The following is a 57,671-nucleotide window of genomic DNA, read 5'->3' as shown; positions in this document are numbered from 1 at the left end:
AGCAATCATACCCGAAAGTTTGGTTTTACCACCAGCATTAATATTTACTACAGTTCTAATTGTTGCTCCAGCACCTGGTAGTCCTCCAAATAAAGCTCCAATACTATTTCCAACACCTTGCCCCATTAACTCTTTGTTTGGGTTGTGTTTGGTTTTGGTCATATTATCTGCAACAACACTTGTTAATAGAGAATCGATGGCTCCTAAAATAGCTAATGTTAATGCTGTAAAAATATATGGTGTAATATTGGATAAAGAAAATCCTGAAAAAATTTCCCATTTAATTTCTGGGATACCACTCGGAATTTCCTGAATGGTTTTGTAATCTAATCCAAAACCTACAGCAATCCCCGAAACAATAACTAGAGCAACTAGGGTGCTTGGAACCTTGGTGGTTATTCGTTTAAAACCATATATAATAAATATTGTTCCTAGTGCAAGAAGAAACTCTAACCAATTAATATTTTGTAAAGCTCTAGGTAACACTTTTATTGCACCAATCGTTCCCGAAGCTTCTTTGGCAGCTAAAGTTTGGGCTTCTTTTTCTATTTCTGCTGGTGTTATTTTTTCTGCTCTTGTAATTGTTTCTTTAAAATTTTCTAGCACCAAAATACCTTCTCCGGCTTCTTCTTTTAAAATGTTTTCCAGAAGAAGTTCTTCTGCATGTGGTTTAAATTTTGCAACAAACTCTGTGTCTTCTTTTGGATTGTAACCTACAGAAGGTAAAATTTGAGTTAGTAAAATAATAACTCCAATGGCAGTCATAAAACCAGAAACAACTGGATAGGGAATGTATCGAATGTATTTTCCTAGACCAATTAATCCTAGGCCTATTTGGAATAATCCTGCCAATAAGAAAATTGTTAAGATTATTGGTAGTGCTTTAGAAAGGTCTCCATCATTAGCAGCAACAAGTCCAGCTACTAAAACCATGCTTACTGCTGTCATTGGTGCAGTTGGACCAGATATTTGTGTACTTGTTCCTCCAAAAAGAGCGGCAAAGAAACTAATAAAAATGGCACCATATAAACCAGCACTTGGTCCTAATCCAGAAGAAACTCCAAAAGCTAAAGCTAATGGTAATGCTACAATACCAGCAGTAATTCCGCCAAAAGCATCTCCTTTTATATTAGAAAATATTTTTTTCATAAATAAAGATTTAAACCCATATTTTATTTAAGGGTTTTATGTTAGTAAAAAATGTAATATCTATTAGAAATCTTATAGACGTTCTGGAGGAGGAGAGCTGTTTTCTTGAGAAATACTGGTGTAATTTTTTGAATAGTAATTAAATAGACCAGCTCCTTTTAAGGAATTAAAGGTGGGTAAAGAAGTTTTTGTTTCAGAAAATTTTAAATCAAAATGTTTAGAAACTTCTTTATGATTGTTTTCTTCTTCATTCATATTAAAAAGAACAGAAATGTCAAAATTCTTTTCTACAACAGAAATTATTGTGGGACTCACAATAAATAGTGTAAAAATTAAGATTAAGACGATAGCTACTCTGTTTCTCATTAATTTATAATTCTTTAATTTCTTCGGCAATTATCCAACCTAGTTTTCCATCTGCTAATTTAATCTTTTTCCAATTATCTACAGCATCTAAAACATAAATTTTTGTACCTTCATGTAAAGTGAAGACTTCTTCAGAGTTTAAAGTTGGTGCATTTCTAACTTCGGTTTTTTCAGCAAAAACAATTGCTTCGATGTTGTTTTTAGAGAATTGGTATTGATTATAAGTGATGAAAAATGAAGAAATTAATAGAAAAAAACTAATAATACTAGTAACAAAATAGAATCTTTTTTTAGAAGGAGTATTTGCAAAATAAAAGAATAAAAATAAAATGGCTGCTATGAATGAAAAAAGCACAACTGTAATAGCCCATTGATTATAGGACAGTTTTTGCAAATAATTTTGATTAAACTTTTGTAAAATAGTTTTTGGTAATTCTTCTATATTATCTAAAGCCAAACGCTTTGCAAAAACCAAATTGTTTTTTACATCTTCATTTAAAGGGTCTATTTTTAAAGCTTTTTCATAATAGTAAATTGTTGGTCCAACCTTGTTAAGTTTGTAATAAGAATTTCCTAAATTATAATATAATTCTGATGAAACTAAATCTTGAGATTCTATTTCTTTGTATTTCTTAATAGCTTTTTCAAACTCACCATTTTTATACAAATTATTTGCAGTAGTAAATAAACTATCTACACTTTGAGCAGTTATAGAACTGGCAATCATCAAGAATAAAAAAACGATTTTTTTCATATCTAAAACTGTTTATCTAATTGAATAATTACTTGCTTTGCTTTTTCTAATTCGGCTTCCATTTCTGTGTTGGTTATTGGTGTATAACGAGCAAAATCTGAACTCTGTAAGACTTCTATAAATTGATTTATAGTAAGGTCGTCTACATTTTTACCTTTTAAAATAAGCGTAATTTTTTCTTTACTAATGTCTGCCGTTTCTATTCCTAGTTTTGCTTTTAAATAATTGTGTAAAGCACGCTCTAAAGCTTCGTAAAAGGCTTCTTTTTTTCCTAATTGTTTTTGTGCTTCAGATAAATATTTCTTTGCCAATCGTTCTGCTTTTCTTAATTTATTACCAATAATGTCATTATTTCTTTCTTCGTTCTTTTTAGCAATAAAAATACCAATAGGAATCGCAATTAAAGGCAGTAATAACAATATGTAAAATAAATTAGATTTAAAGAAATCTGTAGTTTTAGTAGAACTAAAATTACTCTTTGTTTGGATGTATCTAAAGTTTTTACCAGTGGTGATAATGTTTTGTTTTTTTACAGAAGTAGTTTCTTCTGTTACTAGTTCTTTTCCTTCAAGAACATCAACATAAAAATCATCAGTAGAGATTGTTTTATATTTTTCATCTTTTGGATTGAAGTAAGAAAAAGAAACATTTGGTATCTTGTATTTTCCTTTATATTGTGGAACAACCGTATATAGATCTGATACAGAACCAGAAATACCACTAGCAGTAACAGAAACTTTTTCTTTTCTTTCTGGTTGATATTTTTCTAATTCAACAGGTGTTTCTACAATGGGTAATTCAAATAGTTTTAGGTTTCCTTTACCTGAAACAACCACTTTTATTTGTGATGATTCATTGGCTTTTAAAACATCTTTACTTAAGGTTACATCAAAATTAAAATCTCCCACAGCACCATTAAAGTTTTCTGGTTTTCCTTCTAAAGGAAGACTTTTAGGTGTGATTGTTTTTTTAGCAGAAGCAAATTCTCTTCTAATATTTTTTGTAATTACGTTTCCAAAGAAATCTGCTTTTCCAGTAGGAACACCAATAACAATATCCATTTTCATGGGGTCGATGGTTAATTTACCTGTTTTTGTAGGAACCAATAATGCTTTTTGTAAGACAATGTATCTATAGTTTTCTCCGTTGTATTTCCCCATTTTTACAGGGTAACCATTTATGGTAATTGCTTGATTCCAGAAGCCGTTATATTGTGGTGCTTCTGTTACAGAAGTATCATACACACTGATGTTTTCACTAACATAAAGTCTGTACTCTACATAAATACCTTCTCCAACATAAGGTCTAGACTTAGAAATTTCTGCAACTAAATGTATGTTTTGCTGCGCTATATAATTGGGGTCATTAGGGTCTTTTGGAATTTCTACAGGATCTAAAACAATAATTTTTACAGGTTTAGATTTAATTTTTTTTCCACCTATTTCTATGCTTGCAGTACCAATAGTTAATTCACCTTTTCTTTTAGGTTGAATAATATATGAGTAAGATTGAGAAAAACTAACTTTTCCATTGATCCAAGATTGACTAACAGATTGACTTGGGCCTCCAACCACTTTAAAATTAGAGAATTTTGGAGGGGTAAAATTATCTGCTCCTTGTTTGTTCACAGAAAACTCTATTCTTAAACGTTGGTTTAAACCCAGCTTGTTTTTGCTAACTTTTGTAACAAGAGTGGCTTCTTGAGCTGTTACAGAGAGTGTTAACAAACTAATAAATAATGATATGTAAAATTTCAACTTCATCTTCTTTTCTAAAAGTGATTAATTTACCAATCTTTTTCTTGTTTTACCTTTTTCCCTTTAGCCTTTTTAGCATTCATTTTCTTTTGGGTTTTTTTCTCTTCGTTATTTAAGCTTTCTAACAATTGCTTAATTTGTTGAGGTGTCATTTTACCCTGTTGCGGTTTAGGTTTTTGTTTCTGATCTTTTTCGTTCTTTTTAGGATCTTGATTTTTCTTTTGATCTTTGTCTCCTTTTCCGTCTTTATCTTTGTCGTCTTTCTTGTCTTTGTCGTCTCCGTCCTTTTTATCTTTATCCTTGTCTTTATTTTTATCGTCTTTATTTTTCTTGTCCTTATCTTTATTATCCTTTTTGTCTTTGTTGTCCTTGTTTTTGTCGTCCTTATTTTGTTGTTTTTCTTTGTCTAATAGTTTTTGAGCGACAGCTAGATTATAACGAGTTTCATCATCATTAGGATTATTTCTTAAAGCATTTTTATAAGCATCTACAGCAGGTTGATATTGTTTTTGTTCCATCATTGCATTACCAATATTATGATAAGCTTCTGCTTTTGTTGTCTTGTCTTTAGCTGTTTCAGCTGTTAATTCGTATTGAGGAACTGCTTCTTTGTAATTTTTGTTTTGATACAGAGCATTTCCTAAATTGTATGTTGCTTTGTTGTATTTTGTATTGTTTCCTAATGCTTTTTGATAGGCAACAGAAGCATCTGTGTAGCTTTTTTGTTGGTACAATTGATTTCCTGCTCTTACCAATTTTCTTGCTTTACGCTGTAAGGCGATAGAATCTTTTTGAGCTAAAATTTCTTTAGACGAAAAAAATATCAAGAAAATTAGAAGTATGTATTGTAATTTTTTCATTTTATTTTTTTGCTTTTTCTTCATTAAATAAATCAACCTTTCTTAACCATTTTGTTTTCTTATCAAATAAGAAAATATCAATAATTAAAAAGAATATTCCAATTGCTAAAAACCATTGAAATTGATCTTTATAATCTGAAAACTGTTTGGTTTCAAATTCATTTTTTTCTGCATTTGCAATAATATCTGCTATGTTTTTTACAGGATTTTCTGTAACATTTCCATCTATGTATTTTCCATTGGCTGCATCTGCAATACCTTGCAATACTTTGGGCATACGTTTGGTGATTACAGTTTCTCCTTTATTGTCTTTTTTATAACCAACGAGTGCATTGTTTACATGCATTGGAATTGGTCCTCCGTTCTCTGTTCCCACACCAACCGTGTAAATTTTTACGCCTTCGTTAGCTAAGTTTTGTGCAACTTGTTTGGTGTCTTCTTGATGGTCTTCTCCGTCAGAAATAATGACTAAAAAACGATTGGTTTGCTCGTCATTATTATAATAGGTTTTTGCCAGTTCTAAGGCTCCATTAATATCTGTTCCTTGACTAGAAACCATATCTGGGTTTGCGTTTTGCAAAAACATATTTGCAGCTGCATGATCTGTTGTAATTGGTAAAAGAGGATAAGCATTTCCTGCATAAATAATAATTCCAACTCTGTCGGAACCTAATTTATCAATGATTTTAGAAATGATTTGTTTTGCTTTCTCTAGTCTGTTTGGCGCAATATCTTTTGCCAGCATACTTTTAGAAACATCTAAAGCAAAAACAATATCTACTCCTTCTCTTTTTACGGTTTTTAGCTTGGTTCCCATTTTTGGGTTTACCAAAGAGATAATTAAAGCGCTAATTCCTAAAAGGAAAATAATTAACTTTAAAACCGATTTAAATGTTGATGTGTTTGGCGCTAGTTTTTCTAATAAAACCGGATTAGAAAATTTTTTTTGCGTTCTTTTTTTCCACCATAAAACCAACACAAAAACAACAATCAATGCTGGAATGATTGCAAGTAAATAAAAATAAATTGGTTCTTCTATTCTGTACATTTATATAAAACTCTTAAATAACGTATTTCTTAATATAAATTCTAGCACTAAAAATCCTAAAGCTAAAAAGACAAAAAATCTAAATTTTTCTTGATAATTATAATATTTAAATTCTTCAATCTTTGTTTTTTCTAGCTTATCGATTTCATTATAAATTTCTTTTAAAGACGTGTTGTCTGTTGCTCTAAAATATTTTCCATCTGTTTCAGAAGCTATTTCTTTTAGCAGTGATTCATCAATTTCTACTTGTTGCTTTCTAAACTGTAATTTACCCGTTCTTGGATCTCTACTCCATGGAAAATCTGCCATTCCATTAGTTCCTATTCCAATAGTATAAGTTTTAATTCCTAATTCTTTTGCTAATTCAGTGGCTGTTCTTGGGTCTATATTTCCAGAATTATTTACCCCATCCGTCAATAAAATAATAACCTTGCTTTTTGCGGTACTTTCTTTTAGTCTATTTACAGCAGAGCCTAATCCCATTCCTATGGCGGTTCCTCCTTCTAATTGTCCCCATTTCAACTCAGAAATAGTTCGTTTTACAATACTTTTATCACTTGTAATAGGTGTTTGTGTAAAACTTTCTCCTGCATAAACTACAATTCCTATTCTATCATTAGGTCTTCTATCTACAAAATCTACAGCAACTTTTTTAAGTGCTTCTAATCTGTTGGGTTTTAAATCTCTTGCTAACATACTTGCAGAAACGTCTATTGCCATTACAATATCAATTCCTTTATTCGTTTTTGTTTTTTTACTTACAGCAACGTTTCTTGGTCTTGCTAAAGCAATAATTATAGCGGCTAAAGCAAGTAGTCTTAGAAGGTACAAAACTGGTTTTAATTTCGATAAAATTGAAACATCTGCCTTAAAACCACTAATACTTGGTATAGTTAAAATAGCTGCATCTTTTTTTCGCATAAAGAAATACCAAATTGCCAATAAAGGAATTAGTACTAACAACCAAAGAAACTCTGGGTTGTGAAATTCAAAATTATTCCAATTCATCATTTTCTTCAATAATTGGTTTAGGTTTTAAATTACTCACAATGTCTTGTGCGTCTTTTCTATCTTCTTCAATTTCTAATGCTAATGGTTTTGATTTTGCAAATTTTACCAAATCAGCCTCACGTAATAGATCTTTTAATTTTTTAATGGTTTCTTCTGACGTTTGAATGGTTTCTGCATCTTTAAAGTCTTTTAACATGTCTAAAACTTCGTCAGTTGTTTTTTCTAAAGCAGGAACTTTTAATTCACGCTCAATATAACCACGTACAATTTCTGTTAATTCAGAATAATACTCTTTTACTTTATTGTTTTGCCACAATAATTTTTCATCTAATTCATTTAACCTATAAATTGCTTCTTCATAAGGAGGAAGTGTTCTGTAGGTTGGTGTTTCTTCTTGCTCTTTTCTTTTTCTGATCACAAACCAGTAAATCCAGAAACCAATAATTGCTAGAGCAGCTATAAGTATATATAGGTAAATTTTAAAATCATCAAAAACATAGGGTTCTGCTTTTATAGATTTTATTGGAAACTTTTTTACTTTGGTTGTATCAATGGCAACTGTTGCCACATTTACTAGTAACGAATCTGTTAAAAAGGCTTGGTTTTTTACAAAGATTTGTTGTTGTGGAATGTAAAAAGCACCGCTATCAAAACCTGTTAAAATATATTTTATAGTCAAACTATTTTTAATAGTATCAACTTTGGTAGAGTCTACAACTTCTAATCCTTTTAATTTTAGTTTAGGAATGATAACGTTTTGTGATTCATCTACAGAAATTTTTAAATTGAACTGCTCACCAATTCTAATATTTGTGGTGTCAATTTCTGCTTTTACCATAGGTTTTTGCGCAAAACTTATAGCAGAAATAAAGAATAATATGTATAATATTTGTTTTTTCATTTACAAAAAGTAACTTAATTACTATCTTCCTTTATGTTTAAAATACCCCAATAATTTTTTCACGTAGTTTTCATCTGCCCTTGCGCTAACAGTTCCTGCACCACTTCTTTTAAAAGTATTTATATAATAATCAGACAAACGTAAAGCATTTGCTTTATAATTTGTTCTTATAGATTTAGATGATGTATTTATTATTTGAACATTACCGGTTTCTGCATCTAACATGGGTACCATTCCAAGATTAGGCATTTCTTCATCGTGTTTGTCGTAAATTCTGATTCCTGTTAAATCATGTTTACTGCCAGCAATTTTTAATGTTTTTTCATAATCATCATCCATAAAATCAGATAACATAAAAACAATTGCTTTTTTCTTCATAATACTAGATAAAAACTTTAGTGCTGCGGCAATATTCGTTTTTTTACTTTTGGGTTTAAATTCTATCAATTCTCTAATAATTCTTAAAACGTGACTTTTTCCTTTTTTAGGAGGAATAAAAAGTTCTACATCATCAGAAAAAAGAATTAAACCCACTTTATCATTATTTTGAGTAGCAGAAAAAGCCAAGGTTGCTGCAATTTCTGTAACGGTGTCTTTTTTGAATTGGGTTGATGTCCCAAAAAGTTCAGATCCAGAAACGTCTACCATCAACATCATGGTTAATTCACGTTCTTCTTCAAAAACTTTTATATAGGGTTCATTATAACGTGCGGTAACATTCCAATCGATAGTTCTTACATCATCACCAAATTGATATTGACGCACTTCAGAAAAAGTCATACCACGCCCTTTGAAAGATGAGTGGTATTCACCTCCAAAAATATGATCAGACAAACGACGTGTCTTAATCTCTATTTTACGAACTTTTTTTAGTATTTCTTTAGTATCCATTGTTTCAATTGTCAGTTAACATTTTTCAATTATCAGTTTAAAAACTTTTAATTGTTCATTGATAATTGCCTATGGTACTTCAATTTCATTAATAATAGAATTAATAATGTCTACCGAAGTTATGTTTTCTGCTTCCGCTTCGTAAGTAATTCCTATTCTATGACGTAAAACATCAAAAACTACCGCCCTTACATCTTCTGGTATCACATAGCCTCTTCTTTTAATAAAAGCATAGCATTTAGCTGCTTTTGCTAAATTGATACTTCCCCTTGGAGAAGCTCCAAATCCAATAAGGTCTTTTAATTGTGGTAAGTTATATTTTTCTGGATAACGAGTTGCAAAAATAATATCAAGAATATACTTCTCGATTTTTTCATCCATATAAACTTCATTTGCAACTTCCCTTGCTTTTAAAATTTGGTCTACAGAGATTACTGGGTTTACTTTAGAAAATCCACCAGATAAATTTTGACGCATAATAATTTGTTCGTCTTGTAGTTTTGGGTAATCTATAACTACCTTTAGCATAAATCTATCTACCTGTGCTTCTGGTAAAGGGTAGGTCCCTTCTTGTTCAACCGGATTTTGAGTTGCCATTACTAAGAAAGGTTCGTCTAGTTTAAAAGTGGTGTCCCCAATGGTAATTTGACGCTCTTGCATAGCCTCTAATAAAGCCGATTGTACTTTTGCAGGTGCTCTGTTAATTTCATCAGCCAATACAAAGTTGGCAAAAATAGGTCCTTTTTTAATCGCAAAATCGTTTTCTTTCATGTTGTAAATCATGGTTCCAACAACATCTGCGGGTAATAAATCTGGGGTAAATTGTACTCTACTAAAGCTTCCTTGAACAGCTTTAGACAAGGTGTTTATTGCTAAAGTTTTTGCCAAACCAGGAACTCCCTCTAATAAAATATGACCATTTCCAAGAAGTCCAATTAGCAAACTTTCGATCATTTGCTTTTGCCCAACAATTACTTTATTCATTTCTAAAGTAAGAATGTCTATAAAGGCACTTTCTCTTTCGATTTTCTCATTAATAGCTCTTACATCTACATCCATTTTATAAATATTTTGGTGTTAAGTTTTAAGTGGTAACAAAGCTACAATTTTAACAAAATTAATCTGTTAAAAGAAGGTTAAAGGTAAAATCTATGTTTTTTCTATTGTCAGAATGAAAAAAAACAAAGTTTGTTAACTTTTTCTTAACAAAATATTTGTTTTTGTCAGCAAAAAAACAAACATTTGTACTTATTAATCAATAATCTAATTTATATGCAAAACAATAACTTTTCAAAAAGTTTAATTATTGCCTTTTTATTTTTGTTTACACAAGCTATTTCAGCTCAAACAATTAAAGGAAAGGTAGTAAATGCTGATGGCGAAGGAGCGCCTTACATTAATGTTTTAGAAAAAGGAACTACAAATGGAGTTTCAACGGACGAAAACGGAAGTTTTTCTATTACAGTAAAGCAATTACCATCAACATTAGTTTTTTCTTCTCTGGGATTTAAGTCAGTAGAAAAAAAGATCTCGGACACAAAATTCTTTACTATTACTTTAGAAGAAGACAATGTTGCTCTTGATGAAGTAGTTTTAGTGGGGTCTAGAAATAAGAATAGAACAGTTGCTGACACTCCTGTAGCTATTGATATTATCGATATCTCAGAGTTAGTAAGCGCTGGACCACAAGTTAGCATAAATGATATTCTTAATTATGTGGCGCCTTCATTTACTTCTACAACACAAACAATATCTGATGGTACAGATCATATCGATCCTGCTGCTTTAAGAGGCTTAGGTCCTGATCAAGTATTGGTATTGGTAAACGGTAAAAGAAGACACAATACTTCTTTAGTAAATGTAAATAGTACAGTTGGTAGAGGAAGTGTAGGTACAGATATGAATGCGATACCTTCTTTTGCAATCAAAAAAATTGAATTACTAAAAGACGGTGCAGCTGCACAATATGGTTCTGATGCCATTGCAGGTGTAATAAACATTGTTTTAAAAGATAATCAAGGTTTTAGTATTCAGGCAAATGCAAATGCAAATGTTGGAAGTGAAACAAATAACCAACGTGGTGGAATAGACGGTGAAGGATTTCAAATTGATGCTAATTACGGTATCCCTTTATCTGATAAAGGAGGTTTTATAAACTTTACAGGTTCGCTTTCTACAAGAGAACCATCTAGTAGAGCTGGATATGAAGGTTTTTCTGGAGATATCTTTAACGGAGCTAACTCTGTTGAATGGGTAGGTTTTAATAGCGGAAAAGGATCTGATATTACTCAATACTCTTTTTCAGATATTCAATTTTTTGCACAAGGTGTTACACATTTTGATTTGTCATTAAAAAATGATATTCAAAATGCTACATCAATGTCTCAATTACAATCTTTATTAGGTTTAGATACTACAGATGCAGAACTTGAAGCTAGAAACTTAACAAGATCTGACTTTAATATGAGAGTAGGACAGTCTCAATTAAGAAGCGGTCAGTTTTTTGCTAATATGGAATTACCTATAAATGATAACTTCGAAGTATATGCTTTTGGAGGTATGAGTTATAGAAATGGTAATGCAGGTGGTTTCTATAGAACACCAAACCAATCTAGAAACTATACAGGTTTGTATAGAGCTGGTTTCTTACCAGAAATCAATAGTGATGTAAAAGATAAATCTGCTGCAATTGGTATTAGAGGTAAGCAAGGAGATTGGGATGTTGACTTTAGTAATACTTGGGGAGAAAATTCTTTCGGGTACAACATCAGTAATACAGTAAACGCTACTATGTTATCTAGCTCTCCTTTATCTGCAGATGCAGGTGGGTACTCTTTTTCTCAAAACACTACGAATCTTGATGTTAGTAGATTTTATGAAGATACTTTTAAAGGATTAAACGTTGCGTTTGGTGCTGAGTATAGATTAGAAAACTATCAAATAATGCAAGGTCAAGAAGAGTCTTGGGCTACTTATGATATTAATGGAAACATTTGGAATGGTGATGCATCATTACAAGTAACAGATTTCTTTGGAAATGCTAGAGCCGGTGGAATTCAAGTTTTTCCAGGTTTTAGACCAGAAAACGAAAGAAATGCTTATAGAAACAACTATTCAGCGTATGTTGATTTAGAAGCTGATTTTACAGACAAATGGTTAGTTTCAGGAGCTTTACGTTATGAAAACTATAGTGATTTTGGTTCAACTTTAAACTGGAAATTAGCTACTTTATATAAATTAACAGACAATGTTAATGTAAGAGCTGCTGCAAGTACAGGTTTTAGAGCACCATCTTTACAACAACAAAATTTTAACGCTACAAGTACAAACTTTATCAACGGTATACCTAATGAAGTAGGGACTTTCTCTAACGATAGTAGAATTGCTAAGCTTTTAGGAATTCCTCAATTAAAACAAGAAGAGTCTTTTAGTACAAGTTTAGGATTAACTGCAAAGTTCCCAGATGCTAATATTACATTAACTGTAGATGGTTACTTTATTGCAATTGAAGATAGAGTAGTTTTAACAGGTAACTTTTCAAGACCAACTCAAGCAGGAGAACTTCAATCGTTGTTTGACCAAGCAAATGCTACACAAGCAAGATTCTTTTCAAATGCAATTGATACAGAAACTAAAGGTTTAGATATTAACGTATCTCACAGAACACATGTTTTAGGAAATGTTTCTTTAACTACTGATTTAGCTTTTGCTTATTCTCAAACTAAAAAAGTAGATGATGTTCATGCTTCACAACAATTAGCAAGTCAAATAGATACTTACTTTGGAGAAAGAGATCAATATTTCTTAGAATTTGCAACTCCTAGAGTAAAAGGAAGTTTAAGCCACTCTCTTAAAGGAGAAAAATGGTCTATGTTTTTAAGAAACTCTTTCTTTGGTTCTGTTTTCAATCCTGATGGACTTCATGAAGAATTTGGTTCTAAAGTTATTACAGATTTATCTTTTGGTATAAATGTAACAGAAGATTTAACGTTTACATTTGGATCTAGTAACATTTTTGATGTTTATCCAGATAAAACGCCAAATAATTCTAACGAAAACTTAACAAGTAATAATCAGTTTATTTACCCTAGAGTTACTTCTCAGTTTGGTATAAATGGTAGAACAGCGTTTGCTCGTTTAAATTTAAAATTATAATCTAAAAATATTTTCAATATGAAAAAAATTAAAAACATAATTTATATCGCTATTTTATCTTTGCTAGTTGTTTCTTGTGAGGATAATACAGATAGCGTTACAAATCCGGGAGAATTAAACGGAGATAACTTAATCGAGGTAAAAGTTGGTTTAACAGATGATAATTTATCTGCAGAACTGGTTGAAGGTGAAACTACAAGTTTTAGGTTAGAAATGTCTTCTATTCTTGATGGAGAAGTAACAGTTTCTCTGAATGTAACATCTTCAGATGGAGATGCTGAAGCAACATTTCCTACAACACTTACATTTCAAAACGGACAAAGAGCAATGCTTTTTGATGTAACTGCTTTAGACGATGGTATTTCTGAAAGTGAAAAATTTACATTAGAAATTACTAATGTAGAAGTTGATCTTAACACAAACCAAGATTACTATGTGCATTTAGGAGATACAACTAGAACAATCTCTATTAAAGACATTCCAACACCAATTGTTACTACAGTAGGAGATCTCTCTTTTACATTAAATTGGTCTGGAAGTAATGATCTAGACTTCTTTTTATTCGATTCAACTGGGTCGATTGTAGATGTTAGTTGGGCTAGTTCAACAGTTTCTGGAGAGACAGTTACTTTAGCAGGTGCAGCGGCAGACGGAGATTATACGGTAGAAATGTGGGCATGGACAGTTAATGATGCATCTATTGATTATAGTGTAGACGTAGTTGCTCCAACAGAAACACAAATATTCTCTGGTAACTTTTCTGGATTAACTGGTGTTTATGGTTCTCAATTAATTGTACTTGAGGTTAATAAATCAACAGCAGGTGGAACAGTTACTTATACTATTAATCAACTATAAAATTTAATAAGATGAAAAATATATATAAAATAAAATTATTTTTAATAACTCTATTAGTTTTTAGTTCTTGTGCTATAAATGATGATGATCCAGTAACTAATGTAACGAAGGTTACAACTGCTCAGTTAGATAAGGCAGGTGTTGTTGTTACTTCAGGAATTGCTGGAGAAACAGTAAATATTACTCTTTCATCTGTTTTAGATTCAGATACTAAAATTGAATACAATTTAAACGGTTCTGATGAAACGATAATTTTACCAGCAGGTACTTCTAGCTATGCTTTTAACTTTCCAACTGGAACAGGAATTGCAAATGCTATAAAATTAACATCAGCAGCAGGTTTGTATAATAACGTTATTTTAGGAGACGATACTTCTGTAACTTTTATTGGTTTACCAGACCCTTCACCTACAAGTATAGAGCTTTTAGCTTTTAATGAAACAGGTGTAGATAATTTCTGGTTTGGTTTAAGTGAATTTGACCCTAGTGGAAACTGGGTAACAGATTACGATCAAAACTCTGCAGCAGGTCATCCAAGACCAATGTCTATTCCTTTAAATGGAAATGGACTTTTAGGTACAATTCCTAATTCTGCATCTATTGCGCCAAACTATTTAGCGTTAAATTTATTTACTCAAGGTACTGTTCCTAATCCAACAGGTTATACAATTTATATTGTAATGCCTGACGGTTCTTATCAAGTGTTTGAAGGTTCAGTTCCTTCAACTTTTTTCGCAGACAATCCTATAGTAGGAGTTAATGTTGTAGATGATCCAGCAAATCCTGGAATGAAAAAATATACTTTTTCAGCATTATAAAATTTATTTATAATAAGTTATTAAAAAGGATGCGAAAGCATCCTTTTTTTTTTGTTTAATTTTTCAAGCTGAATTTTTAATAACTAAAGGTGGTTGATACGGGGTTTAAAAAGATTTTTAGTTGAGTCTAGAAAATTTAAATTGTTTATTCGAATAAAATATATTGTCAAATAAATTTTACAGCATCATTTTCTTCAAGTATATCAAAATATTTTCCAGAATAAATCATTGTCTTTAGCGGTCTAAATAAAGTGTTTTCTGTTAGGGAGTATATGATGTGTTAAATGAAACGAAATTGCTTTAGATCGCCTATAAATCACTTTTTAGCAAAACATTTAGTTATGTTTCATCATCCGTACAATTTTCTGTAATAAAAGCTTATGAATATTCATCAATGTTAAAAGATTATGTGGCTATTTCCTCAGAAATTTTAAAAGGAATTTCTGAATTTATTTATAAAATAATTTTCTAAAATTGGGATACAGTGCACAAAATCTATGGGAGCATTTTATATGACAATTGGATTTAATTTTTACAAAGAACAGCTTTAAAATTAGGAATAAAAACGAATTATGAACTGGCTACTTATGTTTTAGATAATTACAAATTTGCAATGTTACCAGGGATAATTTTAGTTTTAAAGCACAAGATTTGTTTTTTAGAATTGCGTTTGTTGATTTTGAAGGAGAGAAAGTAATAAAAGCCTATTTAGACAGTAAAAAAAATAGAGAACGCCTTTATAAAAATTCAAACACCAAATGTATGCGATGGTGTAAAAAAAGTACAGGGATTCATAGCCGATTTATAAGTCTTGAATTAATATTTTTTAAGAGAAAGCTTTTCATTAGAAAACTCTCCGTAAGTATAATACTGAATCCAATCACCTAAATTGATATAAGTAGAGTTCTCTTGTAGTTTAATATCTAAGGGCAAATGTCTGTGGCCAAAAACAAAAAAATCAAAATGTTTTTCAGAGAGTCTTTTTTTACAATATTGAACCAACCATTCATTTTCTTCTCCTAAAAATTTAGCATCTTCATCTCCAGAAATTAACTTGTTTTTTACAGACATATATTGTCCGAGTTTAACACCTATATCTGGGTGTAACCATTTAAACATCCATTTAAATAATGGAAAAGTAAAGACTTTTTTCATGCGTTTGTATCCTTTGTCTCCAGGACCCAAACCATCACCATGACCAATTAAAAACTTTTTATTATTAATTAAGAACTCTTGAGGTTTATGAAAAACAGGGATATTTAGTTCTTTTTCAAAATAATCATTCATCCATAAATCATGATTACCAACAAAAAAATAAATAGGAATTCCAGCATCTTTAATTTCTGCTAGTTTTCCTAAAACTCTAACAAATCCTTTTGGAACTACGGTTTTGTACTCAAACCAAAAATCAAACAAATCACCTAAAATGAAAATGGCTTCTGCGTCTTTTTTTACTTCATTTAACCAAGCAACAAACTTTTTTTCACGAGGAAAACTGGCTTCTTGAGTTGGGGCACCTAAATGCTGGTCTGAGGCAAAATAGACTTTTTTATTTGCTGAAGTTGTAATTGTAATCATTGGTACAAAGAAACGTTATTCCTTTTTAGTTTCCAACTCTAAAACTTTTTGAATCATTTTATCATCTAGATGCATGATTCTGTAATAACCGATATCTCCAAAGAGTGCGTTTGCTATAGATGCTTTCAAGTATTTTTTGATATTCTTTTTAGTTTTTAAAGAAGGTTCAGCTTTGTTTTTTATTTCTGATAAAAATTTATTAAAAACAGCGTCATCTTTGTCAAAATTAACAACAAAATCTGCAATTGCCCATTTTGTTAATGCTTTTCGGTTATTATCTACATAGTCAAAAGCAAAGTTGTTAATGGAATTAAAATAGTAACTAGCCATGTAAGAAGTAGTGTCTATTGCTACAAATACATCTGGAATAATACCTCCACCCCCGTAAACAATTTTGCCTTTTGGAGTGGTGTATTTTAGAGAATCTACTACTTTTATACTGTCTTTACTTAGTAACTCTCCACTATTAATTCTTTGCTGATATTCTCTATAATAACTTTTATTTCCTTTATGATCATAAGGCTTTTGAATTGAGCGACCTGTAGGTGTGTAATATCGAGCAGTTGTTAAACGAACAGCAGATCCATCACCTAAATCCATTTCTATTTGTACCAAACCTTTACCAAAAGAACGTCGTCCAATAATAGTTCCTTTATCATTGTCTTGTAAAGCGCCTGCTACAATTTCTGATGCAGACGCAGAATTTTCGTCGATTAAAACATACAATCCTCCTTTTTCAAAATCGCCTCTTGAGGTGGCAAAAGATTCTTCGACTTGATCTTTATTGTTTTTGGTAAAAACAATTAGTTTATCGTCTTCTAAAAATTCGTCAACAATACTATTAGCAATGTCTACAAATCCGCCACCATTTCCACGTAAATCTAGTACTAAATCTGTCATTCCATCATCTATTAAATTAGACAAAGAAGATTTGAATTCAGAATAGGTATTTCTTGCAAAACGATCTAGTTTAATATAGCCAACACTATCATTAATCATATAGGCTAAATCTACACTTTTAATATTTACTTTTCCTCTAGTTACATCAACAGTAAAAAGAGAATCGTTGGTTTTTCTATAAATTTGAAGCGCAACTTTGGTATTTGGTTTTCCTTTTAAGTAAGAAGGAACGTTATCACTAATTATTTTTTCACCAAAAAGGGTGTCTTTATTTGCCATTAAAATTCTGTCTCCAGCTTTCACTCCAGCTTTAATACTAGGCCCTCCTTTAATTGGTTGAATAACGGTAATAGAATCGTTAATCATTCTAAACTGAACACCGATTCCAACAAAATTACCCTGCATATTTTCTGTAACAGCTTGTAAATTTTCTTTAGGAATATATACAGAATGTGGATCGAGTTTGCCCAACATTTGTGTAATTGCTCCGTCTAAAAGGCTATCTGTATTTACCTTATCTACGTAATCTCTTTCAATAAAATTGATAAGTCTTTTTACTTTTAACTCTTGTGAAGAGGTTTTAGATAAAGACAATATATTTGTAGAACTTCCGCCAAAAGAAGCCCCAATTAAAACACCAAGAACCACTGCTAAAGAGAAGTAAATTGGAAGATTATTCTTATTTTTCATTTGGTAAATACTTAATTTCTACACCAGCTTTTTCTAAAAAATCTATTCCAGAAGTGTCTTTGTATGCGTTTGCGTAAACTACTCTTTTTATCCCTGCTTGATGAATTAATTTACTACACTGCGTACAAGGTGATAAGGTAATATATAAAGTAGCTCCTTTTGCCGATTGTGTAGAAGAGGCCACTTTTAAAATAGCATTTGCTTCTGCATGTAAAACTTCCCATTTTGTAACTCCTTCATCATCTTCACAACAGTTGTCAAAACCAGTAGGAGTTCCGTTAAATCCATCAGAAATAATCATTCTGTCTTTTACAATTAAAGCGCCAACTTGCTTGCGTTTGCAATGAGATAATTTTCCCCATTCAAAAGCCATTTTTAAGTAAGCTTTATCATATTTTAATTGTTTTTTTTCTGTCATAAAACGAAAGTAAAAATATTTGTAGAAATACCAAGTTAATTATTTACCAAAAGACCCTATCTAGCATCATTTGAATTGAAAAACCAATAACAATTGATGAACAAACAAGAATCCAATCTCTTCTGGTCACTTTAAAGAAATTTTGAAGAATTGTACCTATAATTAAAATTCCTAATACAATAATTATTTGTGCTGCCTCTATACCTAAGGCAAATTCTATTAAAGGAAATAATTTGTCTTCTTCTTTACCAATCATCATTTTAAAATAATTAGAAAAACCAAGTCCATGAATTAGTCCAAATAAAAGGGCAAATAGTAAGTTTATATTATCTTTTCCGTTTGATGCTTTTTTTGCATAAAGAATGTTAATTACACCTGTAATAAAAATGGTAACAGGAATTAAGAATTCAATTAAATTCATTTTAATTTTTAGAATTCCGTAAGCAGACAAAGCTAAGGTTACAGAATGACCAACTGTAAAGAGTGTGACAAGCCATAATACTTTTTTCCATTGATTAAAGTTAAAAACTACGGCTAAAACAATTAGAAATAAAATATGATCATATGCAGAAAAATCTAGCACATGGTTTAAGCCCATTTTAAAGTAAAGAATAAAATCATCCATTTTTTGAAAATAATTTAGAAGAAGTTCAAAGATATTAAAAAAGAAAAAACCTCAACAAGTTTGTTGAGGTTTTGTACTCAAGGTGGGAATCGAACCCACACTCCCGAAAGAACTGGATTTTGAATCCAGTTTTAAATGGTTTGATTTGTATCTATCTGTGCTGATTTTCAAATTATTACCTTTATTTTTAAGGATTTTTAAATGTATATAAAACCTTATAAAATTAGCTTTTGTTTGACCTATGTTTGACCTAAAAGTGTTATTTTTGCTATAGAACCCTTATTTACAACATATTAAAAATATACAATTTTTCATATAATGGCATCAAGCATAAGATTAATACTTCGTAAAAAACCTAATAAAGAAGGACTATTTCCTTTAATGATTAGGATTGTAAAAAATAGAAAATCTAACGTTATTTACACTGGGCACTATATCGAATCTCATCATTGGGATGAGGTAGAGAGAAAAATAAAAAAATCTCACCCAAATTCTGTAAGATTAAATAACATGCTTGTTAAAAAATTAGCTGAAGCTAGTGATACTGTAATTGAGCTACAAACAACTCACAAAGAGTTTTCTTCCAAACAAATTAAAAAACAGATTGTAAAACCTAATGAAGAAGAAAGTTTTAATACGATTAGTAAAAACTTTTTATTAGAGCTTGAAGCTAATAAAAAGTTAACACGTTTAGGTTCAGATAAACCAAGAATAAATCACGTTATTAATTTTGCAGGTTCAGATAATTTATCCTTTAGAGAAATAAACGAAGATTTTTTAAAAGACTTTATAACATACCTTAAAGTAAAACGAAAAAATTCACCACGTTCGATAACAAATAATCTTGTGGTTATAAGAACACTATTTAATATAGCTATTCGAAAGGGGATAGTTGATAGTAAATTATATCCTTTTGGTAAAGGTAAAATTAGAATTAAGTTTCCAGAAACAGAAAAGGTAGGCTTGTCACCAGATGAAGTGAAAAAGATAGCATCTTTAAATAATCTCACTGAACATGAATTGCATGCAAGAAATGTTTGGCTGTTTAGTTTCTATCTAGCAGGAATGAGAGTAGCAGATGTATTAAAAATAAAATGGAGTGATATTTATGATGAAAGATTGCATTACAGAATGAATAAAAATGACAAACTATTATCATTAAAACTTCCAAATAAAGTTTTACCGATTATTGAAAGCTATAAAGAACAAAAATTGAATGACAATGATTTTATTTTTCCAGAACTAAAAAAAGCGAATCTAAAAAGTGAAAAAGATATATTAGCCAAAACAAAAACAGCAAATAAAAAATTTAATAAGTATTTAGAAAAGATTGCCGAAAAAGCAGGATTATATAAAAAACTGACGATGCACATCGCAAGGCATACTTTTGGTAATATTTCGGGAGATAAAATTCCCATTCAAATGTTACAGAAATTATATAGACACTCATCAATTACTACGACTATCAACTATCAGTCTAACTTTGTGCATAAAGATACGGACGATGCTTTGGATAAAGTAATAGATTTTTAAATAATAATTTTTTATATTTAACCTATGGAAGTTATTTGTTTACATGATGAAGCGTTTTACCAACTCATAGAGGAAGTCGTTGATAGAATAAAAGAAAAACAAAATATTACTGAGGATAAATGGATTTCTCCAGAACGAGCGATGGAAATTTTAAACATTAAAAGCAAGACCACACTTCAGAAACTAAGAGATGATGGAAGTATTACCTTCACACAACCACAAAAGAAAATCATCTTGTATGATAACAATTCCATTTTGAAATATCTTAATAATCACACTAAAAAAACATTCTAATGGAAAAAGAAAACCCAAAATACATCAAAGGATTTAATCACGCTTATCTATTAGTAAAATACAAACCTGAAATAATTAAAAGCCTTACTAATATCAAAACCCAAAATGACTATATCCAAGGTTTAAAAGACGGAAATGATATTTTTGAACAAAGTAGAATAAAATCAAGATTATATGATTTACGTCAGTTGGAAACTAAAAGAGACAAAGACCATGACTTAGATTTGAAAAGATAATTTTAATATTATTGTTGAAAATAAGCTAAATTGAGTAGTGGCTATTCATCTAAATTAGAGGTATTTAATAGAATTAAAATTATTCTTGTTTATTATTTTAATTTTATTATTTTTGATTTTTAAAAATTGTTGTCTCCTTCTTAAAATAAATATATCTATGAAAAAAATTAACTTAAAAGAATTAGAAGAAATATTAGATTCAAAAAATATCCATGGATTCCTGAATCAAAAAGGAGGAATGCTTTTGAACAATAATCAAGATCTGGAAGATTTCTATGAATATCTAGATGGAGGCGAAGCACTTGGACATGGTATTGCTCAGGTAGGTGGATATTTAGCAGCAAATGTTGCTGGTGAAATTGCAGGAGCATATAATTTTGTCGGTAATGCGTTTGACTTCCTTGGTTATGCTGACCATGTAACAGATAATATTTTTGGAGTCGAAGACCATGACCATGATGTATGGATTCATGGAGCTAATATGTTTGATGAAGCAGGTGATTTATTTGACGCTATAGGTGATTTCGCCCAATTAATTGCAGATTATGGGTATAATGATGGAGATGCGGATAATATACTTGCAGAATATGCTGCAATTGAAAATGCTGCTAATAATCTTGCTCTTGCTGTAGAAGAAAATGTTTCGGAAGCAGTTGATTATGCAGCTAATGTTGCTAATAATGTAGCAGATGCTGTAGGAAACGCAGCTGGTTTAGCAGCAGATGCTGTAGGAAACGTTGTAGACGCTGTAGGAGACGCAGCAAATTTAGCAGCAGATGCTGTGGTAGATATAGTAGGTGGAGGTCAAGATGAAATTTATGATATGAATGATTTTTATGATGACTACAACGGTGCGCCAGATTTTGATTATTTTGGAGGAAATGGGTATGGAGATGACGCGGATGCGCTTATTGATTTTATAGCTGATGAATATGATGCTACTGGCTCTTGGGTCTAGTATCTTAACCGAGATTATATTAAAGATAAAATTTATTATTTTGTAACTCTAAAAAAATGGGTATTTCTTCACTATTATCTGTTACATTTATATCCATTTACCTTATTTGGATATTGTGTACTATTTCTAAACAGCTCTTTAACAAAAAAATGCCTAAAAAAATAAATGATTTTTGTTCTATGGGTTTTTCGTTTTTCTTTCCTGTATTTACTTTGTTTGCCCCTAGACCTGCAAATTCAGATTATCATATAACTTACAGATACCTTAATGGAGATAATAATTTAAAAAATATCGAATATAACAACAAGAGAAGCATAACAAATATCCTATGGAATCCTAGCTTAAGATATCAAAAAGTTATAATTAGTGCTATAAGAAATATGGATGAAATTAGAAGAAATCTAAGGAAAAAAGATATTGAAAGAAAAAAAATAAATAGAATCGTTTTTGGGTCAAAGTCTTTTGAACTGATAAAAAAAGTTGTTCTGTTAGATGTCAAGAAAAACGAAGACTTAAAAAGAGGAGAATTTCAGATTGTTATATTTAAATCTTTTTATGAAAAAAATGAAGTTAAATTTATTCCTCACTTAATACATACATTCACAATTTAACTTCATGGGTATTAAAGATTGTGCCATATTAACCTCACTGATAATTAATTTCTCTGTTGTTTTAGATGCTTCAGAAACTCTCTATAGAAGAAACCAATACAAGAATGACTCCTTATTGTCATTCAAATCATTATCGTTTTTAACAAAATACAATTTAATTCAAAAGTTTTTTTTAATTGATAATTTTATAGCAACAAATATTTTTAAATTAATTATAGGATTCATTGGTTTGTTTTACTTTTCACCTTATATACTTACAATAGTTTTGTTCCTTCAATTAATATCATTTATTAGACATAAATCTGCAAACTCTGCTGCAGATCAAATGCAAATAATAATTCTTTTCGGAATAACAATCTTTGCTTATGATGTTAATAGTGTTGTTAATCAAGCTAGTATTTATTTTATAGCAGTTCAATCGACTATTTCATATGTTACTGCTGGCTATCATAAAATAACTTCTCCAGTTTGGAGAAGTGGAAATGCGATTCTTCAAGTTATGGGTACAGACACTTATGGGCATATTCCATTTCGTGATTTTTTATTTAGGAACAGGTTAATAGTGTATCTTCTTGCATGGGGTACTATTTTATTAGATTTTTTCTTTTTTCTTGCTTTAATATCTCCTGTTATTGCCATGATATTTATAGCCTTAGGAACTTTGTTTCATATTGCAAATGCTTATTTTATGGGGTTAAATAGTTTTCTATATGTATTTCCTGCTAGTTATCCATGTATATTATATACTTCTATAGTAATATTTAATTTCCTTTTTTGATTCTAATTTATAAGTAATGAAAAAAGAAATAAATAACAACTCGCATGAATTAAATGATATAATTGAACGCTTCCCAAGTAGTTTTAATTCTATATTACTTTATTTATTAATACTTGTAATTATACTATCAATAGCATTGAGTTATATTATTGAATCTCCAGATATTATAAAAGGGTATGCTGAATTAAATTCAACTAATCCTATTGCCGAACTTTCGTTTAGAAACAATGGAAGAGTTAAGTATCTGATTGATTCATCAAAAAAAGAAGTTTTTAAGGGTGAGTATCTTGTTATTATAGAGAATTCTGGGTCTTTTTTACAAATTAAAAAAATAAAAAACTTATTGGAGCAAAGCATCAATATTACCAATATTGAAAAAAATTATAAACTCTTTGAAGAGCTAATTACTGACAATAATTTAGGCGATATTCAAATATCAGCTTCTAATCTTTTTGCTAATTTAAATAAATATATAAAAGCCTTAAACTCGAAAGAGTATTTAAAACAAAGAGAAATAATCTTAAATCAAGTTTCTTACTATAGAAAAATATTAAAGGACAGAACATTACTATATTTTATTAATAATAAAAGGTTTAAGTATTCGACCGAACTAATGACAATGAACGACAGCTTGTATTCTAAAGATGTTATTTCTAAAGCAAAACTATTAGAGAAAAAGAGATCTTACTTAAAAGAAGAAGAAGAAGTGATTTCAAATAAAATTATAAAAAACACAACAGAACTTAAAATTACTGAACTTGAACATCAGATAATAAAATTAGAAATTGAAAATGAAGAAAAGTTAAAGATAATAATTCTTGAAATTGAGTTGGTCCGTAAAAACCTTCTTAATGAAATAGATAGATGGGAGCTAAATTATATTATAAAAGCCCCTTATAATGGAACTGTAGAGCGTTTGAACTTTGTTCCAAATGGCTCATATGTCAATGCAGGAAGGCCAATGTTATCAGTCATTCCCAATGATAGAGAAATAAATTGTAATGCTTTTGTGCCAATAAAAGGAGCTGGAAAACTTAAAGAAGGTCAGAATGTTAAAATAAAATTAAAATCATATCCTTACCAAGAATTTGGTTACATAAAAGGGATTGTAAGTTCTATTTCTTCTGTCCCTAGTAATAATCAATATATTATTAGCATAAAGTTAGAGAACGATACCATTACAAATACAGGTGTCCAACTCTCGCTTTCTAATAAACTCGAAGGGGATTTAGAGGTAATAACTGAAAAAAGAAAGCTCATTGAACGGTTATTTATAAAGCTAAAGTATTTATTTGAACCTAATTCTTAGTGATTTTAATTAGGAATTAACTTAGTTAAAGATTGAAATTTTTATGAAAAAAAACTTACCAAGTATTATTTATGAATTTATTAATGAGTATTACTCAGAAGAACAAAATATATATTTAGTTGGAAGTTCAAGATTAGAATTAAATAATGAAAGCGATATAGACTTATTAATAGTTTCAAAAAATATAATATTATTTGAAGAAACGAAATTATTATATAAAGATTATTTATTTCATATACTTATTTTGCCTCATAATAATTTACTAGGCGTCTTTTCTAATCAAATTAATAAGAGAGGAAGTTTATATAATATATTTTCTAACCCAATAGTTATTCGATCAAAATCAAATTACCCCAAATTAATATCTACTTTGTTTACTTATAATCATTATAAAATGAATAAATACAAATCACTACTTAAAAGAAGGTCAGTTATAACTGGGCTTTTAAATCTATTAAAAGAAGAAAAATCACAAGAAAAATTTCTTTTTATTTACAATCAGATATTTAAACTATTGGTAGATATAAAGATTAACTCTTCAAAAAAGTTCCCTGACTATAATTTGATCGAAAAAGGAGTTATTAAATCTGTAAGAGGTTTAAAAGATAATGTTTTGGAAAAAAATTACCTGATAAGTAAAGAGTTCTTAATAGATGATGATAAAAGTAAAGTGATAAATTTTGTAACCGAAGAGTTTAATAAATATGGAGGAGAGTTGAAAAATTACTCTTCACGTGACATCCTTATGGATACTATGAGGGATTCTCTCGTTATCCAAATAAAACTTCGAAAACTAAATGTAAAGAGTATTAACGCTTTTTTAGCTCATGACATTTTTCACTCTTTATCAGAAATAGCAAAAAAGCATAATAGCTATTTTACTTTTCATCCAGATAATGACATATACCAACCTGGGATATATTTAATTATTAATGAAAGTAATAAAGTTATTAAAAGTGATATATTACCAAAATTAAATGAACTAAGTTTTTTAAAATCCTATCAAAACACTGGTGTTTTTATAAACTACCCATTTAATTTAAATATTGATGAAGGTGTAGAATTTGGCGGAAAAGAGAATTATTTTTTAATTCAAAATTGTTTAAAAAGATTTTCTGAAATTCAATTAGCTAAAAGAGAAGTTTCTAATAATACATTTTATATAACCATTGCTTATATAGCTATTTTTCTGTGGAAGTATCATGCAAAAAACAAACAAAAATTCAACAAACAAATTGATGATTACTTTATATATCACAAGAAATTGTTATTCAAAAAATTTGGAAAATCACAAATCGTAAATCATCTTGAAAAAAGAATTGATAAAGAAACAAATCATTGGATTAAAAAAAACCAAGAAGCAATATCTACCTTCTTTGATAGTTCTTTCTCTAATTATAATTTTGGAGACTGGGAAAATATTAAACAAATCCCATTAGACGATATCAATTTCATAGTTGAAAATAAATCAAAACTTGTATTCGATGAAAAATTAGATTATTTTGAGTTTAACTTTATAAAAGAAATACTTAACTTGTCATTTTTTAGACTTCACGAAAGAGTGCTTCTTTTTAAAATTATTATTTCAATATTTAAAATTGAGAAGACAAGTTAATAATTATGACATATAAAATATTTATTAAATTAATAGTCCCTATTTTAATACTCTTTTTTTCATGTAAAAATTATGATTATACATTATGTGAAAACCTAAAAAAAGATTATAATTTTCACATTACCCGTATTTTTAAGAATTTTAACGAAGACAACAATGAAAAAACATATGATTTATTTTCTAGAGAATTTCAGGATAAAATAAGTAAAAATGAAATCGTTGCTTTCTTAAATCAATTAAATTATAAGTATGGAAAGTTTAATAGTTTTAAGAAAGTTTATGAAAATAAAAGAGGCATTGTTTATGATATTTATTTTGAAAAATCGGTAAGACAATTACTTATTAAAACAGAAAATAAAGAATGTAAAATTGAAACATTTTTAATAAAAAAAAGTATAAGACCAAAAGTTAGCCTATCAAAACTATCATTACCGTTTGATTCCGTCTGGTATACTCATTGGGGAGGAAACACATATGAAAATAATTATCATATAAAGTCTATTCAACAACAAGGGGCTTTTGATTTTTCTATTAAAAATAATAAAGGGAAAACATATAAAAATAAAGGTTTTAATAATTCAGATTATTTCTCTTGGGGGAGAAATATTCTTTCTCCATGTGATGGTGTAATTATAGAAACTGTGGATGGAATTAAGGACAACAACCCTAGAGAAATAAATAATAACTCACCTAAGGGGAACTATATATTGATGAAATGTAAAAAAATAGATAATGAATTTATTTTGATGTCTCACTTTATGAAAGGTTCTTTAAGAGTAAAAAAAGGCGATAAGGTCTTAAGAAAAGAATTAATAGCTAAATGCGGGAACTCTGGAAGGACTACAGAACCTCATTTACATTTTCATATTCAAAACACAACCGTAGATTCAACATCAATTGGTTTAATAGCTAAATTTGACAGCATATATCTTAATAGGAAAGAGAAAATTACTAAGAATTATACTCCTTTAAAAGGAGATTTTGTAGAAAATAAAGATTAAACTTATGAAGATAATATTATTTGATGATGTATGTAATCTATGCAACTCAACAGTGAAATTTATTATAAAAAGAGATTCAAAAGACATTTTTAAATTTGCTTCTTTAGAATCTGATTATGGAATAAATCTAAAAAAAAAGTTTAACATTAGAATTAAGGAAAAATCTACTTTAATACTAGTAGAAAATGATTCTTTTCATATTGAATCTACAGCTGTAATAAACATTTTTAAAGAATTAAGAAACTATTGGTGGATAAAATATTTCTCTATTATTCCCAAAACTTTAAGGGATTATATGTATTGGTTTATTTCAAGAAATAGATATAATTTATTTGGAAAAACTAACAAAAATGGAAGTTGTTTAATTCCTAGTGAAGATGTCAAAAAAAAATTTTTGAATTCTGACTTCAAGGAACTATAAACCTGTCTAATTAATTAAGGTTTTCTCTATTATTACCAGAAAATAATTGATAGTATCCTTTTTTATGTTTCATAAGTAAATTATGATTCCCTACTTCTGAAACTCTACCGTGTTTTAAAAATATAATTTTGTCTGCCTTGATAACAAGGTCAGGTTTATGTGAAATAAAAACTATTGTTCTTCCTTCTTCATTTTCAAAAATATTATTTAATATAAATTTTTCATTATTAGGGTCTAAAGCATTTGTAGCTTCATCTAAAAATAAGTACTCTGATTTTTTATATAAACCCCTCGCTAATAACACCCTCTGCTGCTGCCCTCTGCTTAGTGCCTTTCCTTGCTCTCCAACGTTAGTATTGTAACCTTTAGGTAAAATTTCAATTTCTTTTTTTAAGTTTACCTTCTCAATTATTTTATGAAAACGATTCTCATCAAAATCATCTTTATCTAATATTATGTTATTTAAAATGGTATCATTGAAAAGCATACTTTCTTGAGTTATGGCACTTATTTTTTCCCTCCAAATATTTAAGTTCGCACTATTAATACTATTAAAACCAAGATTGATTTCCCCAGATAAAGGTCTGTATATACGCATTAATATTTTTAACAAAGTTGATTTTCCTGATCCACTTTCACCTACAATAGCAGTTATTTTTCCCTTACGGATATCTAAAGTGACTTTATTTAAAATAGCTCTACTATTCATACTATATTTAAAAGTTACATCTCTTAGAATTATTGTTCTATCTTTTGGAAAGGTGAGTTTTGTGTTTTCTAAATTAGAATTACTTGTTTCTACTTTCAAGAGATTGACTTCATTTATTCTTAGAAAGCTAATATGAGCTAATTGAAAAGAATTAATAAAGTTTATTATTTCATTTACTGGCCCTTTGAGTTGACCAATTATATATTGAATCGAGACAAGCATTCCCAAAGTCATTTCATTATTAATAACTGCTATGGCAGTAATAAAAATTAATAATAAATCTCTCATTGAACTGATAAACCCAGCCCCTAATTGTTGAAGTTGTTCAACATTTAAAAGTCTAAAATTAACATGATAAAGTTTTACTTCCGTTTTTTCCCATTTCCATCTAGTAAGTCTTTCATAATTATTATTCTTTATATCTAAAATATTTCCAAACATTTCTATCCAGTGTCCTTGAGTCTCGCCCATTAATTTAAAATAATCAGAATCGATGTTCTTTCTGATATTCCAAAACATTAGAACCCATAGAATATAGATTAAGCTTCCTATTAGAAAGATTAAAAGGAGAATAGGTTTATACAGAAATAAAATAAAGCCAAAAATAATTATACTTAGTATAGCCAAGACCATATTAAATGCTGAATGCATTAAGAATGTTTCTATTCTTTGATAATCTCTTACTCTTTGAATAACATCGCCAATGACGCTCTTTTCTAAATAAATTGTAGGGAGTTTAAGAAACTTTATTAGGTAATTTGATAATAAAGAGATTTTAACTCTTGATGAAATATGCATTGCCATAGATTTTCTAATCCATGTGCCTGCACTTGTACTAATTATTAGGACAAGGTTAGCAACTAATAGCGTGTAAATTAGCTTAATATCACCACTCAATATTCCAATATCTACAACAGCCTGGGTTATAAAAGGAAAAGCTGATTGTAACATTGTAATTATTATAATTACAAATAATAATTGTATAGATTGTTTCTTATATGGTTTTAATAAAGAAATTAAAAATTTTAATGTAGACATCATCGAAACCTTTAAATTCTTATTTCTTTTTTCTCCACTAAAAGAATCTGTTGCTTCCAATATAATTACAATTCCTAAATTTTTAGTGTTATTTTTTTTACATTGCTCAATAAATTTTTCCTTTGAGTATTTAACTAACCCTTTTGCAGGGTCAGATATGTATATATTAGATTTCGTCACCCTGTATAAAACTACAAAATGCTCTTGAATTAACATGATACATGGAAGAACTAGCCTCTCTTTTAAGTCTTTATAAGAAATATCAGTTTTTATAGTTTTAAAACCAATTTGTTCAGCAGCTTTACACAAATCTCCAACAGAAACACCTTCATTAGAAAAATTACAAATATCACGCAAATTATCTATAGGAATATATTTACCATAGTATTTAGATACTATTTGTAAGCAAGTAGGACCACAGTCCATTTTGTTCAATTGAGTATAAAAAGGAAACTTTTTTAACATAAAATCTTTTTAACAAATATATGTTTAATTTTTAGTAGATACCTTCATCTATATTCGTATAACAAAATACTACCTCAAAACTAAAAAATATTTATATATTTACTTCTCATACTTTTTATGAAAAGTAAATTATAATTTCAATGTTTTATATAAAAAAAAGTGCTCTATTTTTATTACTATTTCATTCTATCTTAACTTTCTCGCAAAGAGATTCAATAGTTAATTATTTAGACAATACTTATCGTTTAATAGAAAAAGACAAGGCTAGTTACACACAAACAATTGTTAAGAAAAGTAAAGGTTGGTTAAGAACTGTTTATAAGAGGGATGGAAATATTAAATTTCAAGGAATTTATAAAACAAAAAAGACTAAACTAAAGACAGGAAACTTTAAGCAATATAATGAAAATGGGAAAATAAAATCAATAACCAGTTTCAACGAAAAAGGGAAAAAAGATGGGATATATTATTATTTTAATAATTTAGGAGAAGTTATAACAAAAGGATATTATAAAAACGATAAAAGAGAAGGTGTTTGGAAGTATTCTGATGAAAATAAAAATAATAGAGCAAGAATAATTTTTAAAAAAGGTAAGGTTGTTACTTATAAATTATGGGATGAAAATGGAGAAGAATTTAATGAAAAATTGATACTATGGAAACAGCCAAAATTCAAAGGGGGATTTAAAACATTTAAAAAGATGTTAATAAAACATTTAAAAAAGAATAATTTAAAAACAAATTTCATTGTTAAATGTCATATAAATGAGGATGGAGATGTTGTTAATTTATCCATAGTTCCAGAACTTGAAAGGGAACATGAGAAAATAATAATTAGCTTTTTTAAAACAATAAAAGATATTGAACCAGCTATATTGGCTAATAGAAAAGTTAAATATACAGTTGAATTACCAATCCTGTTAGAGAAAGATCCTAATTACAAATAAAATTTACGCTACTCTTTTAAGAATTCGTCTAACGTCAATTTAACTATCTTTAAAACCGTGATTAATGGTACCCCATTTTTTTCTAATTCCCTATATTTTTTCTACTTATTTCAGACAGGTTAATAATAGTTTTATTAGGATTTTTTGTTTATGATAAAGGTTATTAATTAAAAATCAACCTCTCATATAGGGGGTGAAAAAATGCTATGAAAAGAAAGTGCAAGAATGCACTATTTTCAATTAAAAGATACTGAACGTATTTCACATCCCCTTGAAAAAATCCTCCAAAGAAATATCCATTACTTTTAGAATTTTCACAATCGAGCTAAAACGCAGATCACTCCCATTTTCATAACGTCCATATTGTGCTCTCGGAATTCTATGCTCAAAAGCAAACTGTTCATAATTCGTATAACCTTTTGATATTCTCAATTCTCGGAATCTTTTTCCGAGTTTTTCCTGTTCTTCTTTTATAAAATCTTCTTGATTTGCCATATACAAATAAAGAATAGTTCATCTGATTATGTTACTACTAATAAATTACTACTATTAAGTAGTTTTTATAAAATTGTTTACTTATTTTTGGCTTGGCTCATTTTTAACGAACGCCTGTGGGTCAAGGCAATAAAACTCATTTTTATGAAAAAAGTAGTATTTCAAATTTTTTTAGCGTGTACATTACTTATTGGAGCAACGTCACTACAATCGTGCAAAACATCGTCCATTATGAAAACTTCCAGCGAAAGTTTTGCAAAAACCAATCCCGATGACATAGAGGTCTTTATGTCTAAAAAACCAACCAAGAAATTTATAGAGCTTGGAACGGTATCTTCTTCAAAACACGTGATGGGGTTTTCAAGGTCAGATAAAAAAATCTACAAAGAATTAAAAGAGAAAGCAGCTTCTATTGGAGGAAACGCTATTATCAATTTAACGGAAGATTTAGCAAGTAAAAAAGGAGTAGTTATTAGATACACAGAATAGTTATGAAGAAATTAAAACTATGCCTCATTGTCGTAAGTACGATGCTGATGAGTTTCTGTACAAATCAGAAACTAACCAAAGAAAATGCTCTTGAAATTTTAAAAAGAGATTTCAAACAGAAATGTTACCAAGGTTTAATAAGTGATAATATCTATTATTATGGAAATTACTATCAAAAAGTAAGCAAATCAAATGAAGAGGATATAGCCGAGATTCATAGCTATATTATGGAATTAAAAAAGCAAGGATGTGTAACTTCGGTAGAAGATAAACCGAGATATATGCAATTTACGCTTACCTCAAAAGGGAAAAGATATCAAAGTTCAAAAAAGGACAGAATAGGAAAACTCTTTGAAGTAGCAACATCAGAAATTGTATCAGTTTTAGGAATCTCTGAAAATAAAAATACAGGAACTGCTATCGTAAAATTCCGATTTAAATACAAGCCAAGTCCTTTTTACAATTTACGCAGGTATAAATATAAGTTTAAACACAAGGATACATGTAAAGACAAATTCTATGAACATGAAGTAGAATTTATAAAGTTTGATGATCGTTGGGAAATCAAAAAATAATAAACAACTAAACTTTAGAAAAATGAAAAAAATAATAATTATTTTAATCGCTTGTATAACCTTAACTTATTGTTCAAATACTGATGAACAAGACAATCCTTTTGGCGGGGAACTGGTAGGAACCGTTTGGTTAGGAACAGGAGATGATGAAGGGGAAAGTTATAGCTTCTTATCAAACAAAGATTATAAATTTGTAGAGAGGGGATTTATAGAAACAGGAACTTATACTTTTGATGGTACAAACGGAACATTAATCAATCCCGATGGTACGTTTTCTTTTAAAATTGATGGTATTACGATGACCGTTGAAGATGGGAGTTCAAGCGTATTTATTAAGAACTAAACTTATCTATCAACATACAAAGTAAAAAAGCACTCAATATTTTTGAGTGCTTTGTTTATTCAATTGTTATTTGAGCCAAAACTTTTCAGCTTCTTTAAAACCAACCCATTGATGATTAGCATTAAATCCACGACAAGCTAATTCATAACGAATGAATTTTTCAATTGGAATATTGTGAGCGAGTATAAATCTCAATAACTCACCATCCATATTAGAAAATGCACCTTTGATTTCTTCCCAATGGGGTAATATCTCCACATCCGTATACATATTTCGGATGTGTTTGTAATCCATTTGAGAATAATCAGCTGGTAATGTTTCAAATTCTTCATCTTTAAAGGTAGGATGTGAGGGAGGAATTATAATAAAATCTCCTTCAATACTTTGGATCACTCCAACTTTTTCTCCACCTACTCGATGTTTGAAATTTCGCCATAAAGCGACATCAATAGCTTTCTGCTTATTGGGTTGTTGTTCCAGTTTTTTCATCGGCTTTTATGTTTGGTTTTGGTTTGTCTTCTTTTGGTAAGACACGTCCATTTAGAGAAATGATATCTTCTCTTGATGATTTAGGGTCTGTCCCTTTTTTACGAAGCAACTTCTGTGTGTTGAACAGCGAACGACATTTGATATTAAATGCTGAATACGTAACTGCATCTTCTTTGTTCTTTAAGCTTTTCAAATAACCTTCATACAAAGCATTATTGCTTAACTGATGGTCTTTGGCTTTTAATATTAAGTCAAAGGCAACGGTTGCAATAGTATTCACCGTTTTCTGATTTTCATTAAAATCAAATCCCAATTCAGTAATCTTTGCTTGCTGGTCTTCATCCGCATATTTCAGTAGGACTGAAATATCTTTTTGCTGTTCTTTTAGACGATTCACAATTTCTTGTTTTTCGTCTTTTGCTGATTCAATTTTTACTTCTACCTCTTGTATAAGATTTTGGTCTGTTTGGATGTTTTCTATTAATACATCCACAATACTTGATTTACTCATAATGCTTGTTTTTGTGTGCGTATTGCACGGATTTATATTTAATTGTTAGTACTCATTATGTTGAATTTGCCAAAGCGAATGAATGGTTAGTTCCTCACGTTTGAACTGTTGTTCTTTGATGATGTTATCAATCTCCGCTTCTGCTTCTTCTTTAGTGTCAAAGAAATACGAAGGCTTGGTAGTGACTGCATAAACATCTTCTGCAAGTACATCGGAAGTGAAAATAGCATATACCTTTTTAGTGGTATTGGTCTTTGAGCGAAGCGCATGATAATTAGCGTTATCATAGGGATCCCATTGTTCCACAGGCTTACTCGCCAAATAATGGATTTCATTTTGACTTTTTTGAAAGAAATCCGTCACTTCTGATTGTGAATAGTCCAGTATATTGGTAATTGAACTATTGATTTGTTCAATCATATAGGAAAGGATATTTACATCATTTCCAATCATAGTGCTAAGCCATTCATCTGATTTATGAGCTAAACGCTCTTTGGTAAATTTCTTTGGAAATAGCCAACAGACCATCTGAATCAATTCATCACGAGTAAGCTGTTTTAAGACAGCAGGATGAATCGGTTTCGGTATTGTTTGTGAGAGTTGCTCTGCTAAAAATTCTAAATAGATAGCAACGCGTTTTTGGACTCTGATTTTCATATCGTTTCATCTTTGGGTTCACAGTGGTTTTCTATCGTTGCCAGCAAGTGGTGGTAATTTCCACTTTTCGCTTCTTCCATTACTTGTTCAATTTCTTCGGATGTCCAACCTTCTTTTTTGGCTTGTTTTCGAAAGAATCCCATAATCACAAAGGCATTTCCATCCACTCCAATCAAATTGAGATTGACGGTTTTTTCAATTACTTTTTTCATTGTTTGATTTTTAAAAGATTAGTATTTACAGTGTTCCAAGATGGTTGCGATGAGATGGTCTTCATCATCGTGTTTGGTCGCTTCAGAAATTACTGTTTGTATTTCTTCTGAACTCCAACCCTCTTGTTTGGCAAGAAGCTCAAAGAGTTCTAAAACGGCTTGTGTGGTTCCTTTAAAACCTCGAAAATCGAAGTCAATCATTTTGTTTTGGATTTGTTCCATATTGAATTGTTTTAAGATTGTTTATTTTTATGTGAAAATTTTAGATAGGATAATTAGCAGTTAAGACTTCTATTTTGCGTCCTCTGTCTTTTCCTGCAACTGCTTTTCGAGCAGAGAGTGGTTTGTCAAAAGTTTTGGTGTACCATCCATTTTTTTGGATGTATTCATCCAAAATTTCAGAAGGATACGAACTCAATAGAAATTTCCCTTTGATAGAAGAAATGGTTTCCATTAAGTCTCGAAAATCTGCTGCTGTGTATCCATCATAATGTCCCATGTTACTATTAAAGTAAGGTGGGTCGATATAGTGGAAAGCATCTTCTGCATCTCTACTTTGGATGACTTTACAAGCATCATTGTTTTCGATTTGAGCGTTCTCTAATCTTTTAAAAATTTCTTCATTAAACGCCAATTTCTTGTTTTGAAAAGCTTTGACTCGTTTTGAATATTTATCGTAACCCCAACTTCCAATTTGACAAGAAAACCCCATATTCGTTCCTACATAAAACGCCCAAGCTTGTTGGATTCTATCAAACAAGTGGGGCATTCTATAAATTGCCAAAGCAACGGTGTAAGTTGCTCTTGAAAATAAAGTGGCTTCTATTTTTGTTTTTAAAGCCTCAAAATTCGTTTGAACCACTTCATAGAAATTGACCACCATATTGTTGGTGTCGTTAATTATTTCAGCTTCTGATGGAGGTTTTGCAAAAAAAATGGCACCACCTCCAAAGAAAGCTTCTGTATAAATTTTATGATTAGGGATAAATGGAAGAATTTCTGATACTAAATTGATTTTACCACCATAATAAGTGATAGGCGTCTTGGGCATAGGTAAGTTAAAAAGTTAAAGATTTATAAAGTAGAAAAGGCAAAAATTACCAATTACAGTATTCCTTCATCGGCGAAGGAGAGATAGGTTTCTGAAGTTAAGATGAGATGATCTAATAATTTTACATCAAACAAGGACAGTCCTTTTTTTAGTTTTTCAGTAAGCTGTTTGTCATTTTCACTGGGCGCTAATTTTCCTGAAGGATGGTTATGCGCCACTACGATTTGTGAGGCGTGTGACAACAAGGTTAGTTGAAAGATTTCTTTAAGATTCACAATCACTCCCGAACCACTTCCGCAACCGATGGTAGAAATACCTAATACTTTGTTGGCTCTTGATAAAAACACAACATAGAAGAATTCTTTGACATCGATGACATTAATATCGATATAGGTTCTCAATAGGCTATCTACATCTTGTGCAGAAGCAATCCCTTTCATTTCTGAAAATAAAGGACGTTTGTAATGAATTTCCACTTCAGCGCAACCGAGCACTTCAGTAGATAGTAACTGTTTTTTCATTGTATTAAATTAAGGTTTATTTACACCTATTCTATTGCAAACACCAACAAGCTTATAGATATCCTTTTTGGTAGGGATTACTAATAGACCTATCTATATGTGGTGGATTCGGAACGCTATGCTGTATGTCTATGCATTTTTTTGATCCATATATATCCTATTTTGCCCGAGTAGACTTCCGAGATGACACTAATTTTTTCGGTATTCTTCAGCATGACCGATTGATGGGAATGTATTTGTTGGGGAAGACAGCCAGCGGAAAATCAAACCTGATGAAGGTCTTGTTGTATCAAGATATATTACAAAATAGAGGGTGTTGTTTGTTTGATATTAATGGTGATTTACTCAAAGAAATTTTAGCTCTTGTTCCAGAGCATCGAAAAAAAGATTTGGTTTTGTTGGATGCGACCAATTCCGATATAGAATTGGGTTACAATCCTCTTAAAAAAGTAAGTTACAATAAAAGAGCATTGATAGCTTCCAGTTTGTTAGAGACTTTTCAAAAAATATGGGGACAACAGTCCTGGGGATTGCGACTGGAATATACACTTCGAAATGTAATCTTAACATTATTGGATATTCCTAAAGCTACCTTTGAGGACATTCCAAAATTGTTATTAGAAGAAGAATTTAGACAAAAATGCTTGCCCTACATCATCAATAAAAACGTCCTTCGATTTTGGGAGCAAGAATACCCAAAATATAGCAAGTCAGATATTCTTCCTGTACTCAATAAAGTAGGTAGTTTCTTAAGCATTCCTATTTTGCATAAAATCTTGGTAGAGAATAAAAAACAAATTTCACTTCGATCTATTATAGATGGAAAAAAAATATTCTTGGTCAATATTTCAAAAGGGAGTTTGGGAACAGATGGGGCAAACCTTTTAGCCTCATTATTATTAACATCATTAGCTTCGGCAGGATTTAGTAGAGTTGATCTTGAAGAAAAAAAGCGAATTCCGTTCATCATTTTTTTAGATGAATTTCAAAACTATACAACTGGGTCGTTGGCAGGAGCCATTTCAGAATTGCGAAAATTCGCTATTGGATTTGTGTTTGCGCACCAATACCTCGGACAATTGAAACCAGCCATTAAAAATGCAGTGTTAGGGAATGTTGGAACTATCGTCTGTTTTAAGTTAGGGACAGATGCCAAGCAAATGGAACATGAATTTTATCCAGTTTTTGACGCATCTGATTTCATCAATTTGGAACATTACCATATCTATGTAAAACTACTCATCAATGGAAAAGTATCCGCTGGATTTTCAGCAAAAACAATTCAGATTCAAGACTTACAAAATTAACTTCTGTAGTAAGACCTAAAAAGGTTGTCTATCGACTGCCTTTTTATTTGGATAGACTGCTATGTAATGAAACATCAAGAACTAAAGGAATTATTTCAAAATTATTTAAGTGAATGTGAGTACAGTAAGCAATTAAGAAAAGCTACTATAAAAAGCTATCACGATGTTTTCTCAACATTTCAAAAGATAATGCCCGAGATTATTTTAGTTGATGATCTATATCCGTTGGTGATGAATCTATTTTTCCAGCGTTTAAAAACCCGAAAAAAGATTGTGGGAAAAAATACGGTTAGAATCGGCGTAAAAGATTCTACCATACGAACCTACTATAATAAGTTAATTGCTTTTTTTAGATGGTTAGAGAACCATCAATACATACCATTAAATTTCACGAAACAAATTGCAAAACCAGCGAACCCTATATACGAAGATGAACAAGCTTTGAGTTCCTATGCAGTTTCTAAAATTATCGCAGCTATTTCACTCCATACCACTGATGATGTTTTTGCCCATAAAAGAGACTTATTAATCATTAGCTTATTTATCTACACAGGAGTTCGAAGAGGAGAATTGTTAGGATTGCGAGTACAAGATATCCACCTTGAAAACAAGGTGCTTTTTATCAATGGAGCAACTTCTAAAAGTAAAAGAAGTCGAAAAATTCCTTTACACCCAATTTTACTATTACAATTAAAAGCCTATTTCTTGGAACGTAAAAAAAGAAAAATCACTTCTGATGCACTCATTGTCTCTTGTAAACAAGATACAGCACTCACACATTATGGGCTCAAACATTGGGTAAATAAATATAGAAAACTCTCTGGAGTTTCTTTTCACGTTCATCAAGCGAGGCACACCTTTGCTTGTTCATTGGCAAAATTAAATGCAGACGTGACAACAATTATGAAAGCCTTGGGGCATAGCAACCTTAAAACAACACAAAGATATTTGCGTTCTATTAATTCTGAACACTCAAGAGCTTACATCGATCAACTTTCTTTTTGATTTTTATATTCAATAATGTCATACTTATGGAGTCGATAAGATTATACATTAAAATCATACTTGTATTGCAAACAAAAAAGCCTGGGGCACGTTCTCTTTAGGAACCGACCCTAGACTTGCTACTTTTCACCGTATTTTTCTCTATACCCCTTATATTTTCCCCTTTTGGTGCGCATGCTAGGACTTGAACCTAGGACCTCGTCATTATCAGGAATCAGACCGATGAGAATTTCTCTAAAAGCTATATAAATATACGTTTTAGAGAACTTTAGTAGAAAATACAAGCCCTTTTCTATGGGCACGTCTTTTTGCTTTTTTAGGAGCAATGCAGATACACAACATACATGAATATTGAATTATTAGCCGAAGACTTTTGCCACCATGCAAAATACATCCGAGGCGTATCAGAACAGACTCTTAAACGCTACCGACAGAACATTTCTAACTTCTCTAGAGCGTCAAAAATTAACCATATTAGCGATGTAAACCAGAAAAAGGTGCAATCGTACTTCCTCAAAGGAAGAGTCGTTAAAAATTGGACACCTCAAACCTATAGAACTTACTATATGTCACTTTTAGTGTTTTTTAGATGGTGTGTAAAACATCAGTACTTAACCGAAAATTACGTCAAAGAAATTGAAATTCCAAAAATCCCAAAATCACTTCCGAAAAAACTGACGCAACAACAAGCAAGTTTAATTTTAGAAGTGGCATATAACTATCCTTATACGCAAACCTATTTGCGTTATCGAAATCACGCATTGTTTTCGATGTTCCTTTTTACTGGACTGCGGAGAAGCGAATTATTGAATTTAAAACTGACAGATGTTGATGTTGAAAACCATACTGTTTTTGTCAAAGGGAAAGGAGATAAGGATCGGATTATTCCTCTTAATACAAAATTGGTGCATTCATTAGAACGGTATTTGGTAGAGAGAAAAAAGAAGAAAAAAACCTGCTCTGAATTTTTCACATCTTCAAATCGAAACAGCGGTTTTACTGACCAAGGTTTGAAAAAGACAATTTTGATGATGCGCAAATCAACAGGAATATATTTTAAAGCACATCAACTTCGTCATACCTTTGCAACCTTAATGTTAGAAGGAGGTTGTGACATCTTTAGTCTTTCTAAAATGATGGGACATAGTGATATCAAAACAACAACCATTTATTTGTCTGCAACTGCAGAGCATCTTCGTTCACAAGTAGTCAAGCATCCAATGAATGCTACTTTTTGATATTAAATAGAATAAATAGCGATACAGATTGTAGAAAATAAAAAGGTTGTCTATCTCGAAAAGCATCTTTCCATTATGCTTTCAATATGACTTATTACCCTTATACAAATGTGCCTAATGTTGTCTTTGATTACTTACCTAACTTAAGTTACACTGAACTAAAAGTATTGTTATTAATTATCCGTCAAACCTTTGGCTGGATGGATAAAGAAACGAGAAAACAGAAACAATTTGACTGGATATCTATTCGGTTTTTTGCAAAAAAAACAGGTCTATCAAAACGAGCGATTTCGGATGCCATCGCAAAATTAATTCAGAAAAAGTTAATCATCGTTAAAAATGAAAAGGGAAAAATAGTACATCACAAGTTACAACGAAGAAGAGCTTTAAAATTATATTTCTCATTCAATTTAGAGGCTACCTGTGCAGTTATTTCTCTTTAAGGACTGCAAAGAAGTAACACTACAATTATTACACATACAAAAGTACACCGTAAAAAAGTAACAGCATCTTTAAATTCTTACACATAAAATATAAAGAGATCACTTTATACACATTGCTTCCACAAAACTTACAAGGACCCGCGATTTTTTTTGTACTATATACAAAAGAGCATATCTATTGTGTCGTTCATTTCTGGTTTATCATGATGTTAGGTTCAGAAATTAAACCTAAAAAACTTGAACCTTCTTAAATTAAAATCATGTTTAACGCACTACATTATTTAAAAACCTATCGGGAGCGGGCAGGAATTTCCTTGCAAGATATGGCTCGAATTATTGGAATGGACATTGGAAATCTTTCAAAGGTAGAAAATGAAAAATTAGAAGCGAGTGTTCGTATTTTGTTTACCTACCATTTAATCTTAAAGATTCCGATGGAACGGCTTTTTAAAAACCACTATCCTGAAATTACCAAGAATTGTTTGGACAATGCACAAACACTCAAAGAACGATTGCTCGATGGAATGACCACGCCTACTGTTGGAAGGCGACTTATTACGTTGGACACTATTATTGATCGATTAGAAACTTTACAATTACAATATGGAAGCTAACGAATTGACGTTGGTTTTATATCCCAATTATTTTGGAATGGGTTATGTAATTTTTGAAGACAATCCAAATGAGATTGTGAATTATGGAATGGCGAAAATCAGACCTTTTACAAAAGATAATTACATCAAGCGATTACATAAATTTGTAAAACGTTATCGACCCACTATTGTCATTCTTCGAGGTTATGAAAAATATGATAATAGAATCAGCAAACGCATAGTTAATGTTATTAAATCTTTTGAAAGGGAAGCTGAAGTTTTAAAGCTAACACTCTACTCGTATTCAAGAACACAAATAAAAGAAGTATTTGCACAGTTTGGAAGTAAAACAAAATATGGTATCTCGAAAATTATTTGTAGTTGGTATCCTGAATTGGAATCCAAACGTCCTGATTTTCGTAAGAACACTCAATCCGAAGATTATTGGATGGGCTTGTTTGATGTGTTTTCACTCATGCTTTCTCATCATTATTTGCAATAGCTATTAGTGGTTATGATAAAACTGATATTTTTTGAATAAGTAAGAAAATACTTTAAGTCATCATTTTGGATGGTGTTTTTATGTATAGAAAACACTGTTGCACAACAGAGGTGTTACGACAAGGATGCATTATAAAATCTCTTTTACATTATATTTTGATTGTTAGCTCATTTACTTTTAGTCTAAATGATATAGAAGCACAGACAGTATCTAAGTTTGATATTGACATTACAGGCATAACTCAAACGGTAGATGTCAGATTTGGAAATGGTACTAGTTTTACTACTGGTTTAAATGAGTCATATGATGCCGGGTACATATTTACTGGTAAGCCTGCAAATCCTGAAGATGATATTTTAGGAGGTACTACAGGAATCTACACAGTTCTCGTAGATGATACCCTAAGCCAAGGTATAGGTTTTATGATACAAACTCTACCATATGCTGAAATTGGAGATATGAAAATATCTTTAGGAGTTAATATTGCCGCAGATGGAAGTGAGACTATTACTATTAACAATATTACAGCTTTTCCAGCAGGTCATAGAATCATTATAGAAAATAAAAACTCAAGTACTTTTACTGAACTTCAAGGAGTTGGGGATAGTTATGTAGCTTCATTGACTGCTGCAGAACCTGAAAAAGGACGATTTTTTCTCCATACAACAAATGATGTTGTTGCTCCTGCTGGACCTGGATCAATGACAACACCTAATAGCACAAATAATGATATTGACACAGATATTGTTGGTTCTTGTGGTATAGATGCTCCAAATGGAAATGTCCTGGTAACAACAACTCCTGCGAATGGTTTTACAAATCAATACAACACATCAATACTATTAGATGTTAATGGAGATTTTACTATTACGGATCCAAACTGGATTGAAGGTGTTTATACCATATCATTTTCTTGTCGAGACAAGGTAGGGAATGGACCAACTATAATGGGGTCTTTTGGTTCAATTTAAATTGACATCACCCCACCAATTACACCAACCATAGACCTAGTATCAGCAAACGATACCACCATCAGTGGTACAGGAGAAAATGGAACAACCATCACTCTTGATTTTGGTATATGTACCAACGCACCTGTTATTGTAGCTGGAGGTGTATGGTCATGTGATATTGCACCAATTGATGCACCTGAAAAAGGTGATACTATTACTGCAACATTTATTGACGGTGCAGGGAATGCATCTACAGTTGATTACACTATTCTAAACACTAAAAAATCAGGAAGTAGTTCAAAAAAATATACCTGTAAAGATGAGACAGCTAACAACTATTCTCGTTTCGGTACTCATAAACAATCAAAGTGTGAGTTTGATGGAGAGAGCATAGATACTTCATTTTCAAAATTTAACTTACCTGTAGTAACAGATATAAAATGTTATATCGAATATACAGAACTCATCACTATTGGAATGAAGGGAAGCAAAGTTCAACAAGTCCAAGAATGTATATTTTCTCATGGTCACATAGTAGGGCCAATTGATGGAATTTTTGGAAAGTTAACTTATGCAGAAATTCGTTCATATCAGGAAAAAAATAATTTAATTATTGATGGGATAATAGGACCACAAACTGCGAGTTATATGAATGCTCAATCTGGTTTAGGTTTGGATGGTAAAACTAAATTTTAAAATAACTTGGTTAATATGAACCTTCAGATAAGAATATTATAAAACCAAACCAGTTTTTCTTGATAGTTTAGAATTAGTGTAATTTTTTATTAGTTTAAAATGAATATGATTTTTATTAAAACTGTTGAAGACAACTAGGACAATAGTTTTTTTTTTGGTAGAATTAGTAATGTATTAAGCTAATATTTTTAGTTTAAAAATTATTATTAATTCTATACAATAACTATGAAAAAACTATTACTAACATTTATAACTATTGGACTCTTTGGTACAACATCTTCTGTTTTTGCAGAAACTCAAGCGTGGAATTTTGATATTCCAGCGAATTATACGCTTTCTTCTGCAACAGACCTTAATATAACAACAAGTTTAGGGCAACTAACAGAAGTTCTCAGTCCGACTCTTATTGGAAATTATGATACGACAGGCACAAGTTTTGAAATAACTATTTCTTCAGATGAAAATACTATTTATGTAGCTGATTATAGTTCAGGGTTATCTATTATTGATATCTCCACCCCAGCTACACCAAGTCTCATTGTTGACTTTAATACACCTGGATCAGCACGTGATGTTAAGGTGTCTTCAGATGGAAACACTGCTTACATTGCTGACGAAAGTCTAGGCTTACAAATCATTGATATCTCCACCCCAGCTACACCAAGTATTATTGGGAATTATGATCCTACTGGTTTTGTTCGTGGTGTTGTGCTTTCATCAGATGGAAATACAGCATATATAGCAGCGAGTAATCTTGGCTTACAAATTATTGATATCTCCATCCCAGCTATACCAAGTTTAATCGGTACCTATGATACTCCTAGTTCAGCAAATAAAGTTACCATTTCCTCTGATGGAAATACTGCTTACATTGCTGATGCTAGTTCTGGGCTTCAAATTATTGATATCTCGACTCCAGCTACGCCAAGTTTAATAGGTACTTATGATACCCCTAATTTCGCAAGTAATCTTGCTATTTCCTCTGATGGAAATACTGCTTATGTGGCAGATCAAAGTTCTGGTCTTCAAATCATTGATATTACCACCCCAGCTACGCCAAGCTTGATTGGAGTATATGACACTCCTGGAAGTGCTTATGATGTTACTATTTCTTCAGATGGTAATACTGCATATATAGCAGATCATTCTTCAGGTCTTCAGATTATTGATATTTCAACCCCAATTACACCTTCTTTTATTGCTACATATGATACTGCTGGGGTAGCGTTAGGAATGGCAAGAATGTCTTCAGATGGAAACACTGCTTACATTGCTGATGCTAGTTCTGGGCTTCAAATCATCGATGTCCGATTAACTGCCTCTTATTCAGCAGACTCTCCCCACATCACCCCAACAACCTCTGAAACTTTCACCACCTCAGTAAAATCTTTCACTGAAACACTCGGTACTAACAACGCAGGTACAACAAACTATCAAGTCTCAACAGACAATGGAACTACATGGAACTATTGGGATGGTGCAGCTTGGGCAACAACAGTTCTTGTTGATGGTACGGAAACAAACACAGCTACAGAAATAAATACAAACATAGCAACGTTAGATACTGATGGTGGAGACTTCCTTTGGAGAGCCTACTTAACCTCAGATGGAAACCAAGATATCGAACTTGATGCTATTAGTATTACTTTTGATGACATCATCCCACCTTCAACCCCTTTAACCCCAAACCTCCAATCAGGATCAGACACAGGACTCACTAACTCTGACAACAAAACATCAAACAATACTCCTGTTTTCGATACTCAGTGTACTGAAAACGATAGTACTATTACTCTGTATGCTAATGCTGTTGCAGTAGGAACACATACCTGTACAGCTGTAGGACCTGTATCAGTAACAGTTAGCCCAGCAATCGCTGACGATACCTATGACTTCACGCTTACTGAAACAGATCTTGTAGGAAACGAGTCAACAGCATCAGCAGCACTAGAAGTTGTTATCGATACCACTATCGATCTAACAACAATTAACACACCAACCACCGGTGTACCTGTATCAGGAACTGCTGATGCTAACAGTACGGTAACTATCACTACACCAAGTGGAGCAACGTGTACGACAACAACAAATGCAACAGGTACTTACAGCTGTACCCTTGCTCCAATACCAATAGATACTGAAAACATTACCGCACAAGCAACCGACATCTATGGTAATACAGCAAGTAACACTGAAACAGCAGGTATTGATACAAATGCACCCATAACACCAACCATCACCCCAGTATCAGCAAACGACACCACCATCACCGGTACAGGAGAAGATGGAACAACCATCACCCTTGATATTGGTACTTGTACCAACGCACCTGTTATCGTTGCAGCAGGTGTATGGTCATGTGATATTGATGCAAGTGATGCACCAAAGAAAGGTGACGCCATTAATGCCACCACAACAGATGCTGCGGGGAATTACAGTACCGCAAAGTATCGTATTCCAAACCCTAAAAAGAGTGGAAGTTCAAAAAACTATACCTGTAAAGATGAGACTGCTAACAACTACTCTAGATTCGGAACTCACAAACAATCAAAATGTGAGTTTGATACAGATGTGACATCAACACCAATAGTTACACCAACAGAAGCAAACCCATTTGGTGGAGAATTATGTTCTTCAGAACTTACCATCACTAACAACATGAAAAACGGAGATACTAATGGTGTTTACAGTTCTTACAACCAAGGTGTTGTAACTGAAGTTTCAATTCTTCAAGCTCACATCAACAGATTACTTGCTGATGAATATACTCAAGCTGCAGGACCCGTAGACAAATGGTTCCGTTCTAAAACAAAACTAGGTGTAGAACGTATTCAAACAAAACTTAATCAACTGTTACAAGGGAAAATCACACCTCTTGATGTTGATGGTGTTGTTGGACCGTATACCAAAGCTGCTATTAATATGAGTTGTTAAGAATTTTAATAAAAAATACACTTCATTGTGTATTTTTTTCATTTTATATAATTACTGTTTGTACTTTCAACCATCAATTTGTTGTTTCTCTATACTTATAGAGATCAATATATACCCCAAAGGGATTTAAATTATATAGTGGCAACCTCCACAACAATGGTATTACATCAAGAATGCCCTACAACACCACTTGCACGACATAAGTCAAAAATGATTATGAGATTTATCAAACATTTATTACTAAAATTCTTTAAATATTGGGCTTAAACCCTAAGGTTGATTGTACATAAAATTGAATTTTAGTATGACTAAATTTTATAATGTTGTTACTCGAAAAACTATAAACAAAGAGAACAGCGACAAACACATTTATCACAAGGTCGGAGTTGTAAAAGTAACTGAAAATGGAGGTTGGTTTTTACAGTTATATCATCAACCAGATACAGACTACATGATTTTTCCAAATCATAATGATAATTTACCCGTGATTGATTTTGGAAACAATGAAGTTAACTAATACCACACCAGTTCCAAATTTATTTTTTGATAAACATATTGGAAATTTGAGTGGTTCAGCGGTTCGCGTATATTTAAAAATCATCCGAAATCTTTTAGGTTGGCGGGATGAAAATGGAAACGTAAAACAAAAAGATTGGATTGCTCATTCGCAATTTGAGAAAACTGGTTTGTCTAATAGGAGTGTCACCAATGGAATTCAGGAACTGTTAGACCAAAATCTTATACAAGTAACTGATTATCTGAACAATGATTTAAAAGACCCATTTAAGCGTAAAAAAGCCAAAAGAGTTTACTATTCCTTACTTCTGGAAAACCAAGAAAAAACTACGTTTTACAATGAAAAAACAAAAGAAATACCAACGCAAGAACTACGTTCTACAAAAGAAATTTCTTTACCAAAGTACAACGTAAATGAACGTATTCCTGACCAAATAAGAATGGAGCAAATCAAACAAGAACAACAACGTAAGCAAATGCAAAGAGACAACTGGTATTAGTTGTTTTTTTTATGATGCTAAAAGCTGAGGCTTTTAATAAATTAAGTATACGCATTAATTTCCTCTAACTTTTTAAAAGTTTTATCACGATATTTATAATCTGAATTTAAACTCATAATTTGAGCAAAAGAATTATTTGCAATGCCCTTTATATTTTTGACAGATTCAAAAGGCTCATTATTTAGTACTAAAGACCTATGACACAATATAATAATATTGTTATGAATCATAACGGTATAATGTGGTTTATTAAACATCTTTAAAGCTTTAAAATAAGACTGGTAAGCATCTTTGTATCTTCCGAGTTCTTTTAAAAAATTACCTTGATATCTATAAATTGTTGGTATTTGTACATTTTCTAAATAGAAATCGCAAATTTCCAAAGCCTTTTCATATTGATATTTTTTATGTATGACTTCATGGGTTGTTTTCAAGAAAGCTCTAATGAAAGGAATATTATCGGATTGAGTTTTATATACTTGTTTTTTATAATAAAGAGCAGTTTTGTAGTTTTTATGATAATGGTAATAAAAATGACCTAAACGTGTAATAATATTGTTGTACAATTGGTAGTTGTTTTCTTTGTGAAATTCGGTATCTAATAAAATACTTTTTAAAATTTTAATTGGTTTAGATGGAAATTTCTGACTTGATGTTCTAATAATATTCGCCGCTAGTTTTTCTTGATTTCTGTAAAAGAGAAGTTGATTTTCATAATCATCTTTTTGAGTTTCCCATAAAAATATTTTGATTTCTCTTTTAAGTAAATTTATTTTTTTCTTAAAAATTTCAACGTGTTCGTTTTTTAGTTTTTTTAATAAAGAGTTATAAATTTTAGTATGCTTTTTGAAATTTCCTTGTTTAAAAGGAATAATTGAATAGAGTGCTTGATTTTCTATAGTGGGATCTATTTTTAAAACATATTCCATATATCTAAAGGCTTTTACCAAAGCTTTAATTTGATTTTTTCTGTTGATTGGTTTTTTAGGGTGATAATATTGAGAATAATCAAAATGGTTTTTTGAGAGCTGTAAAAAAAGATTTGACGTTTTAGAATTTATCAAATTGTTTTTAATAAAATTCTCTAAAACCCTATCACAATTATGAAACTTTCCAATTTTAAAAAAGTAATCGAATTTCAATTTGTTTATTTGAATATCTAAAGGGTATTTTTTAATTAAAATATCAATCCCGTATAAAACCTCTGGATTAGCAATTGTTAATGTTTGAATACTCTTATCTATTTTTTTAATGGTTACTGGATAAGCTTTAGGAATAAAGCTACTAATTCTTTTATAATATTCAGATTGAAGTGCGATTTTTTTATCTTCAGTATCTAAAGAAGATTTTATTTCATTTAATAATTCTTTACTTCGTTTCTTTTCTGATTTTATATAACAGAATATGGCAAATTCGAATTTGATATCTGTATTAAAATTAAGATGAATCGCTTCTTCAAAATAAGCCTTTCTTTTTTCATCTGAAAATCTCCAGTTTTGTGCTAGATAGAAAAAACCAAGACCTTTTAAATGATTTATTCTTATGTCGTTTATTATATTTTCAACTTCTCTAAAGTTTCTTAAATAAAACAAAGCCTTTATTCTTAAAGAATTTTTCTCTGCATATAAATCTATCTTTCTAATTTTATCTAACGCTTTAATGCAAGCAGTATATTCCTCAACTTTAAAATAGCATTTTGCTATATCTAAAAGTATCAAATCATCAGCCTTTCTATTATTTGAAATTCTAAAATATTCAATAGCTTCATATAAATCATAAAAAGAACTGTTTATTTTAGTTTCCGAATTTCTATACATTAAATGTTTTGCGTATCCAGAATAAATAATAGCTTCTTGGTTCATTGAATAGGTTAAGGCTGCTTTTAAAAGGTTCTTAGATTGTTCATGGTTAACGGTTAATCTGAGTTGTTGTTGGTAAAGAAAAGAAATAAAATAATTATTGTAATTTTCATTGGAATGAATTTCCTGAATTTTTTTAAATATTAGTGCTGTTGCATATTTACGTTTATCATATTTTAGACAAAAAGTAACAAAAGTACCTATTGCTTTAGTATTTGTAGTTGCTGGAAATTTTTTAAAATGATTTTGAAAAATTAAAAATATTTCTTCTTTGTACTTGTCAGGAGAAATTTTAAATAATGTAACTGCATATTGGAAGTAAGAATATAACTCAGCTTCTTCTAGTTTTTCAAAATAGAGTCTTGCTTTTTCTAAATCCTTTTTGTTTTTGAAATAGATTTTTCCTATTTTTCTATAAATTACAGAAGGATATTGGTAGGTGTTTAAAGTCAAACTATTTGTCCCGTGCCAAATGGCTAAATCAGGGTTTTTGTCTGCTAAAAAATAATCCATTCTTAAGCCAACAACTATTTCTTGGTTTATTTTTTCATATGATTCTAAACTTTTAATTAATTCAAGAGCTTTGGGTTTATCTTCTTGTAAATAATAATAAAAAAGTGCTTTTTTAAATTTAAAATTGTTGGTTACTTTCTCATCTATTTCTTCAAGCAAATTTTTGCTATAAACCGTATAGCCTTTGTTTGAATATTCATTGATAAGTTTTAAAACAAATTCCTGACAAATGGTTGCTTTTTTTGGGTCTTTATTAATCAGTTTGATCAGGAATTCATAAAAACTATTAACAAAACGATTTTCTTTCAGCAAATAAAAATCCTCTAAATTCCAAAAAGAAAAAGCCTTTTCAATATCATTACTTTCAAAATAATAGGTAGCTAATATAAAGCGAATGGTTCTGTTTTTATTTTTAGGGAATGGTAAATCTTCTAACGCTAAATAGTAAATTTCAATGGCTTTTTCTTCCTTTCCGAATTTAATTTCACAGTCAGCCCAGTTTAAATAAAAACTACTGGATTCTTCGGTGTTTTCTTTTTGCAGAAGACCAATACAATTTTTAAAACTCTCGTGCATTTTTTGGTAATCTCCCAATTCTGTATAATAAAAACCCATCAATCTATACAAAAGTGTTTGTTTAGGAATTGAAGGGTAGTTTTTGGAATGTATCAGATTGTTGAAATCGATAGAAAAATCTTTAAAAAGAACAAAGAAAAAATATTTTTTTAAGGCGATTTTTATAAATAAACGTTTTTCTGTTTTTATTTTAAAATCACAATAATCTAAAATCTTAAAAATTAATACATCATCAAATTCCATTGAATTTGCTACAGCCACACCTTTTTCACTTAATTGAAGATATGAAACATCTTGATCAAAATAAGAGTGAATTCTATTTTCTTCTTTGTTTTGAATGATTGATAGTTTTTGTATCTCCCATTCTTCAGGGACTAATTTTTCAATTAAAGAAGCGGGTAGGTATGAATTAAATCGATCTAAAGTGGCTACATAATTAAATAAAGAGAAATCAAAAGTATTTTGTTGATGTATTTTTTTTCTTGTATCCGTTATTTTTATGGAAGGAGTTTGTTTTGAGGTTAAATTTTTATATTCCTCTATCCGCTTATACCACTCCTCAACATTTTCTGGAAAATAAAAACTGTAAAAATCTATAGACTTGGCAATTTTACCACCCACACCAATAAGACCTTTTTTCTGATGATTTCTAATGGTAGAAACACTTATTAGGCAATCTTCAACTTTTTTGCCATCTGTATGATTCATAAATGCTATAAACTCTTCGGAATGAAGTTTATTTATTAGAGCTTCCTTTTCGTGTTTACCTAGACCTTCTTTTGCACTACGTAATCTAAGTTTAAATTCTATAAGATTCGTCTTAACAATGTTTCTAATTGTATCTGGAACTGTGCCTTTAATAGTAGATACTTTACTTTTTACATCCACAGAATCATTATTTTAATAACAAATTTATCTTTTTTAGAACAATATTAAAAATTACTTCTATTTTTTACTCTTAAAAACTGCTTTTACAAAAATAATTTTTAAACCTTGAAAATATATAAGTATATCAAAGCCTTTGATTATGCTTAATATCTTCATTGTGTCTTCATTGTTCTTTCACTGTGTATTAAGTGTGTCTTTATAGTTTTTAAGATTCTGATTATCAATTAAATAAGTGTGTTTAACTTAAAAATACATTGTAGTTTTACCAACAGATTGAGTAAGGAGAAATAAAAAAAACACCTCCAGAAAAAATCTAAAGGCGACCATTTTTCAAAACGGCATTTGAAAAATAGCTGGTCTACAATTAGGTTACTAGCACTAATTGTAAACGTAAGTTTTATCTTATACTAGTTCGGTAAAAATTACAATAGAGATTAGCTGTATTAAAAAGCGGTTTTGAAAAATTCAACAAAAGTTAAATTTTTTAAAAACCAAAAAATGGGAACAGCAAAAATTACATTTCCTTATTTAAAGGAATTAAATGAAGAAATAAAGTCTGGAGATGGTACTAGACAAAATATTGCTTTTAAAACCTTAAAGGTAATAGACCTCAAAGACCTAAACCCTGGTCTTATTATGTACATTCATTATCTTCAGGGTAAATACCATTATTTAAACTTTAAACGTAATGATAGTTTAGCTTCTATAGAAGAAGCTGTTAAGTGTTACCATAAAGTTTTACAAACAGCACGTTGGTATAGAGTAAATGCCCGAAATCCTAAATACTATTTTAAGTATGCAGAAAGCACGCACAAACTTTCCAAGCTAGTTTTTTGTTTGTTCAAGCAAAACGAGTTACAGAATAAAGCGTATTTAATTGCAATACATTCTGGGAGACAGTTTCCAGATAATGGAGGGTCATTTGCTTGGTTACAACGTGATATTTTAAATTCTTAATCAAAAAAGCACAGCTTTATCTGAAGCTGTGCTTTTCTATTCTAAAACTAAAAAAAGAAATTCATGAAAACACAAAACACCTACTCATTTAAAAGTGTAAGAAATTATTTACTGAACCATGATTTTGTAAGTACCTACAGGCAAAGAAACTGTGATGCCTACCACAATTACAAAACCAACGAATATGTATTAGTTCCTTATGAAGAGGGAAATTATACGGAAATCGAATTGTTAAAATTATTTAAAAATAGCAAAGGCATAGAGTTACCTGCAGCAGTAGAAATCTGCCGTTTTAAATTATTTATCCATCAAGAATTAAAAAATAATCACTCAATAAACATTTTATGAAAACAAAACTTTTAAACACAATAAATGAATTCTTCCATGCTAAATCAGTTTGGAGAATTAGAAACAATTCAATCTATAACTCAAAAACAAGAAATTATGAAAGCAACCATAGATAATAAACAGAAAAGTAACAACATCACCATCTTTAGATATAAAATAGAAGATTTAGAAAAGAAGTTAACCCAAGAGCATGAAGCGATTAAATCAACTATTGCGATTCCGTTAGCTCAAGACTTAGGGGCAATGAAGCCCTCTAAACCAGAAGCTACTTGTGAAAAAGATGTTTACAGTGGTGTTATAGAGGGAGCATATTCAAAAATGATGATGACTGCTAAGAAGGAACTACAATCTGAAATAGAAAGTTTTCATATTATTTCAGAGAAGCAAGAAGCTGATATTAAACTCCACGAATTATCAACAGAGCTAGAGAAAATAGAAACAGAACATCGTTTAAAAAAGAGAGAATTAGCTGCATGCGATGACTCTTTATTAAAAAAAGCAGATAGATATAAATGGACACGCTTAACACTTGTTTTTTTAGTGTTGGTTGATACGCTCCTTTCGGGCACGGCTTTACAGGCCATGGGCTACCCGTTAATTGTTTCTTATGTCATTGGATTGGCAATTGGTTTGGGGATTTTCTTTTTAGCAGAAAATTTAGGGGAAATCATTGCGAAAGGTAAAACTCCTGCACAAAAGAGAATGATTACTATTGTAGCGTTTATTTTCCTTTTTATCATCTTCTATATTTTAGGGATTTTTAGGACGACTACTTTCAATAGTAGTAACAATTTTGGGACAGGTGTGCACCCACTTTATTTTGCTTGTTTAAACTTATTCTTTTCAATTATTGCATTCTTGGTGGTGGAGTTTAGAGGTTTAAATAGTAAAGAGAAAAAGCTTTTAGATCGCTACAATATTACCAAAGAAGCTGTTGAAGTATTGGCTAAAAAGATTCAAGAACTAAAGGATGAAATTATTTCTGTACGTCAGGTTCAAGCCGAAGCAGAAGTTGCAAGAAGGCAAATACAAATCTATGCACAAGACATTCAAGAATTGATTCAACGTTTTTTCGAAGACAGTCAAAAAACATTTTATTCAACCAACTGTATTTATCGTTCTGACGGAGAGGTTCCAAAATTCTTTGGAGATACCATTCCTACACTTCCCTCATTTCATAAAGCAATAAAATTATAGATGATGAAAAAGTATATCTACATAATGGTGATTGGGCTGATGCTATCAGCCTGCGCCGATTCAGAAAATACCAATACCGTTATTTCGGTATTGGAAGATATGACAGAGACTGATTTTGTTGCAATACCAGATGCAAAAGAGATCATCACACAATTTGGTTATGAAAAAAACTTATGGAGCTCTGCAACTTTTAGGTATGGAAGGATCAATAGTTTGATACACAATAGTCGTGATTTAATTTCCTTGGGGCAAGAAAAGGCACTTTTAGGGAATGAACTGGAACGAAGAAGGCTGGTTGCTAACTTTAATAAAGATGTTGAAGATATATTAAACAAACCTAAAGATAGTAGTACCTATAACCATTCTTCTATTTGGTTGCCAATTGTAGAAGAATTAAAAGTTTTGCAAAAAGACTCTATTAGTAAATGTAAGCTATATGTCTTTTCAGATTTACAAGAAAATACACGATGGTTTTCCGTTTTTAGAGTTGCAGACATTCATTTATTAGAATCTCAAAGAGATGCTTTGGTGAAAATGTTTTTGGGCAAATCTCAAGGAATTATGCCTTCAAAATTCATAGAGGTTATTGTTGTGTATCAGCCCAAAACAATTGCTGAAGACGAACTATTTCAGAAGCTAAAACAATTGTATGTGCAATTATTTTCAAGCTTGGGAATCTCTATCAAATTTACCGCAAACTTAAATAGTAAAATCTGATGAAGGTTCTTGGCATATTACTTAAGTTTTTTTGGAAGATACTGCTGATTTGTACCTATATGCTCACCAAAGCAGGAGAATTACTATTAGCCACATTTAATAACGCATTTAAACAACTTTTAGACAAATGAGTATCACAGATACAATAAGTATTTTTTTAGAAAAAGGGGAAGAATTGTTAGAAGGAGTTCTTCAAAACCTATTAGCAGGAAAACATAATTTATCTGCTAAATTTGGAAAAGAAAGCAAATTGATTTCTGCACGATATGATGGACTTTCTATTACAGGAACTAAGTATTTAACAGCAAAGAAATCTAAGGAGCATTTATTATGTTTCGCACCCAGTGGTGTTGGTAAATCGACAGTTTTTTTAATTCCTAGTGCTTTAAATATTGCAAACGCAAGTAATAAAAGGCCAGCCAGTATGATTATAAATAATCCCTCTGGAGAACTTTCAAAAATGACGAATTACTTTATTCATCAAGGATATGAAGTATATAGTTTTGATCCTGATAACATAGAACAATCAATTTATTACAATCCTTTGCATCGCATAAAGAATCCTTCGGATATAACAAAGGTAGCTACAATGTTGGTGCAGAAAAACGGTAAAAAGGTATCTGATTTTTGGGATTTAAAATCTATTGAACTGATTAGTTTATTGATTGAATTCCTATTAGAAAACACTTCAAAAATCTATCAGAACATCGCAAACATTTATTATCTGCTGGAGAACTTAGCAGGGAATGAAGATGCGGTTAATGGACTTTTTGCAGACAAAGCTACAGAGAGCCAATGGCGAGCATATAAGAGCGTTATTGCTAACAGCGAGAAGACAAAATCTAACATTATCAGTTCCGCAATTTCTCATTTATCTTTTATTGGAAAAGACCCATCTCTTTGCGATGTAACCAGTTTAGATTCCTTCGATTTCTCTCGGATGAAAACGGAGAAAATAGTGTTGTTTTTAAACTGCAATATTTCTAATATGAATTATTACAGCCCAATTTTCGGTTTGTTTTTTGAACAATTATTTACAGAAATCTTCCGCTCCATTCCAAAAGATTCAGACAATGATTTGTATTTACTCATTGATGAGTTGAGTTCTATTCCGCTCCCAAGCCTTTCAAACGTTATTGCGAATGCACGAAAATACATGTCAATTCTAGGAGTACTCCAGAGTGAAAATCAGCTTTATGAGAATTACGGACAGTATAATGCTAAAAGCATCCTTAACAACGCCTGTAAGGTCTATATGACAGGCTTAAACGATGAATGTGACCGAATATCCAAAGCCTTAGGAGACTATCAGTATTATGAAGATAAGGAGAAGAAAATGCTCCGCACCAGACCGCTTATGACAGGTTCAGAAATTAGAACAATGCCAGTAGATAAGGTTATTGTAATTCCTAATGGTGGTATGAAAGCTTTGTATTGTTCGGTGAAGCCTTATTACAAAATCAAAAAATTTATAGAGGCAATGGAGGTTGAATTACCTGAAGAATATGAGCCAAGACCATCATTTAATTTTACTACACAATACTTGTCTTTGGATAAATATCTCGCAAAGGAAGAAAATGATGAGAAAAATAAAGAAATGAATACAAACTCTAAAATTAAATAGCTATGAAATTAATTACAAAAACTCTCAAAGAAAGATTTCAAGAAGTGGGAGATCAATCGGAAAAAGAAAACCCAACGTTTGTTGCAAAGTTCTTTAACCCCTGTGGCAGTCAGACTTGGTACGCTAGTGAATATTTTCCAGAGCATAATATTTGTAAGGGGTACGTTACTGGAATGTATGTTGATGAGTGGGGAACGTTCAGTATTTCCGAATTAGAAAACCTCACCTTACCTTTTGGCTTAAAAATAGAAAGAGATATTCATTTCAAAGAAATCACTTTTGAGGATTTAACAAAACCAAAAACTCAAAAAAGGGAATCAGAGCTTAAGGGTATAAAAGAGTATAAGGAACAAAAAGGAGAATTAGAGCGATAATGGATTCTTTTGAATATACATCGGTGCATCAGTATTTGGATTGTGTTTTGAAGAACAATCCAAATGCTTCGCATCATCAAATCAAGGAAGCTAAACAAGCTTATTGGAAGTTGTACTATTCACATTACCGCAGACAAAAAAGAAAAAAAAGAAAAGAATATACCCTTGGTTTTTACAATGAACAGCTTAATAAAATTGATAAAAAAAGAGGGAAGCTAACGGTATCCAAATTCTTATACCATACAATTGAGAGAGAGTTGGTTTCAGAAACTCAACCAGAAAATATGATTGAGGAAACTGCAGAAATTCATTTAGAATTGATGCACCTCATTGCTATGGTTGAAGAATTTTTAGATGAGACGGAATCTGACGAAATCACTTCAATCCTGGAGGAGTTAGAAAAATTTGAAATATCATTTTCACAATTACTAAAATCTTAAAAATATGATTATCAAAAGCAAATCAATAAAATCTAAAAAGGCACTTGAGAATACCATCAGATATATTCTAACGAAAGAGAGTCAAAAAGAACTGGGTTTTATTATGAATAAATTTATCAAAGGAGATAGAAAGTTTGATAAACAGATGCAAGAGGCACAAACAGATTTAGTAAAACAAGAGCAAATTTTGGAGAAGAGAATACAGAATATGGTCAAACAATTTGAATCTAATGAATTGAAAAGAAAGATTCAAAGGAGCAATAAAAATAGGGCTTATCATGAGATTGTATCCTTTCACAAATCGGATACTGATAAGTTGCCAAAAAAAGTTCTTTTAAAAATTGCTAGAAAATACGCGAAAGAACGCTCACCTAATTCTATGGTGATTTCAACAATGCATTCGGATAAAGACCACTTGCATATTCACAATGTAATTTCTGCCCTAGAATTCGCAACAGGAAAACCAGTAAGGCTAACAAGAAAAGAATTTAAGGATGTGAAAATTCGTATGGAGCAATTTCAAGAAAAGGAATTAGGGTTAAAGCACAGTAAAGTAGAACATTCTAAAAAAAAACTTCAGATACTTCAGTTAGATATTGACCGAGAATTAAACTTGAGAGGGAAGCGAAGTGAACGTCAAGAAATTCAATCCAAATTAATACAAGTGTTTGCAAAAGTAAGAACAGAAAAAGTCTACTTCAAAGAATTAGAGAAAGCTGGATTAGAATTGTATTCAAGAGGAGGCAAAGTTGTCGGAGTTCAAGGATTTAATAAACGGTATAGATTAAAGACTTTAGGTTTTGACCCAACACGAATTTCATTAGAAAAAGTAAAAGAGAATATTCGACTTAAAGATTTACAGAAACTAAAATCCACTCTTAATAAAAATAAGGAGTTAGAACGATAAGTTTGCTAAATTGATAACCACGATGAAGGGTGATACTTTTCTTATATTTTTAAAGTCGAGAAATCTTGCAATAAGGAAAGATTTGCGGTTAAATACTAAGAATATGAGAAAAAATATACTTTTAATATTATTTATCGCAACTGTATTAATCACACCTCACGTATATGCGGCAGGCAGTGACGACTTTGTTATTACCGTTAAAACAGATAACACAGGAACTTCTGCAGATGATACATTTGTTATTCCAACTTACTCACTCGAAACATATAATTATAATGTTGATTGTAATGATGATGGAACGATGGAATTTACCGCACAAACGGGAAATGTAACTTGTGATTATTCCACCATAGGAGGTGCAGGAACTTATACAATTCGTATTGAGGATAATGTGGGTGATGGTTCAGGTTTCCCTGCTATTTATTTTATTGCAAGTGTGAATAAGGAAAAAATCGTTTCAGTAGATCAATGGGGAACTGGTAAATGGACTAGTTTTTATGCTGCTTTTTATGGTGCAAAAAAAATGGTAGTAAATGCTACTGATACT

61 protein-coding genes and 1 pseudogene (2 of these 62 cut by a window edge) are annotated in these 57,671 nt (G+C 30.7%); 38 read left to right on the top strand and 24 right to left on the bottom strand.

Annotation, left to right across the window (positions count from 1 at the left end; all coding sequences use genetic code 11):
- The 10 genes from MC378_RS12425 to MC378_RS12380 all read right to left on the bottom strand — a co-directional run.
- On the bottom strand, positions 1–1,149 hold the 5' portion of the coding sequence (locus MC378_RS12425; protein WP_242179085.1) for a SulP family inorganic anion transporter. The gene continues 714 nt to the left of window position 1, outside the view; only the first 1,149 of its 1,863 coding nucleotides appear in the window; its start codon is at positions 1,147–1,149; its stop codon lies beyond the left edge, outside the window.
- A 72-nt stretch (positions 1,150–1,221) separates the two neighbouring features.
- Positions 1,222–1,464: a hypothetical protein gene (locus MC378_RS12420; RefSeq protein ID WP_242179084.1), complete on the bottom strand. Its 243-nt coding sequence runs from the start codon at positions 1,462–1,464 to the stop codon at positions 1,222–1,224.
- Positions 1,465–1,519: 55 nt separating this feature from the next.
- Positions 1,520–2,269 carry a tetratricopeptide repeat protein gene (locus MC378_RS12415; RefSeq protein WP_242179083.1) on the bottom strand — a complete coding sequence of 250 codons (750 nt, stop codon included), beginning with the start codon at positions 2,267–2,269 and terminating at the stop codon, positions 1,520–1,522.
- 2 nt (positions 2,270–2,271) lie between these two features.
- On the bottom strand, positions 2,272–4,032 hold the full coding sequence (locus MC378_RS12410; protein ID WP_242179082.1) for a BatD family protein: 1,761 nt from the start codon (positions 4,030–4,032) through the stop codon (positions 2,272–2,274).
- Between the two features lie 23 nt (positions 4,033–4,055).
- Positions 4,056–4,886 carry a tetratricopeptide repeat protein gene (locus MC378_RS12405; RefSeq protein WP_242179081.1) on the bottom strand — a complete coding sequence of 277 codons (831 nt, stop codon included), beginning with the start codon at positions 4,884–4,886 and terminating at the stop codon, positions 4,056–4,058.
- 1 nt (position 4,887) lies between these two features.
- A complete protein-coding gene (locus MC378_RS12400) occupies positions 4,888–5,934 on the bottom strand; it encodes a vWA domain-containing protein (RefSeq protein WP_242179080.1) in 1,047 nt (348 codons plus the stop codon).
- On the bottom strand, positions 5,935–6,942 hold the full coding sequence (locus MC378_RS12395) for a vWA domain-containing protein (RefSeq protein WP_242179126.1): 1,008 nt from the start codon (positions 6,940–6,942) through the stop codon (positions 5,935–5,937).
- Positions 6,929–7,846 (bottom strand): BatD family protein, encoded by a 918-nt coding sequence (locus MC378_RS12390; protein ID WP_242179079.1) that lies wholly within the window; start codon positions 7,844–7,846, stop codon positions 6,929–6,931. Before MC378_RS12390 ends, MC378_RS12395 begins: the two co-directional genes overlap by 14 nt.
- Positions 7,847–7,867: 21 nt before the next feature.
- On the bottom strand, positions 7,868–8,737 hold the full coding sequence (locus MC378_RS12385; RefSeq protein ID WP_242179078.1) for a DUF58 domain-containing protein: 870 nt from the start codon (positions 8,735–8,737) through the stop codon (positions 7,868–7,870).
- Between the two features lie 69 nt (positions 8,738–8,806).
- Complete coding sequence (locus MC378_RS12380; protein WP_242179077.1) at positions 8,807–9,796, bottom strand: AAA family ATPase; 990 nt, start codon at positions 9,794–9,796, stop codon at positions 8,807–8,809.
- Positions 9,797–10,009: 213 nt separating this feature from the next.
- Here MC378_RS12380 and MC378_RS12375 point away from each other — a divergent pair, with 213 nt between their 5' ends.
- The 3 genes from MC378_RS12375 to MC378_RS12365 are packed head-to-tail and all read left to right on the top strand — an operon-like array spanning position 10,010 to position 14,568.
- Positions 10,010–12,892, top strand: coding sequence for a TonB-dependent receptor (locus MC378_RS12375; RefSeq protein WP_242179076.1), 2,883 nt, complete (start codon positions 10,010–10,012; stop codon positions 12,890–12,892).
- Between the two features lie 18 nt (positions 12,893–12,910).
- Positions 12,911–13,750, top strand: coding sequence for a hypothetical protein (locus tag MC378_RS12370; RefSeq protein WP_242179075.1), 840 nt, complete (start codon positions 12,911–12,913; stop codon positions 13,748–13,750).
- A gap of 11 nt (positions 13,751–13,761) precedes the next feature.
- On the top strand, positions 13,762–14,568 hold the full coding sequence (locus MC378_RS12365; RefSeq protein WP_242179074.1) for a hypothetical protein: 807 nt from the start codon (positions 13,762–13,764) through the stop codon (positions 14,566–14,568).
- A gap of 816 nt (positions 14,569–15,384) precedes the next feature.
- Here the strand turns inward: MC378_RS12365 and MC378_RS12360 are convergent.
- The 4 genes from MC378_RS12360 to MC378_RS12345 are packed head-to-tail and all read right to left on the bottom strand — an operon-like array spanning position 15,385 to position 18,779.
- Positions 15,385–16,146, bottom strand: a complete 762-nt coding sequence (locus MC378_RS12360) for a UDP-2,3-diacylglucosamine diphosphatase (protein ID WP_242179073.1) — start codon at positions 16,144–16,146, stop codon at positions 15,385–15,387.
- Positions 16,147–16,161: 15 nt separating this feature from the next.
- Complete coding sequence (locus MC378_RS12355; RefSeq protein ID WP_242179072.1) at positions 16,162–17,736, bottom strand: S41 family peptidase; 1,575 nt, start codon at positions 17,734–17,736, stop codon at positions 16,162–16,164.
- Positions 17,726–18,154: a deoxycytidylate deaminase gene (locus MC378_RS12350; protein WP_242179071.1), complete on the bottom strand. Its 429-nt coding sequence runs from the start codon at positions 18,152–18,154 to the stop codon at positions 17,726–17,728. The genes MC378_RS12355 and MC378_RS12350 overlap by 11 nt, the downstream gene beginning before the upstream one ends.
- Positions 18,155–18,197: 43 nt before the next feature.
- Complete coding sequence (locus MC378_RS12345) at positions 18,198–18,779, bottom strand: HupE/UreJ family protein (protein ID WP_242179070.1); 582 nt, start codon at positions 18,777–18,779, stop codon at positions 18,198–18,200.
- 318 nt (positions 18,780–19,097) lie between these two features.
- Here MC378_RS12345 and MC378_RS12340 point away from each other — a divergent pair, with 318 nt between their 5' ends.
- From MC378_RS12340 to MC378_RS12295, 10 genes are all read left to right on the top strand, one after another.
- Entirely contained in the window at positions 19,098–20,312 is a 1,215-nt protein-coding gene (locus MC378_RS12340) for a site-specific integrase (RefSeq protein WP_242179069.1), read from the top strand.
- Between the two features lie 24 nt (positions 20,313–20,336).
- Positions 20,337–20,606 carry a hypothetical protein gene (locus tag MC378_RS12335; RefSeq protein ID WP_242179068.1) on the top strand — a complete coding sequence of 90 codons (270 nt, stop codon included), beginning with the start codon at positions 20,337–20,339 and terminating at the stop codon, positions 20,604–20,606.
- On the top strand, positions 20,606–20,842 hold the full coding sequence (locus MC378_RS12330; RefSeq protein WP_242179067.1) for a hypothetical protein: 237 nt from the start codon (positions 20,606–20,608) through the stop codon (positions 20,840–20,842). The genes MC378_RS12335 and MC378_RS12330 overlap by 1 nt, the downstream gene beginning before the upstream one ends.
- 157 nt (positions 20,843–20,999) lie before the next feature.
- Complete coding sequence (locus MC378_RS12325; protein ID WP_242179066.1) at positions 21,000–21,800, top strand: hypothetical protein; 801 nt, start codon at positions 21,000–21,002, stop codon at positions 21,798–21,800.
- Positions 21,801–21,949: 149 nt separating this feature from the next.
- Complete coding sequence (locus MC378_RS12320; protein WP_242179065.1) at positions 21,950–22,411, top strand: hypothetical protein; 462 nt, start codon at positions 21,950–21,952, stop codon at positions 22,409–22,411.
- A gap of 4 nt (positions 22,412–22,415) precedes the next feature.
- Positions 22,416–23,189, top strand: coding sequence for an HTTM domain-containing protein (locus MC378_RS12315; RefSeq protein ID WP_242179064.1), 774 nt, complete (start codon positions 22,416–22,418; stop codon positions 23,187–23,189).
- A 16-nt stretch (positions 23,190–23,205) separates the two neighbouring features.
- Positions 23,206–24,498, top strand: a complete 1,293-nt coding sequence (locus MC378_RS12310; RefSeq protein ID WP_242179063.1) for an HlyD family secretion protein — start codon at positions 23,206–23,208, stop codon at positions 24,496–24,498.
- A gap of 43 nt (positions 24,499–24,541) precedes the next feature.
- Complete coding sequence (locus MC378_RS12305; RefSeq protein ID WP_242179062.1) at positions 24,542–26,113, top strand: hypothetical protein; 1,572 nt, start codon at positions 24,542–24,544, stop codon at positions 26,111–26,113.
- 5 nt (positions 26,114–26,118) lie between these two features.
- Positions 26,119–27,114: a M23 family metallopeptidase gene (locus tag MC378_RS12300; RefSeq protein ID WP_242179061.1), complete on the top strand. Its 996-nt coding sequence runs from the start codon at positions 26,119–26,121 to the stop codon at positions 27,112–27,114.
- Between the two features lie 4 nt (positions 27,115–27,118).
- Positions 27,119–27,535: a thiol-disulfide oxidoreductase DCC family protein gene (locus MC378_RS12295; protein ID WP_242179060.1), complete on the top strand. Its 417-nt coding sequence runs from the start codon at positions 27,119–27,121 to the stop codon at positions 27,533–27,535.
- A 10-nt stretch (positions 27,536–27,545) separates the two neighbouring features.
- Here MC378_RS12295 and MC378_RS12290 read toward each other — a convergent pair whose 3' ends face one another.
- On the bottom strand, positions 27,546–29,747 hold the full coding sequence (locus MC378_RS12290) for a peptidase domain-containing ABC transporter (RefSeq protein WP_242179059.1): 2,202 nt from the start codon (positions 29,745–29,747) through the stop codon (positions 27,546–27,548).
- Between the two features lie 140 nt (positions 29,748–29,887).
- Between MC378_RS12290 and MC378_RS12285 the strand changes: the two genes are divergently transcribed.
- Positions 29,888–30,694: a toxin-antitoxin system YwqK family antitoxin gene (locus MC378_RS12285; RefSeq protein ID WP_242179058.1), complete on the top strand. Its 807-nt coding sequence runs from the start codon at positions 29,888–29,890 to the stop codon at positions 30,692–30,694.
- Between the two features lie 261 nt (positions 30,695–30,955).
- On the opposite strand, the gene MC378_RS12280 is transcribed toward MC378_RS12285, so the two are convergent.
- Positions 30,956–31,189 carry a helix-turn-helix domain-containing protein gene (locus tag MC378_RS12280; RefSeq protein WP_242179057.1) on the bottom strand — a complete coding sequence of 78 codons (234 nt, stop codon included), beginning with the start codon at positions 31,187–31,189 and terminating at the stop codon, positions 30,956–30,958.
- Between the two features lie 231 nt (positions 31,190–31,420).
- On the opposite strand from MC378_RS12280, the gene MC378_RS12275 reads away from it, so the two are divergent.
- From MC378_RS12275 to MC378_RS12265, 3 genes are read left to right on the top strand one after another with little or no spacing between them, the layout of a single operon-like run.
- The gene (locus MC378_RS12275; protein ID WP_242179056.1) at positions 31,421–31,678 is read left to right on the top strand and encodes a hypothetical protein; all 258 of its coding nucleotides are present in this window, start codon (positions 31,421–31,423) and stop codon (positions 31,676–31,678) included.
- 2 nt (positions 31,679–31,680) lie between these two features.
- The gene (locus MC378_RS12270) at positions 31,681–32,253 is read left to right on the top strand and encodes a hypothetical protein (RefSeq protein ID WP_242179055.1); all 573 of its coding nucleotides are present in this window, start codon (positions 31,681–31,683) and stop codon (positions 32,251–32,253) included.
- A gap of 22 nt (positions 32,254–32,275) precedes the next feature.
- On the top strand, positions 32,276–32,596 hold the full coding sequence (locus MC378_RS12265) for a hypothetical protein (protein WP_242179054.1): 321 nt from the start codon (positions 32,276–32,278) through the stop codon (positions 32,594–32,596).
- 66 nt (positions 32,597–32,662) lie between these two features.
- Here the strand turns inward: MC378_RS12265 and MC378_RS12260 are convergent, their stop codons facing one another.
- The 7 genes from MC378_RS12260 to MC378_RS12230 form a co-directional block, all read right to left on the bottom strand.
- Positions 32,663–33,085 (bottom strand): hypothetical protein, encoded by a 423-nt coding sequence (locus MC378_RS12260; RefSeq protein ID WP_242179053.1) that lies wholly within the window; start codon positions 33,083–33,085, stop codon positions 32,663–32,665.
- Positions 33,057–33,596 carry a hypothetical protein gene (locus tag MC378_RS12255; RefSeq protein ID WP_242179052.1) on the bottom strand — a complete coding sequence of 180 codons (540 nt, stop codon included), beginning with the start codon at positions 33,594–33,596 and terminating at the stop codon, positions 33,057–33,059. Before MC378_RS12255 ends, MC378_RS12260 begins: the two co-directional genes overlap by 29 nt.
- Positions 33,597–33,641: 45 nt before the next feature.
- Positions 33,642–34,253, bottom strand: coding sequence for a hypothetical protein (locus tag MC378_RS12250; RefSeq protein ID WP_242179051.1), 612 nt, complete (start codon positions 34,251–34,253; stop codon positions 33,642–33,644).
- Positions 34,250–34,465 (bottom strand): hypothetical protein, encoded by a 216-nt coding sequence (locus MC378_RS12245; RefSeq protein WP_242179050.1) that lies wholly within the window; start codon positions 34,463–34,465, stop codon positions 34,250–34,252. The genes MC378_RS12250 and MC378_RS12245 overlap by 4 nt, the downstream gene beginning before the upstream one ends.
- An 18-nt stretch (positions 34,466–34,483) precedes the next feature.
- Positions 34,484–34,666: a hypothetical protein gene (locus tag MC378_RS12240; protein WP_242179049.1), complete on the bottom strand. Its 183-nt coding sequence runs from the start codon at positions 34,664–34,666 to the stop codon at positions 34,484–34,486.
- A 61-nt stretch (positions 34,667–34,727) separates the two neighbouring features.
- Positions 34,728–35,516 carry a DNA adenine methylase gene (locus MC378_RS12235; protein WP_242179048.1) on the bottom strand — a complete coding sequence of 263 codons (789 nt, stop codon included), beginning with the start codon at positions 35,514–35,516 and terminating at the stop codon, positions 34,728–34,730.
- 53 nt (positions 35,517–35,569) lie between these two features.
- On the bottom strand, positions 35,570–36,037 hold the full coding sequence (locus MC378_RS12230; RefSeq protein WP_242179047.1) for a JAB domain-containing protein: 468 nt from the start codon (positions 36,035–36,037) through the stop codon (positions 35,570–35,572).
- 125 nt (positions 36,038–36,162) lie between these two features.
- Between MC378_RS12230 and MC378_RS12225 the strand changes: the two genes are divergently transcribed.
- The 12 genes and pseudogenes from MC378_RS12225 to MC378_RS12175 all read left to right on the top strand — a co-directional run bounded on the left by MC378_RS12225 (position 36,163) and on the right by MC378_RS12175 (position 46,724).
- Positions 36,163–37,344, top strand: coding sequence for a type IV secretory system conjugative DNA transfer family protein (locus MC378_RS12225; RefSeq protein ID WP_338048449.1), 1,182 nt, complete (start codon positions 36,163–36,165; stop codon positions 37,342–37,344).
- A gap of 66 nt (positions 37,345–37,410) precedes the next feature.
- Entirely contained in the window at positions 37,411–38,349 is a 939-nt protein-coding gene (locus MC378_RS12220; RefSeq protein ID WP_242179045.1) for a tyrosine-type recombinase/integrase, read from the top strand.
- Between the two features lie 344 nt (positions 38,350–38,693).
- Positions 38,694–39,587, top strand: coding sequence for a tyrosine-type recombinase/integrase (locus MC378_RS12215; protein WP_242179044.1), 894 nt, complete (start codon positions 38,694–38,696; stop codon positions 39,585–39,587).
- 86 nt (positions 39,588–39,673) lie between these two features.
- Positions 39,674–40,030 (top strand): replication protein, encoded by a 357-nt coding sequence (locus tag MC378_RS12210; RefSeq protein WP_242179043.1) that lies wholly within the window; start codon positions 39,674–39,676, stop codon positions 40,028–40,030.
- A gap of 260 nt (positions 40,031–40,290) precedes the next feature.
- Positions 40,291–40,644: a helix-turn-helix domain-containing protein gene (locus MC378_RS12205; protein ID WP_242179042.1), complete on the top strand. Its 354-nt coding sequence runs from the start codon at positions 40,291–40,293 to the stop codon at positions 40,642–40,644.
- On the top strand, positions 40,634–41,125 hold the full coding sequence (locus MC378_RS12200; protein ID WP_242179041.1) for a hypothetical protein: 492 nt from the start codon (positions 40,634–40,636) through the stop codon (positions 41,123–41,125). Before MC378_RS12205 ends, MC378_RS12200 begins: the two co-directional genes overlap by 11 nt.
- Before the next feature lie 155 nt (positions 41,126–41,280).
- Positions 41,281–42,096, top strand: a complete 816-nt coding sequence (locus tag MC378_RS12195; protein WP_242179040.1) for a hypothetical protein — start codon at positions 41,281–41,283, stop codon at positions 42,094–42,096.
- Positions 42,097–42,321, top strand: a pseudogene (locus MC378_RS15490) (Ig-like domain-containing protein); the annotation flags it as partial.
- Positions 42,322–42,555: 234 nt separating this feature from the next.
- Positions 42,556–42,774 carry a peptidoglycan-binding domain-containing protein gene (locus MC378_RS12190; RefSeq protein ID WP_242179039.1) on the top strand — a complete coding sequence of 73 codons (219 nt, stop codon included), beginning with the start codon at positions 42,556–42,558 and terminating at the stop codon, positions 42,772–42,774.
- Between the two features lie 225 nt (positions 42,775–42,999).
- Complete coding sequence (locus MC378_RS12185) at positions 43,000–45,708, top strand: Ig-like domain-containing protein (RefSeq protein WP_242179038.1); 2,709 nt, start codon at positions 43,000–43,002, stop codon at positions 45,706–45,708.
- Between the two features lie 304 nt (positions 45,709–46,012).
- The gene (locus MC378_RS12180) at positions 46,013–46,225 is read left to right on the top strand and encodes a hypothetical protein (protein WP_242179037.1); all 213 of its coding nucleotides are present in this window, start codon (positions 46,013–46,015) and stop codon (positions 46,223–46,225) included.
- A complete protein-coding gene (locus MC378_RS12175) occupies positions 46,212–46,724 on the top strand; it encodes a replication protein (RefSeq protein WP_242179036.1) in 513 nt (170 codons plus the stop codon). Before MC378_RS12180 ends, MC378_RS12175 begins: the two co-directional genes overlap by 14 nt.
- Before the next feature lie 41 nt (positions 46,725–46,765).
- On the opposite strand, the gene MC378_RS12170 is transcribed toward MC378_RS12175, so the two are convergent.
- Complete coding sequence (locus tag MC378_RS12170; protein WP_242179035.1) at positions 46,766–50,560, bottom strand: tetratricopeptide repeat protein; 3,795 nt, start codon at positions 50,558–50,560, stop codon at positions 46,766–46,768.
- 498 nt (positions 50,561–51,058) lie between these two features.
- On the opposite strand from MC378_RS12170, the gene MC378_RS12165 reads away from it, so the two are divergent.
- The 9 genes from MC378_RS12165 to MC378_RS12125 form a co-directional block, all read left to right on the top strand.
- On the top strand, positions 51,059–51,517 hold the full coding sequence (locus tag MC378_RS12165; protein WP_242179034.1) for a hypothetical protein: 459 nt from the start codon (positions 51,059–51,061) through the stop codon (positions 51,515–51,517).
- A gap of 63 nt (positions 51,518–51,580) precedes the next feature.
- A complete protein-coding gene (locus MC378_RS12160; protein ID WP_242179033.1) occupies positions 51,581–51,865 on the top strand; it encodes a hypothetical protein in 285 nt (94 codons plus the stop codon).
- Between the two features lie 24 nt (positions 51,866–51,889).
- Complete coding sequence (locus tag MC378_RS12155; RefSeq protein WP_242179032.1) at positions 51,890–53,062, top strand: hypothetical protein; 1,173 nt, start codon at positions 51,890–51,892, stop codon at positions 53,060–53,062.
- Between the two features lie 3 nt (positions 53,063–53,065).
- The gene (locus MC378_RS12150; protein WP_242179031.1) at positions 53,066–53,779 is read left to right on the top strand and encodes a hypothetical protein; all 714 of its coding nucleotides are present in this window, start codon (positions 53,066–53,068) and stop codon (positions 53,777–53,779) included.
- A 127-nt stretch (positions 53,780–53,906) separates the two neighbouring features.
- Complete coding sequence (locus tag MC378_RS12145) at positions 53,907–55,403, top strand: type IV secretory system conjugative DNA transfer family protein (protein ID WP_242179030.1); 1,497 nt, start codon at positions 53,907–53,909, stop codon at positions 55,401–55,403.
- A gap of 2 nt (positions 55,404–55,405) precedes the next feature.
- Positions 55,406–55,777: a DUF2958 domain-containing protein gene (locus tag MC378_RS12140; protein ID WP_242179029.1), complete on the top strand. Its 372-nt coding sequence runs from the start codon at positions 55,406–55,408 to the stop codon at positions 55,775–55,777.
- The gene (locus tag MC378_RS12135; protein ID WP_242179028.1) at positions 55,777–56,217 is read left to right on the top strand and encodes a hypothetical protein; all 441 of its coding nucleotides are present in this window, start codon (positions 55,777–55,779) and stop codon (positions 56,215–56,217) included. Before MC378_RS12140 ends, MC378_RS12135 begins: the two co-directional genes overlap by 1 nt.
- Before the next feature lie 4 nt (positions 56,218–56,221).
- Positions 56,222–57,124 (top strand): relaxase/mobilization nuclease domain-containing protein, encoded by a 903-nt coding sequence (locus MC378_RS12130; RefSeq protein WP_242179027.1) that lies wholly within the window; start codon positions 56,222–56,224, stop codon positions 57,122–57,124.
- 103 nt (positions 57,125–57,227) lie between these two features.
- Positions 57,228–57,671: the 5' end (the start) of a BspA family leucine-rich repeat surface protein gene (locus MC378_RS12125; RefSeq protein WP_242179026.1), read on the top strand. The gene runs 3,372 nt beyond the window's last position; 444 of the gene's 3,816 nt are visible here — the first part of the coding sequence; the start codon lies at positions 57,228–57,230; the stop codon falls past the right edge of the window.

Source organism: Polaribacter marinus (genome assembly GCF_022662535.1).
Classification (GTDB): Bacteria; Bacteroidota; Bacteroidia; order Flavobacteriales; family Flavobacteriaceae; genus Polaribacter; species Polaribacter marinus.
This window is presented reverse-complemented; position numbering and strand designations above follow the sequence as displayed.

Excerpts from the sequence above, each read along its gene's own strand:
- MC378_RS12275 (WP_242179056.1), top strand. The coding sequence starts at position 31,421 with ATGAAAACTTCCAGCGAAAGTTTTGCAAAAACCAATCCCGATGACATA.
- MC378_RS12380 (WP_242179077.1), bottom strand. The coding sequence starts at position 9,796 with ATGGATGTAGATGTAAGAGCTATTAATGAGAAAATCGAAAGAGAAAGT.
- MC378_RS12330 (WP_242179067.1), top strand. The coding sequence starts at position 20,606 with ATGGAAAAAGAAAACCCAAAATACATCAAAGGATTTAATCACGCTTAT.
- MC378_RS12155 (WP_242179032.1), top strand. The coding sequence starts at position 51,890 with ATGAATTCTTCCATGCTAAATCAGTTTGGAGAATTAGAAACAATTCAA.
- MC378_RS12235 (WP_242179048.1), bottom strand. The coding sequence starts at position 35,516 with ATGCCCAAGACGCCTATCACTTATTATGGTGGTAAAATCAATTTAGTA.
- MC378_RS12215 (WP_242179044.1), top strand. The coding sequence starts at position 38,694 with ATGAATATTGAATTATTAGCCGAAGACTTTTGCCACCATGCAAAATAC.
- MC378_RS12245 (WP_242179050.1), bottom strand. The coding sequence starts at position 34,465 with ATGAAAAAAGTAATTGAAAAAACCGTCAATCTCAATTTGATTGGAGTG.
- MC378_RS12135 (WP_242179028.1), top strand. The coding sequence starts at position 55,777 with ATGGATTCTTTTGAATATACATCGGTGCATCAGTATTTGGATTGTGTT.
- MC378_RS12335 (WP_242179068.1), top strand. The coding sequence starts at position 20,337 with ATGGAAGTTATTTGTTTACATGATGAAGCGTTTTACCAACTCATAGAG.
- MC378_RS12145 (WP_242179030.1), top strand. The coding sequence starts at position 53,907 with ATGAGTATCACAGATACAATAAGTATTTTTTTAGAAAAAGGGGAAGAA.
- MC378_RS12375 (WP_242179076.1), top strand. The coding sequence starts at position 10,010 with ATGCAAAACAATAACTTTTCAAAAAGTTTAATTATTGCCTTTTTATTT.
- MC378_RS12280 (WP_242179057.1), bottom strand. The coding sequence starts at position 31,189 with ATGGCAAATCAAGAAGATTTTATAAAAGAAGAACAGGAAAAACTCGGA.
- MC378_RS12150 (WP_242179031.1), top strand. The coding sequence starts at position 53,066 with ATGAAAAAGTATATCTACATAATGGTGATTGGGCTGATGCTATCAGCC.
- MC378_RS12265 (WP_242179054.1), top strand. The coding sequence starts at position 32,276 with ATGAAAAAAATAATAATTATTTTAATCGCTTGTATAACCTTAACTTAT.
- MC378_RS12175 (WP_242179036.1), top strand. The coding sequence starts at position 46,212 with ATGAAGTTAACTAATACCACACCAGTTCCAAATTTATTTTTTGATAAA.
- MC378_RS12225 (WP_338048449.1), top strand. The coding sequence starts at position 36,163 with ATGTCTATGCATTTTTTTGATCCATATATATCCTATTTTGCCCGAGTA.
- MC378_RS12240 (WP_242179049.1), bottom strand. The coding sequence starts at position 34,666 with ATGATTGACTTCGATTTTCGAGGTTTTAAAGGAACCACACAAGCCGTT.
- MC378_RS12180 (WP_242179037.1), top strand. The coding sequence starts at position 46,013 with ATGACTAAATTTTATAATGTTGTTACTCGAAAAACTATAAACAAAGAG.
- MC378_RS12395 (WP_242179126.1), bottom strand. The coding sequence starts at position 6,942 with ATGAATTGGAATAATTTTGAATTTCACAACCCAGAGTTTCTTTGGTTG.
- MC378_RS12285 (WP_242179058.1), top strand. The coding sequence starts at position 29,888 with ATGTTTTATATAAAAAAAAGTGCTCTATTTTTATTACTATTTCATTCT.
- MC378_RS12290 (WP_242179059.1), bottom strand. The coding sequence starts at position 29,747 with ATGTTAAAAAAGTTTCCTTTTTATACTCAATTGAACAAAATGGACTGT.
- MC378_RS12255 (WP_242179052.1), bottom strand. The coding sequence starts at position 33,596 with ATGAGTAAATCAAGTATTGTGGATGTATTAATAGAAAACATCCAAACA.
- MC378_RS12295 (WP_242179060.1), top strand. The coding sequence starts at position 27,119 with ATGAAGATAATATTATTTGATGATGTATGTAATCTATGCAACTCAACA.
- MC378_RS12200 (WP_242179041.1), top strand. The coding sequence starts at position 40,634 with ATGGAAGCTAACGAATTGACGTTGGTTTTATATCCCAATTATTTTGGA.
- MC378_RS12305 (WP_242179062.1), top strand. The coding sequence starts at position 24,542 with ATGAAAAAAAACTTACCAAGTATTATTTATGAATTTATTAATGAGTAT.
- MC378_RS12355 (WP_242179072.1), bottom strand. The coding sequence starts at position 17,736 with ATGAAAAATAAGAATAATCTTCCAATTTACTTCTCTTTAGCAGTGGTT.
- MC378_RS12160 (WP_242179033.1), top strand. The coding sequence starts at position 51,581 with ATGAAAACACAAAACACCTACTCATTTAAAAGTGTAAGAAATTATTTA.
- MC378_RS12390 (WP_242179079.1), bottom strand. The coding sequence starts at position 7,846 with ATGAAAAAACAAATATTATACATATTATTCTTTATTTCTGCTATAAGT.
- MC378_RS12370 (WP_242179075.1), top strand. The coding sequence starts at position 12,911 with ATGAAAAAAATTAAAAACATAATTTATATCGCTATTTTATCTTTGCTA.
- MC378_RS12190 (WP_242179039.1), top strand. The coding sequence starts at position 42,556 with ATGAAGGGAAGCAAAGTTCAACAAGTCCAAGAATGTATATTTTCTCAT.
- MC378_RS12320 (WP_242179065.1), top strand. The coding sequence starts at position 21,950 with ATGCCTAAAAAAATAAATGATTTTTGTTCTATGGGTTTTTCGTTTTTC.
- MC378_RS12220 (WP_242179045.1), top strand. The coding sequence starts at position 37,411 with ATGAAACATCAAGAACTAAAGGAATTATTTCAAAATTATTTAAGTGAA.
- MC378_RS12140 (WP_242179029.1), top strand. The coding sequence starts at position 55,406 with ATGAAATTAATTACAAAAACTCTCAAAGAAAGATTTCAAGAAGTGGGA.
- MC378_RS12210 (WP_242179043.1), top strand. The coding sequence starts at position 39,674 with ATGACTTATTACCCTTATACAAATGTGCCTAATGTTGTCTTTGATTAC.
- MC378_RS12185 (WP_242179038.1), top strand. The coding sequence starts at position 43,000 with ATGAAAAAACTATTACTAACATTTATAACTATTGGACTCTTTGGTACA.
- MC378_RS12365 (WP_242179074.1), top strand. The coding sequence starts at position 13,762 with ATGAAAAATATATATAAAATAAAATTATTTTTAATAACTCTATTAGTT.
- MC378_RS12300 (WP_242179061.1), top strand. The coding sequence starts at position 26,119 with ATGACATATAAAATATTTATTAAATTAATAGTCCCTATTTTAATACTC.
- MC378_RS12130 (WP_242179027.1), top strand. The coding sequence starts at position 56,222 with ATGATTATCAAAAGCAAATCAATAAAATCTAAAAAGGCACTTGAGAAT.
- MC378_RS12315 (WP_242179064.1), top strand. The coding sequence starts at position 22,416 with ATGGGTATTAAAGATTGTGCCATATTAACCTCACTGATAATTAATTTC.
- MC378_RS12345 (WP_242179070.1), bottom strand. The coding sequence starts at position 18,779 with ATGGATGATTTTATTCTTTACTTTAAAATGGGCTTAAACCATGTGCTA.
- MC378_RS12415 (WP_242179083.1), bottom strand. The coding sequence starts at position 2,269 with ATGAAAAAAATCGTTTTTTTATTCTTGATGATTGCCAGTTCTATAACT.
- MC378_RS12165 (WP_242179034.1), top strand. The coding sequence starts at position 51,059 with ATGGGAACAGCAAAAATTACATTTCCTTATTTAAAGGAATTAAATGAA.
- MC378_RS12350 (WP_242179071.1), bottom strand. The coding sequence starts at position 18,154 with ATGACAGAAAAAAAACAATTAAAATATGATAAAGCTTACTTAAAAATG.
- MC378_RS12250 (WP_242179051.1), bottom strand. The coding sequence starts at position 34,253 with ATGAAAATCAGAGTCCAAAAACGCGTTGCTATCTATTTAGAATTTTTA.
- MC378_RS12270 (WP_242179055.1), top strand. The coding sequence starts at position 31,681 with ATGAAGAAATTAAAACTATGCCTCATTGTCGTAAGTACGATGCTGATG.
- MC378_RS12405 (WP_242179081.1), bottom strand. The coding sequence starts at position 4,886 with ATGAAAAAATTACAATACATACTTCTAATTTTCTTGATATTTTTTTCG.
- MC378_RS12400 (WP_242179080.1), bottom strand. The coding sequence starts at position 5,934 with ATGTACAGAATAGAAGAACCAATTTATTTTTATTTACTTGCAATCATT.
- MC378_RS12230 (WP_242179047.1), bottom strand. The coding sequence starts at position 36,037 with ATGAAAAAACAGTTACTATCTACTGAAGTGCTCGGTTGCGCTGAAGTG.
- MC378_RS12310 (WP_242179063.1), top strand. The coding sequence starts at position 23,206 with ATGAAAAAAGAAATAAATAACAACTCGCATGAATTAAATGATATAATT.
- MC378_RS12410 (WP_242179082.1), bottom strand. The coding sequence starts at position 4,032 with ATGAAGTTGAAATTTTACATATCATTATTTATTAGTTTGTTAACACTC.
- MC378_RS12340 (WP_242179069.1), top strand. The coding sequence starts at position 19,098 with ATGGCATCAAGCATAAGATTAATACTTCGTAAAAAACCTAATAAAGAA.
- MC378_RS12260 (WP_242179053.1), bottom strand. The coding sequence starts at position 33,085 with ATGAAAAAACTGGAACAACAACCCAATAAGCAGAAAGCTATTGATGTC.
- MC378_RS12385 (WP_242179078.1), bottom strand. The coding sequence starts at position 8,737 with ATGGATACTAAAGAAATACTAAAAAAAGTTCGTAAAATAGAGATTAAG.
- MC378_RS12325 (WP_242179066.1), top strand. The coding sequence starts at position 21,000 with ATGAAAAAAATTAACTTAAAAGAATTAGAAGAAATATTAGATTCAAAA.
- MC378_RS12360 (WP_242179073.1), bottom strand. The coding sequence starts at position 16,146 with ATGATTACAATTACAACTTCAGCAAATAAAAAAGTCTATTTTGCCTCA.
- MC378_RS12205 (WP_242179042.1), top strand. The coding sequence starts at position 40,291 with ATGTTTAACGCACTACATTATTTAAAAACCTATCGGGAGCGGGCAGGA.